General features: G+C 48.5%; 48 protein-coding genes (2 of these 48 cut by a window edge). 25 read left to right on the top strand and 23 right to left on the bottom strand.

The features are described from left to right. Together ACO0LE_RS07785 and prpR are read right to left on the bottom strand one after the other, a co-directional pair. Nucleotides 1-106, bottom strand: partial view of a response regulator transcription factor gene (locus tag ACO0LE_RS07785; RefSeq protein WP_422959839.1) — the 5' portion only. The gene continues 275 nt to the left of window position 1, outside the view; 106 of the gene's 381 nt are visible here — the first part of the coding sequence; the start codon lies at nt 104-106; its stop codon lies beyond the left edge, outside the window. A gap of 54 nt (nt 107-160) precedes the next feature. Further along, the gene (gene prpR, locus ACO0LE_RS07780) at nt 161-1807 is read right to left on the bottom strand and encodes a propionate catabolism operon regulatory protein PrpR (protein ID WP_422959838.1); all 1647 of its coding nucleotides are present in this window, start codon (nt 1805-1807) and stop codon (nt 161-163) included. 328 nt (nt 1808-2135) lie between these two features. Here prpR and prpB point away from each other — a divergent pair, with 328 nt between their 5' ends. From prpB to ACO0LE_RS07750, 6 genes are all read left to right on the top strand, one after another. Next, nucleotides 2136-3026: a methylisocitrate lyase gene (prpB, locus tag ACO0LE_RS07775; protein WP_422959837.1), complete on the top strand. Its 891-nt coding sequence runs from the start codon at nt 2136-2138 to the stop codon at nt 3024-3026. Between the two features lie 154 nt (nt 3027-3180). Next, nucleotides 3181-4332: a bifunctional 2-methylcitrate synthase/citrate synthase gene (gene prpC / locus ACO0LE_RS07770; RefSeq protein ID WP_422959836.1), complete on the top strand. Its 1152-nt coding sequence runs from the start codon at nt 3181-3183 to the stop codon at nt 4330-4332. A 103-nt stretch (nt 4333-4435) separates the two neighbouring features. Further along, complete coding sequence (gene acnD, locus ACO0LE_RS07765; protein ID WP_422959835.1) at nt 4436-7027, top strand: Fe/S-dependent 2-methylisocitrate dehydratase AcnD; 2592 nt, start codon at nt 4436-4438, stop codon at nt 7025-7027. Nucleotides 7028-7092: 65 nt separating this feature from the next. After that, a complete protein-coding gene (gene prpF, locus ACO0LE_RS07760; RefSeq protein ID WP_422959834.1) occupies nt 7093-8283 on the top strand; it encodes a 2-methylaconitate cis-trans isomerase PrpF in 1191 nt (396 codons plus the stop codon). Between the two features lie 425 nt (nt 8284-8708). Next, on the top strand, nt 8709-10598 hold the full coding sequence (locus tag ACO0LE_RS07755; RefSeq protein WP_422959833.1) for a propionate--CoA ligase: 1890 nt from the start codon (nt 8709-8711) through the stop codon (nt 10596-10598). A gap of 150 nt (nt 10599-10748) precedes the next feature. After that, on the top strand, nt 10749-11222 hold the full coding sequence (locus tag ACO0LE_RS07750; RefSeq protein WP_422959832.1) for a cache domain-containing protein: 474 nt from the start codon (nt 10749-10751) through the stop codon (nt 11220-11222). 111 nt (nt 11223-11333) lie between these two features. Here ACO0LE_RS07750 and ACO0LE_RS07745 read toward each other — a convergent pair whose 3' ends face one another. From ACO0LE_RS07745 to ACO0LE_RS07735, 3 genes are all read right to left on the bottom strand, one after another. Then, nucleotides 11334-12212, bottom strand: a complete 879-nt coding sequence (locus ACO0LE_RS07745) for an HDOD domain-containing protein (protein WP_422959906.1) — start codon at nt 12210-12212, stop codon at nt 11334-11336. 286 nt (nt 12213-12498) lie between these two features. Then, nucleotides 12499-14205 (bottom strand): DUF885 domain-containing protein, encoded by a 1707-nt coding sequence (locus ACO0LE_RS07740; protein ID WP_422959831.1) that lies wholly within the window; start codon nt 14203-14205, stop codon nt 12499-12501. Between the two features lie 208 nt (nt 14206-14413). Continuing rightward, nucleotides 14414-14821 (bottom strand): VOC family protein, encoded by a 408-nt coding sequence (locus ACO0LE_RS07735; RefSeq protein WP_422959830.1) that lies wholly within the window; start codon nt 14819-14821, stop codon nt 14414-14416. Between the two features lie 316 nt (nt 14822-15137). Between ACO0LE_RS07735 and ACO0LE_RS07730 the strand changes: the two genes are divergently transcribed. After that, complete coding sequence (locus ACO0LE_RS07730) at nt 15138-15869, top strand: hypothetical protein (protein ID WP_422959829.1); 732 nt, start codon at nt 15138-15140, stop codon at nt 15867-15869. A 437-nt stretch (nt 15870-16306) separates the two neighbouring features. Here ACO0LE_RS07730 and ACO0LE_RS07725 read toward each other — a convergent pair whose 3' ends face one another. Next, nucleotides 16307-16963 (bottom strand): DUF2726 domain-containing protein, encoded by a 657-nt coding sequence (locus ACO0LE_RS07725; protein ID WP_422959828.1) that lies wholly within the window; start codon nt 16961-16963, stop codon nt 16307-16309. Nucleotides 16964-17111: 148 nt separating this feature from the next. On the opposite strand from ACO0LE_RS07725, the gene ACO0LE_RS07720 reads away from it, so the two are divergent. Next, nucleotides 17112-17393, top strand: a complete 282-nt coding sequence (locus tag ACO0LE_RS07720) for a hypothetical protein (RefSeq protein ID WP_422959827.1) — start codon at nt 17112-17114, stop codon at nt 17391-17393. An 86-nt stretch (nt 17394-17479) separates the two neighbouring features. On the opposite strand, the gene ACO0LE_RS07715 is transcribed toward ACO0LE_RS07720, so the two are convergent. Next, nucleotides 17480-18613, bottom strand: coding sequence for an ABC transporter substrate-binding protein (locus ACO0LE_RS07715; protein ID WP_422959826.1), 1134 nt, complete (start codon nt 18611-18613; stop codon nt 17480-17482). A gap of 233 nt (nt 18614-18846) precedes the next feature. Further along, on the bottom strand, nt 18847-20085 hold the full coding sequence (locus ACO0LE_RS07710) for an MFS transporter (RefSeq protein ID WP_422959825.1): 1239 nt from the start codon (nt 20083-20085) through the stop codon (nt 18847-18849). A gap of 251 nt (nt 20086-20336) precedes the next feature. Here ACO0LE_RS07710 and ACO0LE_RS07705 point away from each other — a divergent pair, with 251 nt between their 5' ends. Next, on the top strand, nt 20337-20720 hold the full coding sequence (locus ACO0LE_RS07705) for a hypothetical protein (protein ID WP_422959824.1): 384 nt from the start codon (nt 20337-20339) through the stop codon (nt 20718-20720). 25 nt (nt 20721-20745) lie between these two features. Here the strand turns inward: ACO0LE_RS07705 and ACO0LE_RS07700 are convergent, their stop codons facing one another. Further along, nucleotides 20746-21858 (bottom strand): threonine aldolase family protein, encoded by a 1113-nt coding sequence (locus ACO0LE_RS07700; protein WP_422959823.1) that lies wholly within the window; start codon nt 21856-21858, stop codon nt 20746-20748. A gap of 285 nt (nt 21859-22143) precedes the next feature. Here ACO0LE_RS07700 and ACO0LE_RS07695 point away from each other — a divergent pair, with 285 nt between their 5' ends. The 3 genes from ACO0LE_RS07695 (at nt 22144) to ACO0LE_RS07685 (ending at nt 25478) form a co-directional block, all read left to right on the top strand. Further along, the gene (locus ACO0LE_RS07695) at nt 22144-23835 is read left to right on the top strand and encodes a M14 family zinc carboxypeptidase (RefSeq protein ID WP_422959822.1); all 1692 of its coding nucleotides are present in this window, start codon (nt 22144-22146) and stop codon (nt 23833-23835) included. A 193-nt stretch (nt 23836-24028) separates the two neighbouring features. Next, nucleotides 24029-24424 (top strand): hypothetical protein, encoded by a 396-nt coding sequence (locus ACO0LE_RS07690; RefSeq protein WP_422956185.1) that lies wholly within the window; start codon nt 24029-24031, stop codon nt 24422-24424. A 757-nt stretch (nt 24425-25181) separates the two neighbouring features. Continuing rightward, nucleotides 25182-25478 (top strand): hypothetical protein, encoded by a 297-nt coding sequence (locus ACO0LE_RS07685; protein ID WP_422956184.1) that lies wholly within the window; start codon nt 25182-25184, stop codon nt 25476-25478. 104 nt (nt 25479-25582) lie between these two features. Here the strand turns inward: ACO0LE_RS07685 and ACO0LE_RS07680 are convergent, their stop codons facing one another. The 3 genes from ACO0LE_RS07680 to hutC form a co-directional block, all read right to left on the bottom strand. After that, nucleotides 25583-26086, bottom strand: a complete 504-nt coding sequence (locus tag ACO0LE_RS07680; RefSeq protein WP_422959821.1) for a DUF1579 domain-containing protein — start codon at nt 26084-26086, stop codon at nt 25583-25585. A 62-nt stretch (nt 26087-26148) separates the two neighbouring features. After that, the gene (locus ACO0LE_RS07675) at nt 26149-26844 is read right to left on the bottom strand and encodes a DUF2242 domain-containing protein (RefSeq protein WP_422959820.1); all 696 of its coding nucleotides are present in this window, start codon (nt 26842-26844) and stop codon (nt 26149-26151) included. 72 nt (nt 26845-26916) lie between these two features. Continuing rightward, nucleotides 26917-27627: a histidine utilization repressor gene (gene hutC, locus ACO0LE_RS07670; protein WP_422959819.1), complete on the bottom strand. Its 711-nt coding sequence runs from the start codon at nt 27625-27627 to the stop codon at nt 26917-26919. Nucleotides 27628-27816: 189 nt separating this feature from the next. Here hutC and hutU point away from each other — a divergent pair, with 189 nt between their 5' ends. The 9 genes from hutU (at nt 27817) to ACO0LE_RS07625 (ending at nt 42350) form a co-directional block, all read left to right on the top strand. Continuing rightward, nucleotides 27817-29517 (top strand): urocanate hydratase, encoded by a 1701-nt coding sequence (gene hutU / locus ACO0LE_RS07665; protein ID WP_422959818.1) that lies wholly within the window; start codon nt 27817-27819, stop codon nt 29515-29517. A gap of 421 nt (nt 29518-29938) precedes the next feature. Further along, nucleotides 29939-31483, top strand: a complete 1545-nt coding sequence (gene hutH, locus ACO0LE_RS07660; protein ID WP_422959817.1) for a histidine ammonia-lyase — start codon at nt 29939-29941, stop codon at nt 31481-31483. 63 nt (nt 31484-31546) lie between these two features. After that, complete coding sequence (locus ACO0LE_RS07655) at nt 31547-32170, top strand: HutD family protein (protein WP_422959816.1); 624 nt, start codon at nt 31547-31549, stop codon at nt 32168-32170. 3 nt (nt 32171-32173) lie between these two features. Further along, nucleotides 32174-33379, top strand: a complete 1206-nt coding sequence (gene hutI, locus ACO0LE_RS07650) for an imidazolonepropionase (RefSeq protein ID WP_422959815.1) — start codon at nt 32174-32176, stop codon at nt 33377-33379. Nucleotides 33380-33409: 30 nt separating this feature from the next. Beyond that, the gene (locus ACO0LE_RS07645) at nt 33410-37336 is read left to right on the top strand and encodes a DUF748 domain-containing protein (RefSeq protein WP_422959814.1); all 3927 of its coding nucleotides are present in this window, start codon (nt 33410-33412) and stop codon (nt 37334-37336) included. A 345-nt stretch (nt 37337-37681) separates the two neighbouring features. Beyond that, a complete protein-coding gene (locus tag ACO0LE_RS07640; protein ID WP_422959813.1) occupies nt 37682-38074 on the top strand; it encodes a response regulator in 393 nt (130 codons plus the stop codon). Then, a complete protein-coding gene (locus ACO0LE_RS07635; protein ID WP_422959812.1) occupies nt 38075-39727 on the top strand; it encodes a diguanylate cyclase in 1653 nt (550 codons plus the stop codon). A gap of 78 nt (nt 39728-39805) precedes the next feature. After that, nucleotides 39806-40165, top strand: coding sequence for a response regulator (locus ACO0LE_RS07630; RefSeq protein WP_422959811.1), 360 nt, complete (start codon nt 39806-39808; stop codon nt 40163-40165). Nucleotides 40166-40328: 163 nt separating this feature from the next. Then, nucleotides 40329-42350 (top strand): methyl-accepting chemotaxis protein, encoded by a 2022-nt coding sequence (locus ACO0LE_RS07625; protein ID WP_422959810.1) that lies wholly within the window; start codon nt 40329-40331, stop codon nt 42348-42350. Between the two features lie 142 nt (nt 42351-42492). Here the strand turns inward: ACO0LE_RS07625 and parC are convergent, their stop codons facing one another. Both parC and ACO0LE_RS07615 read right to left on the bottom strand, forming a co-directional pair. Beyond that, entirely contained in the window at nt 42493-44829 is a 2337-nt protein-coding gene (parC, locus tag ACO0LE_RS07620) for a DNA topoisomerase IV subunit A (protein WP_422959809.1), read from the bottom strand. 128 nt (nt 44830-44957) lie between these two features. Next, nucleotides 44958-46949, bottom strand: coding sequence for a DNA topoisomerase IV subunit B (locus ACO0LE_RS07615; protein ID WP_422959808.1), 1992 nt, complete (start codon nt 46947-46949; stop codon nt 44958-44960). Nucleotides 46950-47144: 195 nt separating this feature from the next. On the opposite strand from ACO0LE_RS07615, the gene ACO0LE_RS07610 reads away from it, so the two are divergent. Beyond that, the gene (locus tag ACO0LE_RS07610) at nt 47145-47972 is read left to right on the top strand and encodes a response regulator (RefSeq protein ID WP_422956169.1); all 828 of its coding nucleotides are present in this window, start codon (nt 47145-47147) and stop codon (nt 47970-47972) included. A gap of 48 nt (nt 47973-48020) precedes the next feature. On the opposite strand, the gene ACO0LE_RS07605 is transcribed toward ACO0LE_RS07610, so the two are convergent. Together ACO0LE_RS07605 and ACO0LE_RS07600 are read right to left on the bottom strand one after the other, a co-directional pair. Next, nucleotides 48021-49190 (bottom strand): vWA domain-containing protein, encoded by a 1170-nt coding sequence (locus ACO0LE_RS07605; protein WP_422959807.1) that lies wholly within the window; start codon nt 49188-49190, stop codon nt 48021-48023. A gap of 34 nt (nt 49191-49224) precedes the next feature. Then, nucleotides 49225-49821: a GNAT family N-acetyltransferase gene (locus ACO0LE_RS07600; RefSeq protein WP_422959806.1), complete on the bottom strand. Its 597-nt coding sequence runs from the start codon at nt 49819-49821 to the stop codon at nt 49225-49227. 288 nt (nt 49822-50109) lie between these two features. Between ACO0LE_RS07600 and rpsT the strand changes: the two genes are divergently transcribed. Next, entirely contained in the window at nt 50110-50373 is a 264-nt protein-coding gene (gene rpsT / locus ACO0LE_RS07595; RefSeq protein WP_262835777.1) for a 30S ribosomal protein S20, read from the top strand. Between the two features lie 181 nt (nt 50374-50554). Here rpsT and ACO0LE_RS07590 read toward each other — a convergent pair whose 3' ends face one another. The 3 genes from ACO0LE_RS07590 to ACO0LE_RS07580 form a co-directional block, all read right to left on the bottom strand. Next, nucleotides 50555-50998 carry a DUF192 domain-containing protein gene (locus ACO0LE_RS07590; RefSeq protein ID WP_422959805.1) on the bottom strand — a complete coding sequence of 148 codons (444 nt, stop codon included), beginning with the start codon at nt 50996-50998 and terminating at the stop codon, nt 50555-50557. A gap of 190 nt (nt 50999-51188) precedes the next feature. Next, nucleotides 51189-51398 carry a hypothetical protein gene (locus ACO0LE_RS07585; protein ID WP_422959804.1) on the bottom strand — a complete coding sequence of 70 codons (210 nt, stop codon included), beginning with the start codon at nt 51396-51398 and terminating at the stop codon, nt 51189-51191. A gap of 118 nt (nt 51399-51516) precedes the next feature. Beyond that, entirely contained in the window at nt 51517-52092 is a 576-nt protein-coding gene (locus tag ACO0LE_RS07580; RefSeq protein ID WP_422959803.1) for a pseudouridine synthase, read from the bottom strand. 206 nt (nt 52093-52298) lie between these two features. Between ACO0LE_RS07580 and icd the strand changes: the two genes are divergently transcribed. Then, on the top strand, nt 52299-53552 hold the full coding sequence (gene icd, locus ACO0LE_RS07575; RefSeq protein ID WP_262835780.1) for an NADP-dependent isocitrate dehydrogenase: 1254 nt from the start codon (nt 52299-52301) through the stop codon (nt 53550-53552). A 71-nt stretch (nt 53553-53623) separates the two neighbouring features. Here the strand turns inward: icd and ACO0LE_RS07570 are convergent, their stop codons facing one another. From ACO0LE_RS07570 to argA, 4 genes are all read right to left on the bottom strand, one after another. Further along, a complete protein-coding gene (locus ACO0LE_RS07570) occupies nt 53624-54262 on the bottom strand; it encodes a response regulator transcription factor (RefSeq protein ID WP_422959802.1) in 639 nt (212 codons plus the stop codon). Further along, the gene (locus ACO0LE_RS07565) at nt 54262-55623 is read right to left on the bottom strand and encodes a cache domain-containing protein (RefSeq protein WP_422959801.1); all 1362 of its coding nucleotides are present in this window, start codon (nt 55621-55623) and stop codon (nt 54262-54264) included. Before ACO0LE_RS07565 ends, ACO0LE_RS07570 begins: the two co-directional genes overlap by 1 nt. 123 nt (nt 55624-55746) lie before the next feature. Continuing rightward, nucleotides 55747-56019, bottom strand: coding sequence for an oxidative damage protection protein (locus ACO0LE_RS07560; RefSeq protein ID WP_422956161.1), 273 nt, complete (start codon nt 56017-56019; stop codon nt 55747-55749). 38 nt (nt 56020-56057) lie between these two features. Next, nucleotides 56058-57368 carry an amino-acid N-acetyltransferase gene (gene argA / locus ACO0LE_RS07555; protein ID WP_422959800.1) on the bottom strand — a complete coding sequence of 437 codons (1311 nt, stop codon included), beginning with the start codon at nt 57366-57368 and terminating at the stop codon, nt 56058-56060. 210 nt (nt 57369-57578) lie between these two features. Between argA and hrpA the strand changes: the two genes are divergently transcribed. After that, on the top strand, nt 57579-57671 hold the 5' portion of the coding sequence (hrpA, locus tag ACO0LE_RS07550; RefSeq protein WP_422959905.1) for an ATP-dependent RNA helicase HrpA. It continues 3891 nt past the right edge of the window; the window shows 93 of its 3984 coding nt (coding positions 1-93); it begins with the start codon at nt 57579-57581; its stop codon lies beyond the right edge, outside the window.

Genomic DNA, 57671 nt, shown 5'->3' with positions numbered 1-57671 from the left:
TTTCCCAATCTTCATGCTGGGCTTTGATATGTGCCCGAATCACCATGCGTGATACTTTGCTGTCATCGACGATCATGAGTTTTTTTGTGGGGTGTGCTTGGCTCATTGCGTTCTTATTCTGGTTATTTGAAGGTAAATTTATTTTACCTGAAAGAAAATATTAAAACAGGATGTTTGCATTCTTTAACCTACGCCACAACGTAGTTCTGCTAATACCTAAATGCTGGGCAACATCGTCACGATTATTATTAAATCTTTTCATAATTTGCTCTATGGAAACATTATTGGTTGCTGTCATCTGTTTTGTTTCTGTCTTCAATGGAGCTGTCGCTATAATAAGATCGGTAGTCGTCGACATCTTGTTCTTTAATTCCGGGGCTATACTGAAAAACAAGCTTGGTGTTAATGCCTGAAGTGGCTCAGCTGCTAGGAACAACGCGAGACGTTCCATCATATTGCGTAGTTCTCTAATATTGCCGGGCCAATCATACTGCTCAAGTAATGTTCCGCAAGCGAGAACTTCTGCATGCAGATTGGCATGGGGACGGCTTCCTAAAGACGCCAACGCATGTTTGACACACCATTCTGCTAATGGCAACAGATCCTCTTTGCGTTCACGTAAAGGCGGTAGTTGTAAGCGTAGTACAGCCAGCCGATAAAACAAGTCTGACCGGAAGCGATTCTCACCGATACGTGCATCGAGGTCGCAGTGCGTTGCACTGATAATCCTGACATCAACAGGAATAGGGCGGACTCCGCCGACCCTAACGACTTCTCTTTCTTCCAGAACGCGTAACAGCCGGGTTTGCAGGCTTAAAGGCATTTCACCGATTTCATCCAGAAATAAGGTGCCGCGATGCGCTGCCTCGAATAAGCCGGCATGACCGCCGCGCCGGGATCCGGTGAAAGCGCCGTCCTCATAACCAAATAATTCCGATTCCAGCAAAGATTCGGCAATCGCGCCGCAGTTAACGGCGACAAAAGGGTGACGCGCACGCGGACTTTCTTTATGCATAGCTTGTGCTGCCAGTTCTTTGCCGGTACCGGTTTCACCTTGTATCAGTACTGTCGCCGGGGAACGGGCGAACAGCATGATTGATTGTCGCATACCTTGCATGGCAGGGGATTCACCCCGTAAATCAGCCAGTCCGTGCCGAGCCTTTAGCGATTCAGCGGCAGGATGATGGCGCCCCCGAGCGGATTCCAGGCGCGTCAAGCGGGCGATTTCCAACGCATCCTCAAATGACTGGCGTATCGATTCTGCGGAATACATGAAAATGCCCGTCAAACCCGCTTCTTCTGCCAGATCGGTAATCAAGCCAGCGCCAACGATCGCTTTAATTCCCTTAGCCTTCAGTTCACTGATCTGAGCGCGGGCATCTTCTTCCGTGACGTAAGTCCGTTGCTCGAGCTTGAAGCCAAAGGTATTTTTAAAGTCGACCAGTTCCGGCATCGTCTCCTGGTATGTGATCAGTCCAATGTCTGGAGAAACTCGGCGCGCTCTGGCGAGCGCCTGCATGACATCGAAGCCGCTTGCCTTTGCGATCACGACAGGGACGGGCAAACGGTTTTTGAGATACGCGCCATTGGATCCAGCAGCAATCACCGCATCGCAACGCTCGGTTTGCAGACGTTCTCGCAGATGTTGTGCTGCTTCCTCAAAGCCCATATGGATGGGTTCAATCGTCGCACTGGCGTCATATTCGACCATGATGTCGCGAAATAAATCGAAGAGTCGCGAGATGGATACCGTCCAGATGATCGGTTTGTCATTCGCGTCGCGAGGGATCGGTGCTTGAGGTCGCATGATTGGTCTGAGGTGAAGTGTTTTGTTGGGAGGTAGGCTAAAGATGCTTGCGTTGGTTAAAGCGAACCTCTTTGGCAAAGCGAGATTGAGAATGTTTCAAATTTCTATATTAGGCGTTTCATTGTTTCAAAAAAATGTTTCAAATTAAACGTCATTATGAAACAAAAGTCAGTCAATAGCGAACTGTTTTCCCTTTGCATCATCCAGATGACGTGCTTAAGTCCTTGATCTACCTCATATTTTCACAACAGCAATATTGTCTTTGCAAAACTGGCACGTTGATTGCAATGGGCTCACGCAGCAAAACCCTATTTTGAAAGGTAAGAAAATGAGTCAACTCTCCGCAGGTGCTGCGTTCCGTAAAGCCATGCAAGAAGAATCGCCCTTGCAAGTGGTTGGTGCGATCAATGCGAATCACTCCTTGCTGGCAAAACGTGCCGGTTTTAAAGCGATCTATCTGTCAGGTGGTGGCGTCGCTGCCGGTTCTCTGGGTTTGCCAGATCTGGGTATTTCTAACCTCGACGATGTGTTGACCGATGTACGCCGGATTACCGATGTGTGCGATCTGCCTTTGCTGGTCGACGTGGACACGGGTTTTGGTTCTTCTGCCTTTAACGTGGCACGTACGGTCAAATCCATGATCAAATTCGGCGCCGCAGCGATGCACATCGAAGATCAGGTTGGGGCGAAACGCTGCGGTCATCGTCCTGGCAAAGAAATCGTCAGCAAGTCAGAAATGGTCGATCGCATCAAAGCTGCCGTTGATGCGCGTACCGACGACAGCTTTGTGATCATGGCGCGCACTGACGCCTTGGCAGTCGAGGGACTGGATGCGGCGATTGAGCGCGCGCAAATGTGCGTCGAGGCCGGTGCTGACATGATTTTTCCGGAGGCGATTACAGAGCTTGCAATGTACAAGCAATTCGCAAACGCGGTCAAAGTCCCTATCTTGGCGAACATTACCGAATTCGGTGCAACACCTTTGTACAGCGTGGAAGAGCTGGCTGCAGTCGATGTCGGTCTGGTGCTATATCCCTTGTCTGCTTTCCGTGCCATGAATAAAGCGGCAGAAAATGTGTACACCGCGATTCGTCGTGACGGCTCGCAAAAAGCGGTAGTTGATACGATGCAAACACGCATGGAATTGTACGAGCGCATCAATTATCACGATTTTGAGCAAAAGCTGGATGCCTTATTTGCCCAGCAAAAATCTAAATAGAACGCATAACAGAATTTAATTATCTACAAAAAATTAGCATACTCCCCATTATTTTGTAAAAAATTGATCAATTCCGCATGCAATGATTGGTGTTTTAAAAAATACTGGGTAAGAGTATGTCTTCTATCGAACAAGTCTCACAAAGGAGAATCTCATGACTGAAGCCGCCGTTCCTTTTAAACCAAAAAAATCCGTCGCTTTGTCTGGTGTTGCTGCCGGTAACACTGCGCTGTGCAGCGTAGGCAAAACTGGTAACGATTTGCACTATCGCGGCTACGACATTCTGGACGTAGCAGACGCCTGCGAATTTGAAGAAATCGCGCATCTGCTGGTACATGGCAAATTGCCTAATATTGCTGAACTTAAAGCCTATAAAAACAAGCTGAAATCCTTGCGCGGTTTGCCCGCTAATATGAAAGCAGCGCTAGAAGCTCTGCCAGCGTCTGCCCATCCGATGGATGTCATGCGCACGGGTGTCTCGGTTTTAGGTTGCACCTTGCCAGAAAAAGATGATCACAATACGCCAGGCGCACGCGATATTGCCGACCAGTTAATGGCGTCCCTTGGCTCCATGCTGCTGTACTGGTACCACTTTAGTCACAACGGCAAACGGATCGATGTCGAGACTGACGATGATTCCATCGGTGGACATTTCCTGCACTTGTTGCACGGCCAAAAGCCAAGCACTTCGTGGGAAAAAGCCATGCATACCTCGTTGATTTTATATGCAGAGCATGAGTTCAATGCATCCACATTTACCTGCCGCGTGATTGCTGGCACGGGTTCTGATATTCATTCTGCTATCACAGGCGGCATTGGTGCTTTGCGCGGACCAAAACACGGCGGTGCTAATGAAGTCGCGTTTGAAATTCAGAAGCGTTACGACAATCCGGATGAAGCAGAAGCGGACATCAAAAAGCGGGTAGAAAATAAAGAAGTGGTGATTGGTTTTGGGCATCCGGTCTATACCGTGTCTGATCCGCGTAATAAGGTGATCAAAGAAGTTGCACGTCAATTGTCGGTTGAAGCAGGCTCTACCAAAATGTTTGATATTGCTGAACGCTTAGAAACAGTAATGTGGGATATCAAAAAAATGTTCCCGAATCTGGACTGGTTCTCTGCCGTGTCGTATCACATGATGGGCGTGCCAACTGCCATGTTCACACCGTTGTTCGTCATTGCGCGCACTTCCGGCTGGGCAGCACACATCATTGAACAGCGTATCGACAACAAGATCATTCGTCCAAGTGCGAATTATGTCGGGCCTGAAGATTTGCAATTTGTGGCGCTGAAAGACCGTAAGTAAACAGCTTTTTCGCTAGCTAGCAAACAAGAAATTGGTGGATGCGCATGACATACCTGCCACTTTCTTAGCTGCTGCAATTCGATTATTTTAGACTGACTGAATGATGAATACTCAATTCCGCAAACAACTCCCAGGCACTACGCTGGATTATTTCGATACGCGTGCCGCAGTCGATGCGATTACGCCAGGTGCGTATGATAAGTTGCCATACACGTCTCGTGTTCTTGCCGAGAATCTGGTACGTCGTTGCGATCCGGCGACATTGACCGACTCATTGAAGCAATTCATTGAGCGTAAGCGTGATCTGGATTTTCCATGGTTTCCGGCACGTGTGGTGTGTCACGACATTCTCGGACAAACTGCATTGGTTGATCTCGCCGGTTTGCGCGATGCGATCGCGGATCAGGGTGGTGATCCAGCTCAGGTCAATCCTGTGGTGCCTGTGCAGTTGATCGTTGATCATTCGCTAGCTGTAGAGTGTGGCGGTTTTGATCCCGATGCGTTCAATAAAAATCGTGCGATTGAAGATCGTCGCAATGAGGACCGTTTCGACTTCATCAACTGGACTAAAAAAGCGTTCAAGAATGTCGATGTGATCCCACCGGGTAATGGCATCATGCACCAGATCAATCTGGAGCGTATGTCTCCGGTGATTCAGATCAAAGATGGCGTGGCTTTCCCCGATACTCTAGTCGGTACTGACAGTCACACACCACACGTGGATGCCTTGGGTGTACTGGCGATCGGTGTTGGCGGTTTAGAAGCAGAAAACGTCATGCTTGGCCGTGCCTCGTGGATGCGTTTGCCAGATATTATCGGCGTAGAACTGTCTGGTCGTCCGCAGCCCAATATTACTGCGACCGACGTCGTGCTGGCGATGACGGAGTTTTTGCGTAAACAAAAAGTGGTTGGCGCGTATCTCGAATTTTATGGCGAAGGCGCTGCTGCATTAACTCTCGGTGATCGTGCAACGATTTCCAACATGGCACCGGAATATGGCGCGACTGCAGCGATGTTTTCTATCGACCAACAAACGATCGACTATCTGAAATTGACTGGCCGTGAAGATGAGCAAGTCAAACTGGTGGAGACGTATGCCAAGCACACCGGCTTGTGGGCAGATAGCTTGAAGACAGCTGAGTATGAGCGGGTACTGAAATTTGATCTGTCTTCCGTAGTACGTAATATGGCTGGCCCGTCCAATCCGCATGCACGTGTTGCCACTGCTGATCTGGCAAGCAAAGGTATCGCAGGTAAATGGGATGATGTACCAGGACAGATGCCGGATGGCGCAGTCATCATCGCTGCAATTACTAGCTGCACCAATACTAGTAACCCACGTAATGTAATCGCAGCTGCTTTACTGGCGCGCAACGCCAATAAGCTTGGGTTGACGCGTAAGCCTTGGGTCAAATCCTCACTCGCACCGGGTTCTAAAGCAGTAACTTTGTATCTGGAAGAAGCGGGCTTGATGGGTGATTTGGAGAAACTTGGGTTTGGTGTTGTGGCCTATGCCTGTACTTCTTGCAATGGTATGTCGGGTGCTCTGGATCCTGTCATTCAGCAAGAGATTATTGACCGTGATTTATATGCGACTGCGGTGTTGTCGGGTAACCGTAATTTTGATGGACGTATCCATCCATATGCAAAGCAAGCCTTCCTCGCTTCACCTCCTTTAGTGGTGGCATATGCGATTGCCGGTACCGTGCGTTTTGATATTGAAAAAGATGTGTTGACTGTGGTGGATGGTAAAGAAATTCGTTTGAAAGATATCTGGCCGAGCGATGAAGAAATTGACGCTATCGTCAAATCCAGCGTCAAGCCAGAGCAGTTCCGTAAAGTCTATGAGCCCATGTTTGCGATTCAGGCCGACAATGGTGAAAAGGTTACTCCGCTGTATGACTGGCGTCCACAAACCACCTATATCCGCCGTCCGCCGTATTGGGAAGGCGCGCTCGCTGCACCGCGCACGATGAAGGCGATGCGTGCGTTGGCCGTATTGGGCGACAATATTACGACCGATCATTTATCACCATCGAACGCCATTATGCTGGACAGCGCTGCTGGCGCTTATCTCGCAAAAATGGGTTTGCCGGAAGAAGATTTCAATTCCTATGCAACGCATCGCGGTGATCATTTGACGGCACAACGCGCCACCTTTGCGAACCCGACATTGAAGAATGAAATGGTACTGGAAGACGGCAAAGTCAAAGCCGGCTCATTGGCACGCATTGAACCAGAAGGCAAAGTCACCCGCATGTGGGAAGCGATAGAAACCTACATGGAGCGCAAGCAGCCGCTGATCATCGTCGCAGGGGCGGATTATGGACAAGGTTCCTCACGTGACTGGGCGGCGAAAGGCGTGCGTCTGGCGGGTGTAGAAGCAATTGCGGCAGAAGGTTTCGAACGTATTCATCGCACTAATCTGGTTGGGATGGGTGTATTGCCACTGGAATTTAAACCGGGTGTCAGTCGCCTGACTTTGCAAATTGATGGTACTGAAACCTTCGATGTCATTGGTCAACGTACACCTCGTGCCACCTTGACCTTGGTGATCAACCGTAAAAATGGCGAACGTGTTGAAGTACCGATGACTTGTCGTCTGGATACAGCGGAAGAAGTATCGATTTACGAAGCGGGCGGTGTATTGCAGCGTTTTGCTCAGGACTTTCTAGAATCAACAAAGGCGATCTAAAAAGCTTAGGGTGTGCCATGCGCACCCTTCCGTATTAAATCTCGCAAAGATCAATAGGAATTAGTATGACCCACGTTCCACAAATCAAAATCCCCGCGACCTACATTCGCGGGGGAACCAGCAAGGGTGTCTTTTTTCGTTTGCAGGATTTGCCCGCGATAGCGCAAATTCCAGGCGCAGCGCGTGATGCTTTACTCTTACGCGTCATCGGTAGCCCCGATCCTTACGGCAAGCAAATTGACGGGATGGGCGGTGCGACATCGAGTACCAGCAAGACAGTCATCCTCTCCAAAAGTACCAAAGCGGATCACGATGTGGATTACCTGTTCGGTCAGGTTGCGATCGATAAAGCCTTTGTTGACTGGAGCGGCAATTGTGGCAATCTGTCTGCGGCGGTCGGCTCCTTTGCGATTAGTGCAGGATTGGTGGACGCAAGTCGTGTTCCGCAAAATGGTGTTGCCGTTATTCGCATCTGGCAAGCGAATATCTCCAAGACCATCATTGCGCATGTGCCTATCACTGATGGCGAAGTGCAAGAGACCGGCGATTTTGAACTTGACGGTGTAACCTTTCCGGCAGCAGAAGTACAGCTAGAATTTATGGACCCGGCAGCGGATGAAGACGGTGCTGGTGGCTCTATGTTCCCGACCGGGAATTTGGTCGATGATCTGGATGTGCCAGGTGTTGGCATCCTCAAAGCGACGATGATCAATGCCGGTATTCCGACTATCTTCGTGAACGCAGAAGCTATCGGTTACACCGGAACCGAGTTGCAAGATGCGATCAATAGCGATCCTGTCGCAATGGCAAAATTTGAAACAATACGTGCCTATGGCGCAGTCCGTATGGGGCTCATCAAACATATCGACGAAGCGGCGAGTCGCCAGCACACACCGAAGGTCGCCTTTGTCGCTAAGCCTGATGACTATGTGTCATCGAGCGGCAAGCAAGTCGCGGCTGCCGATATCGATTTATTAGTACGTGCGATGTCGATGGGTAAATTACATCATGCGATGATGGGTACCGCAGCAGTGGCAATTGGTACTGCCGCGGCTATTCCCGGAACGCTAGTGAATCTCGCAGCTGGTGGTGGCGACCGCACTGCCGTGCGCTTCGGCCATCCCTCAGGCACTTTACGCGTCGGTGCCGAAGCAACTCAGATCAATGGAGACTGGGTGGTGAAGAAGGCCATCATGAGCCGCAGTGCGCGTATCTTGATGGAGGGGTGGATACGTGTACCCGGTGATGTATTTTGATGTGACGTGGCCGGTATGACGGTTTATCAAAACAGAGCAAGTTTCTGAACTGTTGACCGTCTTATGGAAGCTCTTGGCCAATAATGGCAATACTACATAACAGACGCCAGCTTTTTTAATCCGTTCTGAACGATGCAGAATTTGATACACCGCAATGTGAGTGCAATGCGGTGAGGTAATTGCTGTGCCTTGAATTTTGTTTACCCTACACTGCAGGTAGCAGATGGCAGTGATGATTGAAGAATTTCTTTGCTGAGATCATTCATTTTTTGAAATAAAAAAATAAAGCCTTAGTCGCCTTAGTAGATGAGGGCGTGAACAATAAGAAATGAAGTCGTTTCAATTTTTGGCATCAATTTGGACATTAATTTGATAATCCCAGTTTTGACGCACATTTGACGTATACATCCTCAGTTGGAGACAATATGAATTTCGCAGATTTCTATAAAAAATCGATCAACAATTCCCAGACCTTTTGGGATAAAGAAGCACAACTGATTGATTGGGCGGAGCCGTATACGCAAGTCCTTGATTACACTCGTCCACCCTTTGCAAAATGGTTTGTCGGTGGCAAGACCAATCTTTGTCACAATGCGGTTGATCGCTGGGTTGCAACGCAAGCGGATAAACCGGCATTGATTGCCATTTCCACAGAAACCAATTCCGAGAAAGTATTTAGCTTCGCTGAATTACAAGCAGAAGTGCAGCGCATGGCGGCGATGATGTTGTCGTTAGGCGTAAAGCAGGGTGACCGGGTCTTGATCTATATGCCGATGATTGCGGAGGCCGCATTTGCCATGCTCGCCTGTGCCAGAATTGGCGCTGTACATTCGGTTGTGTTCGGTGGTTTTGCAGCGAAGAGCCTGGCAACCCGGATCGATGATGCGCAACCCGTTCTGATCGTGTCGGCGGATGCCGGTATGCGAGGCGGCAAGGCCGTCCCATATAAGCCTTTGCTGGACGAGGCGATTAGGGCTGCAGCACATCAGCCACAACATGTCTTGCTCGTGAACCGCGGCCTGGATTCGATGAATCTGGTGGCGGGACGGGACGTCGATTACGCGAGTTTACGCGAACAGTATTTGCATGCGGTGGTACCGGTTACTTGGCTGGAATCGAACGCGATTTCGTATGTCTTGTACACATCTGGTACGACGGGCAAACCAAAAGGGGTGCAGCGAGATGTCGGAGGCTATGCGGTTGCCTTGGCATCGTCAATGAAGCATATTTATTGCGGCAATCCCGGGGAAACCTATTTCGCTACCTCTGATATCGGATGGGTTGTCGGGCACTCTTACATCGTGTACGGACCACTAATTGCTGGTATGGCGACGATCATGTATGAAGGAACGCCGGTTCGTCCTGACGCCGGTATTTGGTGGAGCATCGTCGAGAAATATCAAGTCACACGTATGTTTTCTGCGCCTACGGCGATTCGTGTTCTGAAAAAGCACCCGCCAGAGCTGATGAAAAAATATGATTTATCTTCGTTGAAGGCCTTATATCTTGCGGGTGAGCCCTTGGATGAGACAACCTCCAGCTGGATCGCAACTGAGCTTGGCGTGCCGATTATTGATAATTACTGGCAGACAGAAACAGGCTGGCCAATTTTATCCATCGCCCGTGGTATTGAGGACAAAGCTACCCGCTTGGGTAGTCCGGGTGTGGCGATGTATGGCTATGACGTCCAGATTATCAATGAATCGACAGGTGAAGAGTGTGCTGCCAATGAAAAAGGTGTCGTCGCAATCAAAGGCCCGTTACCGCCGGGATGTATGCAAACAGTCTACGGTGATGATCAACGCTTTGTACAAACCTACTGGAGCAATTTCGCGCATGCACAGTTGTATTCGACGTTTGACTGGGGTATTAAAGATGCCGATGGCTATTATTTTATTCTTGGACGTACCGATGACGTGATAAATGTCGCTGGCCACCGACTTGGTACTCGTGAGATTGAGGAAAGTATTTCCAGTCATCCTCAAGTGTCCGAGGTGGCTGTTGTAGGCGTTGAGGACAAACTAAAGGGGCAGGTTGCGGTTGCCTTTGCTATTTTGAAACACCCAGAGTTGATTGCCACCGAAGAGGCAAAACGTGTGCTGGAGTCAGAGGTGATGGCAGTGGTTGATAAGCAGTTGGGTGCTGTCGCACGTCCTTCCCGCGTGCATTTTGTAAACACGTTGCCAAAGACTCGTTCCGGTAAATTGTTGCGGCGTTCAATACAGGCAATTTGCGAGGGGCGGGATGCTGGGGATTTAACTACGATTGAGGATCCGAGTTCTTTGCAGCAGATTAAATTGGCGTTGCAAACTTGATTGGTCGTGGGTGGAAGTTTGTGCGTTGCAGAAACTTCAGCACAAATATCGGTATATGCTTACAAAGTGACAGAATTTAACATTAGTTTTCTTGATTACTAGCAACTAAACGTCAATACTGAATTACCGCTCAAAACTAAGGGAGTAGACATGAAAGCTTTGTCCAAAACAATCGCGTGTATTGCACTGAACATTCTGTTCGCCGGGTCTGTTATGGCAGCTGACCGAGGTACTGAAGCTGAGGCCGAAGTGATGGTAAAGAAGGCTGTCGCGCTGATTAAATCTGCTGGTACAGAAAAAGCCTACGCAACATTTACTGAACATCCGGGCGGTGCATTTAAAGACAGAGACTTATATATTTTTGTTTACGATTTCAAAGGAAACTGCCTTGCTCAAGGTGCTAATCCTAAGATGGTTGGAAAAAATCTTGTTGGTTTGAAAGACGTTGACGGTAACGCCTTTATCCAAGGCATGATTAACGTGGTTAAAGAGAAACAAAAGGGGTGGTATGGACCATACAAATTCACTAATCCCAATACAACTGAGTACGAACTGAAAAAATCGTATTGCGAAAAAGGTGAGGGCGAGACTATGGTTTGTGTCGGAACTTATCTGGTTAAATAACCTGATTGAACAACCAGATTAGATCGTCGTATGAGATAAAAAAAACCTCCAGGCTCTGGAGGTTTTTTTTCGAGAAAACGTAAAGAATATCAGTCATTGCCACTAAAAATATCAGGCTAACAAGGCGGCAGTCAAGGATCTGACCTCTTCTTCCGATTCTTCGAGAATGCTGTTCAATGTGCCATCGCCAACGACGAAATCGATTTCTGACGCATATTGATTTGGCTCAGTTTCAAAGCGCATTTCGAGTGGTGAGCGGATGGAGGCGAGTTCATTTGCCAGCAACAAGGTATCACCAAGCGTCTCTGGCGGCATAGCGCGTAGGCCGAACCAGAGCGCTTCTACTGCATCCAATACTGGTTGTGGCAACATCAGGTTCTTTAAAACAACTCGACCGATGATGGTCTCAGGTGTTTCTTCTGTCGACTCAATAATCGTATCAGAAAAGGCAGGCAGGTCGCTGACTAAAGGGTCTGGTTTGTTATCGAGTAAGCAGGGAAATTCTTCGACTCTTGATAACAAATAAAAGCCACCGACTTCATGCACAACGCCGGCGAACATGGCGGTGTCCGGATCGAGTTTGGTAATGCGACGGGCAATGACTTGAGAGAGTGCGGCGACCTGAGCAGTATGTTCCCAAAGCTGATTGGCCTTGGCACGGGTTTCCGGATTCTTGCTGGCACCGGCAAGCTGGCGTACGACCAAGGTCGCGACAATTGAGCGCAACGTGCGGAAACCAAGCCTGGCAATTGCCGATTTGACGTTCGTGACATCATTGCCGCGGTTGTAGGCAACCGAATTGGCGATGGCGACGACACGGGCTGACAGCAAAGGCTCATTCATGACCAGCTTGGCTGCGGTATCGGTGCTGCAATCAGGCGCATCTAATGCCTGCTGAATTTTAAGGGACGCCGTCACATTGGTGGAGAACACCAACTCTCCCCGATTGGCCTCGGCAACGATACTATTGAGAGCTTCCGTTTTATCCATGGCAGAATTCATATTGGCATTGATAGACATATACACCGGCATGGCCGGACCTGTTATTCCACTGAGAATTCAAACGCGCATTTATGACATCTTGCGTTGTTTCATCAATAAAATTACGCCATCACATTTCGCGCTAACTGACCAGCTACTAGGCTGTCAGGTACGCAGTTGATTATTCAACTAATTGTGCAACTAACTAATCACCATCTCATTCTGAGCGACTTGTAGTTGCAGGTCAATGAGTATGGTGATTATTGCCATTTGTTGTAACTTATTGCAAAACATTCTACAACTTCTGCTGTTCTGTGATCCATTTGTCGATTTTGGCTTCCAGCAAAGCGAGTGGTAGCGTTCCATCGCTTAAAATCGCGTCATGAAACTGGCGTAAATTGAATTTTGTCCCCAGCTGACTCATGGCTCGTTGCCTGAGTTCCATTATTTTCAGTGAACCTATCTTATATCCCAATGCCTGACCTGGCCAGGCCATATAACGTTCGGTTGCGTTGCGAGCTGTTGCTTCATCATACCCTAATGTTGCCTGAAGGTATTTTATTGTTTCTTCACGCGTCCAGCCTTTGGCGTGGAGGCCGGTATCTACCACCAGTCTGGAGGCGCGCAGTAGCTCATCTGTCAAATGACCGAGATACGCGTTCGGATCGTCAAATACCCCCATTTCTTTACCCAATGTCTCTGCGTAAAGAGCCCATCCCTCGGTATAGGCGTTATTACCGCCAAATTTGCGAAACTTGGGAATATCCAGCTCTTGTAAAAACGCCAGATGGAAATGATGACCAGGTTGTCCCTCATGCAGGAATAATGTCGTCATTCCAGTCGTTGCGTATTGCGCTGGATCATTGATGACTGCCCAAAATACACCGGGACGTGAACCGTCGATAGCCGGTGCCGAGTAGTGATCCGAGGCAGTCTGCCTGCTGATTTCGGGTTCTGGACGTATGTCCAGTGGTGCCTTGGGAATCTTACCGAAGAGCTCTGGTAATTTGCCGCGAATCACCGTGTCGATGCGACGATATTCAGCTAGTATTTCCGCCTCGGTTTTAAACGGGCGATATTGGGTTTGTGTATCGATCCATGCAGGTAAACCTTTCGGATCGCCGCTATAGCCTAATCTTGGTCCAAGCAAAACAAATTCATTTTGAATACGGGCAACCTCTTTAAGTCCTATCGCATGAATGGTCTCTGGATCGAGCGAGGTTGTTGTCTGATCGCGTACCAGTGCCTGATACCATTTTGTCCCATTTGGTAAGACTCCTAGTCCAGAGCTATTGCGGCTGGCGGCAATGTAGTCTTTCTGCATAAAGGCATTGAGCTTGCGCAAAGCAGGCAAAGATTTTTGTGTAATCGTGTCACGATATGCTGCTGTTAACCGAGCTTTATCTGCCTCACGAAAGTCAGCCGGGAAATTTTTGACCGGAACGTAATACGCATGATCCTCTGCATGTGCAGTGACCAGCGCATTTAACTGAGGTAAGGTCGACAGGACTAGCGACCTCGGCAACACAATCCCTTGTCGCATTCCTTCACGCATATTGATGATGGCCTGATTTATCCAGGCCGGTAATTGAGCGACCCGTTTCAGATACATATCGTATTGCGCTGGTGTTCGTAACGGCTGAGAACTTTGTCCACTCGCAAAATTAGCTAAGATGACTGGCACACTATCCATCTGATTCAGTGGCATCAAACGCTCATTAAAAGCGAACATCGCTAACGCCGATCGAACGTCGTAATTGAGGCAGTCGTAAGTAACCTGATCCGCGGTGCTGAGTGCATTGCGGTTAATGTGAAGGAGTTCTTTTGCGACCTTGTTATACATCGCTATTTCACGCGCTCTGATAGCAGGTGCCAGTGTCATCGGTAACTGATCGTCAAAGCGATTGTCTCCATTCCCGGTTGCCATCAGAGGCTCAAAACGGGCGACCTGATTGTAATAATTTTCGGCCAGAATGCTGAGTTGTTTGTCTGCTACTTTCACGCTGACTGAACTCCTGTTCACCTCATTTCCAGCAGCGAAAACAAGGGGCGTTACTGCAAATGAACTACTAAATAAACCCATTGAAAAAACGAGTGTCGTCAGATAAACAGACTTGCGCATGAAATACATCCTGGTTAAAAATGTGAACAATAATTGAAGAATAAGAATTGAAAAAAACAGGTGAAGAGAACAAGATAAAAAAATGGATCTACTCGCAGTTAACCATCCACGGTGTACCGAACTGATCGATGAGCATTCCAAACCGCTGAGCCCAGAATGTTTTTTCAAGCGGCATGATGATCTTTATAACTTGCTCTGATAATGCGGCAAATAGCCGTTCCGCTTCCGCTACATCCTTGGTATTCAGTGACAAAGAAAATCCTTTTATACCTGCATAAGGATGGCCTGGCATATTGTCTGAGCCCATCAGGGTCCGGCCATTGATATACATGCTGACATGCATGATCAGTTGGGCTGTCTCAGGCGGACATTGATCCGCCATCGGTGAGTCACCAAAACGATGGAATGCCTCAATTTTTCCACCAAGACGTTGTTCATAAAAACGAAATGCAGCTTCACAATTATTGTTAAAAGTCAGATAGGCATTGAGTTCCATCGTGGTCTCCGTAGTTTGTATGAGGGGGAGTTATCGTCACGCCTGAAGGTTTTTAGATGACAGCATTTCATCATATCATCAGCCCATGCTAGGGTTACAGCGCGGCTTGTATTTTGCGCAAATTCCAACAAGTAATTCATTCTCACCGAGGCGCTGTAATCACTTTTCCTGCAAAACAATAATGAGCTAGGAAGCTTACAAATAGTACGTTTTAACAAGATGGAACTGTCGGAGAGTTCTAAAAAGCGGATTAAGTATTTTAAAAAATTGGTCGATATAGAGATCTTCTGTATTTCCTTTGGCATGGGAGTCCGCCATGATCATTACATCGTCTGATATCTTGCTGGTATCTAGCTCTGCGAGCTCCGCTCAGCTCGATGTTCATGAGAGCACCCGTGTCTGGACTGGGCGGCAGCGGCCCAATTTTGACAATTCAAGAACTTCCTTTGACTTCAATGATTCAGGCAGCACCGTACAACTTTCTGATGCCGGCCGTACAGCGCTGGCGAAAGACCAGACTTCCTTCTCCTTCTCCTCCGTTAAGCATGGCGATGCTGCCGGAGAGGCGCCAGCGGTTGAGCAAGCAAATGCTGCCGTAGAGAATGATCCAAAATTACGATTGATCATTAGCTTGATCGAGCGTTTATCAGGCCGGAAAATTAATCTATTCCATGTTTCGGATCTGGCGTCCTCAGAAAGCATAAGCAAGGTGCCGTCGATTACCTCCGATGATGCCTCTGATCGTGCTTCTGGCAGCGCTAATGTTCCATCTTCAGCACGATCCCGGAATGCAGGGCGGGGTCTGGAGTACCAGCGTCAGAGCTCCTACACCGAGACAGAACAAACCTCGTTTCAAGCCACAGGCCTTATTCATATGCGGATAATGAGGAAATTAAATTTAAGCTCAGCATTCAATTGCAACGCAGTTATCACGAGGAGAGTAGTGTCAGCATGCAGGCTGGTGGCGGTAGAAAAATTGATCCACTTGTTATTAATTTTTCTGCAAATTCGACACAACTCACTTCGCAGAAATTTTCGTTTGACTTGAATGCGGACGGCATCGACTAGTCGGTTCCGTTTGTCTAGGGTGCTGGTTTTCTGGTGCTGGATAAAAACGGTGATGGCAAAATTAACGATGGCAGGGAGTTATTTGGCCCTGCTACCGGGAACGGATTCAATGAGCTTAAGGCTCAGATAGCGACGGCAATGGCTGGATTGATGAGGCCGATCCCGCATTTCAGCAGTTTCGCGTATGGAATAAAGACGCCAGTGGTAAGGATAAACTGAGCAAGCTCAAGCAGGCCGATGCCGGTGCACTGTTCCTTGGTAACGCCAGCACACCGTTTTCGATTAAAAATGCACTAAATGAATCTCTGGGGCAGTTGGTCTCATCTGGGTTATGGCTGTTAGAAGAAGGTCAAGTCTTTAGCCTGCAGCATGTTGATCTGATCGCCTGAAGTTCGCAACTTTCAATATTCTCAATATCTAAGCATCCTCTGATAAAGACATTGGTGCGGGCGATTCATGTCGTGCATGGGATGACGTTGCATAACTTGGCAGTGACTCACGTGAAGGCGATTGCCTTGGCCTGTCTTGCCGGGCTCGTGCCGACTGGCGTGGCTTGCGTTCTATCGGTTGCAGTGGATTATTTACCATGTGAGGTAATTGATTCACCGCCTGAAAAATTTCCAGTTCTGACGGTTTAGTGCGAGATTGCCAGCGCAAGGTAGATACTCCCGCGCTGCGCGTCAGTTGATCCCGCTCCTTATCTTTTTCCGCATTATGCATGCGATCATCCAGCTCGATAATGCAGATCAATTCCATCGTTTTGCTATAGATTGCATAATCAACCCGTTTTTCATTGATTTTCCAATATGCGTAGCGGTTTTCCTGAAAGCTGTCGACCGGCGCGATCAGTGCCGCCATGGCGACTTGAGGGAACACGTGCACACCAGGCAGCGAGCGGCAAAGACGGCCAAAGAATTCCACTTCGTTCGGCGTCATGAGCGCAACGGGTTTATAGTGCGAACGCCTTCTTTTCGGCTTTGATTTCGTGGCTTTGAGTGCCATGCCGATAAGCAACAAAGCAACAACAAAAAGTACGAAAACCTTGCCTGGAACGTCAAAAAATTGGTTAATCATGTGAAGCGCAAAAGTGTTTTTAGATAGATGCTTAAATGCTAACACGTCTTTGCGTGAAAAACGCGGATAATGTTAGTAAATTCACAGCAGTCATTTATTTTTCAATAATTATTTATTTATCAATTATCTGTAACAATCTGGAGCACTCTTGAAAACCGCACTCATCCCCGGCAAAGCTGTCGCGAAAATCGACAAACAAATTATTGGCAATCTCTTACTCACGCAAGTCAGTGTGGATATTGTCAAAGAAGAGAAAATGATTATTGGTATCCGTAACGAAGCTGGTGATATCTATCGCTTGATAGGGGCGACGCGAGTCAATAGTTACATGAATGCGATCGAAGAATTGTTTGATCTTGAAATGAGTGACGAGCTCGACGGGATCGAAGAGACTAGAGAGGGCTGTGATGCGATTTTCAGTTTTGCCTGATGAAGTAAATTATATGTAGACAGGCGTAAAAAAACCGGCTTGACCGTATGGTTCAAGCCGGTTTTTTACATCTGCTGAATTAGCGCTTAGCGCATGAATTTGCCATCTTTGTCGATCACAGTCAGGTCAACGAAGTGGGAGCCGTTGTGATTGGACGGACTGTACTTCACCTGAAAGCCGCCAGCGTCATAATTTGACATTGATTCAAGACTGCGTACAAAACTCTCACGCGTCAGATTGCTTCCAGCGCGTTTTAAGCCCTCCACAAACACTTTGGCGGCGATAAAGCCTTCGAGACTGACAAAGCCTACTTCACGTCCAGGTTTGCTTAGGTAAAGGCTTTTGTATTCTTTGATGATTGGGTGAATTTCGTCCCAAGGTGCCGGTACTACTTGCGAGATCATGACGCCCCGACTATCTTTACCAAGTTCTTTGGATAAAGCCTGACTGCCCACGAAGGAGATATTCCAAAAAATCGGTGCGCCGACCGCATCTTTCAGCATGTCTTTGATAAATGCAGCGCAGGATTTGTAGGCTGAGATCATGATCACCGCTTGCGGTTTTGCGAGTTTGATCTGAGCGACTGCTTGCGCCACGTCCACGCTGTTACGCTCTACCGTGGCGATGCCGATTACTTCGATATTGCGTTTTTTCATAGCGCGTGTAACACCTTCTAAGCCCGCTTTACCGTAAGCGTCGTTTTGATAAAAAACGGCGATACGGGAGATTGACAATGTAGTGATGTGTTGCACTATTTTTTCTGTTTCTTCAAAATAGCTGGCGCGTATGTTGAATACATTCCGGTTAAACGGCTCACGCAAAGATTGCGCACCGGTGAAGGCAGCGAAAAATGGAATCTCCGCTTTGGTCACCAATGGTAACGCTGCATTAGAAGTGGGTGTGCCGACGTAGCCAAATAAAGAAAACACGCCTTCAACATCAATTAATTGTCTGGTGTTCGACGTTGCACGATCTGCTTCGTAACCGTCGTCGAGTGTTTTCAAAACGATCTGACGACCTGCCACACCACCTTGTGCATTGATGTGGTCAAAATAGGCTTGCGCACCATCGCGCATTTCTGTTCCAAGTTGTTGCGCCGGACCTGTTAGTGCTGCGGATTGTCCGATCAAAATGGATTTGCTGCTCACGCCTGTTTCGGCATGCACGATTGTGCTGAGAAGCAAACAGAGGCTGGTGAACAATAGGGATATAGATTTCATTGTGGTGTTGTGTAATTGGAAATAAGGTAAAACATTGGTGCCACATTTTGACTGGTAAAGTGACGATTGGTTGCAAAAATACTGCAATGCAACAATTTGAACTGATTCTAGGACTAATATGTTACCTATACGTGACCTGTATGTGACTTACCTATGGTCTGTCTATAACGTAAACGTGAATGGCTGCCCATAAATGATAAGAATGATACAAGTATTGTAGTTCGTATAATTATTTATGCTCGACTATATAGGCTAGGAATTTTATTTTTACTGAGTACCAACATCCATAAGCTGCCTGCGCTAAGCAGTAGCCAGTTAAGAGATGGCATATGTAGTGTTTGCGCTAGATCGAATAAGACGCCGCCTGCCAGACTACCGATCATCGTTCCCATGCTCTGATAAAAAATTTGTTGCGACATCAGCTTGCCCGTATCTTCCGACGATTGATTCGCATGGCGGGCAATCAGCACATCAAATGATGGACCATAAAATACCTGACCAAATGAGAGCAAGATGGCGGAAACAATGACCGCCCCCCCATGATTGCCTGCGACGACCATTAATACAAAGCTAGCGAACAGACAGGCGTAGCCGATTTGTAAAAAACGAAAATGTTCCAGTGTCCGAACGGCTCGTTTTGATACCGGAATCTGAAAAAAAATGATGACCAGCGCGGCCAACCAGAATGGTGTCGATACCGGAATTTCAGGCGTATATTTCGGGATGTGCAAGCTAAACCCAATCATCGGTTGTACGGCGAAGCACCAGAACACCGCGTTCGACACGAGAAACAAGGTGGGCAAACTGACGGGGGGTGTTTGCTCTGTCAGTGCGCGATCCTCGCTTGTCGCCGTATTTTTGGTTAATTGCTGCACAGCCAGTGCGGTATTGCTGTCGGCTTCATGACGAGCAATTGTCCGCATTGCGTAGAGCATGAAGATCGCATAGGCGATAAAAGTGATCAGCACGATCAGGAATACAATTTTTAAACTGTGATTAGGTACCCAGCCAGCAATCAGATATCCTAATACCAATCCCATGCGGATTGCGAAAGCCAGGCGACTGAACAGAGAGGCCTGATCGAGTTCTTTTAGTTTGAGTAAATAATTTTTGAGCCCGGGAAAAGATAAGCCACTTCCCAGTCCGGCCAGTAAGGCGAACAACGCCAGAGCCCATGCTTGTTGCAGGTAAGCCATACAATACAGGGCGATACCCTCAAGCAGAATATTGCCTGTCACGGCGAACGGGTGATTTGCCAGACCAGGGTAACGGCTGCCTAGATGTGAACCAATGACGCGTCCCAGATTTAAACCAAATAGTATCGATGCAGCCCAGGTTCCTGAAAAAGCTTTACCGGTTTCTGAGACGATCAATGGTGTATATAAGGCCACACCTGCCGACGCCAGTGCCACTCCGACATAGATCAGATAAGAATTAAAAACGGAATTGAATGGTCTGGCTTTGGTTTGCATGTAAGAACAACGAATGTGGTCTGAATACCGGCGCTATGACACGCCGATTTTTGGGAACATGAGGACAATCAAAAAAGTACTTCGCTGTTTAGGCTGATTTGCCTCGCCAGGCACAGGGCGGTATAAAGTAGCGACACTGGTACCGCCAGACAGTCATATCAAAAACAGTAATAACAATTAACAAAGCGGTAGCACGAGCAGGTACAACATCGCAATTACCATTGAAGCAGATAACCAGAGGAGACAACACCATGATTGCACGCTATATCAACGCCATACTCGTTACCGGTGGCGGCATCATGCTGCTGGTAGGCCTACAGTTTATCGCACCACAGCAACTATTGCATATACAAAACTTAGTTGTGAGCGACAGTGCCGGATTATTATTTGCGCGGCACTGGGGTTTGCTGGTCGCCTGTCTTGGTGGATTGACAGTGTATTCCGCATATCACCCGCCGCTTCGCACCCCCATCATCATTGCCGTGACGATAGAAAAAATATGTCTGGTCGGTGTGCTGCTCGCCAGTATGGACGATCCTGCGCTCAAACCGATGTTGCCAGTCATTGCGCTGGATGGTCTATTTATAGTTCTGTTTTTGCTGTACTTGTCAGGCAAACGCAATACGGCGGAGTGAGTTTTAATCAGTCACTTGCGGTTTATTATTGCGATTTTTCTTTCGTAGCGTCAAGTGCCGCTACAAGCACATCCAATGCGTGCCGGAGTTGTTCATCAGGGAGTTGCAATAACTGATCACCGACATACCATTCAAACATAGACTGATCGGGCAGAGCGGTATGCACTGCATTACCGAATAGCCAGATACCATGTTTTTTCGCGATATCGTTGCGTATCTCAGTTGCCTGTTCCTTCGTCACAGGCAAATAAAGGTGGAGCATATTCGCCTGCGGCTGAGCCGGATTGACACGCAGTTGCGGATAATCCCCCAGTAACTGATACAAGCTTTGTGTGCGCTGGAATAAGGCGGGCATGTCGGCAATGCGCTGATCGAATTGCATCGCCGCAGCGACGACATAAGGAGTGCGGCGGAATACGTTGCCGCCTTGCCGCCGCATCCACAGACCCGCTTTCGCGATCATCTTCTCAGTGCCCAGTAGCATTGCGCCGCCCAGCCCGCCTATACCTTTATAAAACGAGACATAGACTGTATCAAAACCGTCGGCGATTTCATGCAAGGAGCGTCCGTAGAAGCTCTGCGCTTCCCACAAACGTGCACCGTCCATATGCAGATGAATATTCTCTTGCTTGCAGTAGGCTTTGATCGCGTCGAGCTGTTCCCAGGTGGGCAGCTGGCCACCTATTTCGCGCATCGGCAATTCGTATTGTAAGGCGCCGATTTTTTCTGGAAAAGCTTTTAAGTCATCGACAGTCCATGGGCGATGTGCATTACCTAGCTGGCATGAATTGAAGTGCTGGAGTACCTGATGGTTACTATTTTCATGCACCAAAATATGAGAAGTCGCATGCAATCCGACCAGATTACTTCCACGCTCAGCACAAGCCAGACGTAATGCGGTCACCTGTGTCATGGTGCCGGTGATACAAAATAAGGCAGCGTCTTTACCTAAAAGTGTCGCAATTTTTTTCTCGAAATTCTGGACCAATTCTCCCTCGCCATACGTGTCGTGGGTCACCTGATTCGCGTCGCACCACTGCGCCATTGCTGCAAACTGTTCAGCAGGTTGCAGCAGCTTGTGCCCGGGCAAGACCGTATGACAACTCAGACGCAGCGCGGCGATTTCGGCATTCGTCAATTGATAACTCCTTCAGGCAAAATGGTGATGTGATAGATTTAATGATTCATTGTAATGGATGTGAAGGGAGGCGCTAATCTGATTGGGTAGGACGGTAGATAATTCCCCGGTGATTTTAAATAGTCGATAGCGAAAGCGTAATTCAGGCAGAATTATGATAATACCGATACGATCTTTTTATCAGGATCTTCCTGTCTAGTCAGTACAGACCATCATTGCGCTGTATTTTCACTGGCATGTTTCTTTGTAGCCCCATTTTTGCAACCCAATTTCAATAAAACCATCATGTCAGCAGACCTGCAAACACCCTACGAATCAGGTAATCACAATCAAACCGCGACCTGGGAACAGTGCATCGCTTTTTACCAGCGACTGGCAGAACGTTTTCCGGCGATTTTGCATTTTAGTCAGATTGGCGTATCAGATGCCGGTGTGCCGATTCATGCTGGTGTGGTGAGCTCGGATGGTGTATTCGATCGTGAGCAGATTGCGCTGGAAAAGCGTCCGGTGTTTTTTAATAATAATGGTATTCATCCCGGCGAGCCTGAGGGGATTGATGCCTGTATGGCTCTGGTTCGTGACTTTTGTATTGAGCCTGACAGGTTGGGGCGCCTGGGGCGTACGGTATTTTTATTCATCCCGATATATAACGTGGATGGTTGTCATAACCGTCAGGATACGTCTCGTGTGAATCAGGACGGGCCTGAGATGTTTGGCTTTCGCGGAAATAGTCTGCATCTTGATTTGAATCGTGATTTCATCAAATGCGATAGCTTGAATGCGCAGGTATTCAATCAGTTTTTTACGGCCTGGGATCCTGATGTGATGGTGGATACGCATACCTCGAATGGTGCGGATTATCCCTATACGATGACCTTGATTCATACACAAGCGGATAAGCTGGGTGCTGGTCCTGGACAGTTTTTGCGTCAAACTATGTTGCCAGCGATCTATCAGAATATGGCACAACGCGGCTGGCCGACGTGTCCGTATGTGAATCCTATCCTCGAGAGTCCGGATCAGGGTATCGAGGAGTTTTTAGAAACAGCGCGTTTCTCGACAGGTTATGCCGCCTTGCATCAGACCATTGGTTTTATGCCAGAGACGCATATGCTGAAGCCATTTGCCGATCGCTACGCATCGATGCGCGCACTGGTCGAAGTTGTACTCGACTTTACGGTCAGTCATGCGGCGCAGATTCAGCAGTTACGTGATGCGGCGCGACAGCTTGGTAAAACCCGCAGTCACTGGCCAGTCAGCTGGCAACGCGATGATGAGCGCGTCTCCACGGTCAATTTTAAGGGCTATGCCGCCTGTCACCGTCCAAGTATCTTAGGTGGTTACAGTCGCTTGTATTACGACAAGAATCAGACATGGGAAAAACCGATCCCTTACTACAATCATTTTAAAGAAGCAGTGGTGGTGCGCTCACCGGTCGCCTATGTGGTGCCCCAGCAATGGCGTGCAGCGATTGAGCGTCTGCAATGGAATGGTGTTGAATTTGAACGACTCAGCGCGAATAAAACCGTACAGGCGCAGAGCTACCAGATTCGCTCTGTTCAATCGCGTGCTCATCCGTATGAGGGGCATATGTTCCATGATGAGATGGTACTGGATGCTGTCATCGGGCAGCATCAGTTGCGTGAGGGCGATGTCTGGATTCCGCTGAATCAGGAACAGGCGCGCTATGCCGTCGAAACGCTGGAGCCGCAGGCGCATGACAGCTTCTTTCGCTGGGGATTTTTTAATAGCGTACTGGAGAAAAAAGAAGCCTACTCCGACTATGTGTTTGAAGATCTGGCGGCAGAATTGTTACAAACCGAGCCGGAACTCAACGCGCAATTTAACACATGGAAGCTGGCGCACCCTGAGTTACTGACCGATCAGAGTGCTGTCCTGGATTTTATCTTTACGCATTGCCAGCGCTTTGCTGAACCTGAATGGCGACGTTATCCTGTTCTGGCAATATTTGAATAAATAATGTAAATAAAAACAAAGAGATAGCATGATGTAAAGATAAATTGTGAGCAAAAGAACAGCTTTATTCAAAAATCGTCTGTTTTTGGAAAAAAGTTGATCCACGGATACAAATTTAGACTTTGAATTTAATCTAAATTTAATTAGAATCAAATCAGCCTCGTCAGGCTATTCAATTCACTCAGGAGTCGCCATGAAGAAATTTGTCTCACAAGCAGTTATGGGTTTGGTGTTGGTTTCAGGCATTGCCTCAGTCGCACAAGCAGCGAACGTTGATACTTCCGTCGATGGCATCTTTACTGCGCTGACAAGCAGCAAAGATTTGCAAGCGACTGTTGATACATTGATCGCGAACGGTGCAGGTGCCGGTTCAGTCGTGTCTGTCGCAGCGGCAGCAGGTATTTCTCTCGATACAGTCAAAGATTTGTCTATCTGCACAAATGACATCTCCGCTGATTCACGCGTACTGAGTGCTACTTGCCTCAAACCACGTACTGTCGCAACGGCGTATGTTGCTGGTATGAATGATCCTTTGAAATATCTGCCAGCAACAGCGGCAGGTGTACGCAAAGACAAAACAACGAAATAATCCTTGTTGTGTGAGGGCGATTGCTTCATACGCATTCGCGCTCATTGCAGTCTGGTTTCAGAGAGTGGCACAGATTTGATCTGTGCCTTTTTTTAAGCAATTTTTATTGGTGACGCTGAATCATCAAATTCTCAGATGTTCCCCGCACTATCTATGCGCCTTCTGGCATGAAATTGGCCTGCGAGGCGCATGAATAAAGCGGGATCCATTTTTATTACTTAGTTAAAGCGAACAATTGCGTTTGCTGCTCATCCCTTCACACCACTTTCCAGTCCGTTACTTGTCTGCTGGTGCCTGCATTGCGCTATTTCTTTGCCATGCAGAAAATCTTCCGTACTTTAAAAATATTTCCTTGACGAAATTTTCAGGAATTGTTTCGTCATAACAAGTTATTTCAATAAATTTAAATTTATTTACCACTTGTAATGTATAAATTAACAACTTTACGTCATATAATAAGGTAGTAATTAAGAATACGATGCTGGATGTCCGATGCTGCACTCCTATTTGCACTAAGAGTCGTGCAAAGTGGTCTCATCCATCATTCTGAAACGGATGAATGATTTGCATACAAATTTCTTATTGAATTTGAACTGATCAAACCCACGTAGTTACAACGACCGACCTGACGTGGTTAGCTACTCAGTGAATTACTTAGTCAATTACTTAGTCAGTAAGTCAGCAAATCAACAAGTTAGCGGTAGTACACAGCAGTGTAAATAAACTCAAAAAATGTCAACCTACAATTGGAGTCAACATGGCAAACCTATTAGAGCTGGACGGTATATCAGATAACATCAATTATGATCCTAATAATCTGTTGGATATCATCATCAAACAATTGCATCTGAAAAATGATGCCGCTCTCTCCAGAGCACTTGAAGTTGCCCCGCCAGTCATTAGTAAAATCCGTCATCGTCGCCTGCCGGTCGGTGCTTCATTACTGATACGGATGCACGAAATCAGCGACCTGAGCATCAAAGAGTTACGTGGTCTGATGGGCGATCGCCGTGATAAATTCAGAATCAGTGACGTGCAATTCAAACCAAAATAAAAGGTGAGAAGCAGATGACAAAAAAAGCGATGCAGATTAATTCTGGATCGCTTTTTTATTGGCGCGCATAGATATATTGCGGACGGAAAAACAGTTTGACGTTTTTAGGATGCAAGCGGTTCTGTTGCAGAGAGACGGATAAACGTCATCTTCCAGTTGACTTCCCATGACGCGCCTGCGTCCATAGAAAATGCTTGTTCCCAGCGTGGGTTTTCACCGGGTGTCGCAGTCCAGGTAAAACGGATTTTGATCGCTTGTCCATTCAGAATAACATCGGCAAAAAATAATCCGATGTGATTGCTAAACTTCCCGACTACCGGGGTATCGAGCTGCGTTGGATTGCGGCCGTCCAGCCACCAGATAGACCAGTTGCCAGAATCGATGCAGTAAGAGCGCATTGCGACTGCGCGAAATGAGCCTTCAGGAAATTCAAGCAAATTATCTTCCAGATTACCGAAGCCACCGAGAATTTTGTTGGTCGATGATAATCCCGTGAACGCAGACCATTCGTCGCATTGCGCAAAGCGGGCATTCAGTCTTTGATGTTCAACGCGCCAATCGCCGATTATAAAATCAAAGTCTTTTGGTGCAGCGGTATCTGTTGGCATTGACATAGAATAAATAGGCTAAAAACGTACTAATAAAAGGACATGTATCGTGCTATTGATTTTTACTGATTTGATTCAGACAACTTCTTTGAAACCGGCTGCACCGATGCTTCTTTCTTTTCAATTTCCTCATCGCCATTGACTGAAGAGTCATCGAGGTAACGTTCAACTAGTTCAAAAAATTTTCCGTAAAAATCGCCCGTAGGAATGGTTTCGCTGGCGACTTTTACCAGTGAGTCGTCACTCGCACCAAATGGCAAGGACACGGATCCCAGTGCGCCTACGCCGATGCTGGCTGAATTGCTGCTTTTTTTCAGTGAGTAACGGTCACGCACGGCATTGGCAAATACGGTTGTGCTGTTACTTCCTTTACTATCTGCAGCGCACACTACGGTGAATTCAATTTCGGCGTGGATATCGCTGTCATGCTGGAATTTTCTGCGACCTTTGACAAAGGATAATCTGGAGTCGCTGATGACATAACCCTGACTGAGCAAGGCACGACGCGCAGCTTCGCAAGAGTTTCTTTCTGTGCCGGGAAAGCTATGGGTGAAGACATCGGTTGAGCCGAATTCTTCATCTTTTAAATGGACTTTGGTACTGCCCAGGCCACCACCAAAACTGCCGCAGCCAGTCAACATGACTACGTAAGCAAATGTGCCGGACAAATACAACGAGCGACGTGATATTAACGAGGCTAAGCCTGTATATAAAAGTGAAAATAACGGTGAAAATAAGCATGTAAATAGCGATTGCATTGGATCCGTATTTCTAAAGAGATAAAGCGGTGTCGTTTTGTGCGGTCTGTGCATCTGAGAGCCTGAGAGCGATTAAAAACTACCGGCAAACTGATAGCGCATACCAGGGTGCCACATGGTGACCATCGTAGCGATTTTACCTTTAGACAGCGTTTGACGGTGTAACAGTAAGCAGGGTTCTTTGTGAGTAATCTGTAACATCGAAGCAATATGTTTGGACGGTAAGAGGGCTTCAATCCGGTAGCTCACGCTTTGCAGCGGCGCGACGACCATCAGGTATTCATTGGGTGTCATGATAGAGAAATCTTGCTTCAGATACTCTGGCGCAATATCGGAGTTGACCCAGCGGTCTTCGACCTGAATCGCGACGTCATTTTCGAAATGCACAATCACGGAATGAAACAGCGTATGACCTATTTTCACTTTGAATTGTTGCGCCAGTATGTCAGTCGCTTTGACCGCGTCGAGCTGATGAAGTTCGCTGCGATGTGTATGACCACGTGCGCGGACTTCTTCGGCAATACTTTTGATCTCGACTAGCGTCGCCTGATATTTATGCTGGGCGACATAGGTGCCGGAACCCTGAATTCGCGTCAGGATCTGCTCGCTGGTCAGTTCGCGCACAGCGCGATTGACCGTCATGCGTGAGACGCTGAATTGTTCTGCTAACGCTGCCTCGGAGGGGATGGCATCGCCTTCTTTCCAGGTGCCGGACTGGATTTCTTTAAGTAAATAATCTTTGATACGCTGGAAGACCGGAGCGTTTTCTGCTGGTGTGGACACGTCGTTCCTGAATAAATAAGTTGCCGTATTGTCTCATACAAAAATCCGCTTGCAAAAGTTGTATATACAACTTAAACTAATTCCATCGATCTGGCATCGTCTGGATCGTCGTCTGAACCGGCTCTGTATGAATAGCGCTTTGCGTGCATGACGATCGGACCACACCTTAAAAACGAGATGGGAGCAATCATGAATAACGATCCACGCTGGGACGCAAGCCGCGTCATCCACGCACCGCGCGGTGCAGAAAAAACCTGCAAGACCTGGGTAGCCGAAGCAGCCTACCGGATGATTCAGAATAATCTTGATCCTGCTGTGGCTGAAAATCCTAAACATCTTGTGGTGTATGGTGGGATCGGACGCGCTGCCCGCAACTGGGCATGCTATGACCAGATCCTGGCATCCTTAAAAGAGTTGGGTGAAGACGAAACCTTGTTGATTCAGTCTGGTAAACCGGTTGGCGTATTTAAGACGCATGAGGACGCACCGCGTGTCCTGATCGCGAACTCCAATCTGGTGCCGAAGTGGGCAAACTGGGAACATTTTAATGAACTCGACCGCAAAGGTCTGTTCATGTACGGCCAGATGACGGCAGGTAGCTGGATCTATATCGGCACTCAAGGCATTGTGCAGGGTACCTATGAAACCTTTGCCGAAGCTGGGCGCCAGCATTTTGGCGGTGACTGGGGCGGACGCTGGATTCTGACGGCGGGGCTTGGCGGCATGGGTGGCGCGCAGCCACTCGCAGCGAGTTTTGCCGGTGCTGTTTCACTGAATATCGAATGCCAGCAATCGAGTATCGATTTCCGCCTGCGTACTCGCTATGTCGATAAACAGGCGAAAGATCTCGATGATGCGCTCGCACTGATCAAACATCACTGTGATCGTAAAGAAGCTGTCTCAATTGCCTTGCTCGGTAACGCCGCAGAGATATTGCCTGAGCTGGTGAGGCGCGCCAAAGCCGGTGGCGTGAAGCCAGATCTGGTCACAGATCAAACCTCGGCTCATGACCTGATTAACGGATACTTGCCGGTAGGCTGGACGGTTGAGCAATGGAAGGCCGCACAACATGATGCGGGTCAACACGCCAGACTGACTGCCGATGCCGCTCAGGCGTGTGCCGTGCATGTGCAGGCCATGCTGGATTTTCATGCGATGGGCATACCGACGGTAGATTACGGTAATAACATTCGTCAAGTTGCGTTTGATACCGGCGTTAAAAATGCTTTCGATTTCCCAGGCTTTGTTCCTGCGTATATCCGACCGCTGTTCTGTGATGGCAAAGGTCCGTTCCGTTGGGTTGCTTTGTCCGGCGATCCGGAAGATATCCGAAAAACCGATGCCAAAATCAAAGAACTTTTTCCGGACAATAAGGGTGTGCACAAATGGCTGGATATGGCGGGTGAGCGTATTGCCTTTCAGGGTTTGCCAGCACGTATTTGCTGGCTGGGTCTGGGAGAGCGTCACATCGCTGGCCTGGCATTTAACGAGATGGTTAAAAACGGCGAACTAAAAGCACCGATCGTGATCGGTCGTGATCACCTCGACACAGGTTCCGTCGCTAGTCCAAATCGCGAGACCGAATCGATGATGGACGGCACCGATGCCGTCTCCGACTGGCCTTTGCTGAATGCCTTGCTGAACACGGCAGGCGGCGCGAGCTGGGTGTCCTTGCATCATGGCGGTGGTGTTGGTATGGGCTATTCGCAGCATTCTGGCATGGTGATTGTGGCGGATGGTACAGATGCCGCAGCGAAGCGCCTGGCGCGCGTCTTAGTCAACGATTGCGGTTCTGGCGTGATGCGTCATGCTGATGCCGGTTATCCGCAAGCGGTTGCCTGCGCTGAGCGCAATGGCTTGAATTTGCCGATGATTCATCATTCGAAGTAATGACTTGAGGTAGTCAATCCAGACCGTAAGTTGATAATGATGGGCAGATCAAAACTCCCTCTCTCGCAAGCGGGAGGGGCGATAACAGCAATACGGTGTGTAAATGTTGTACGAGCAGATAATCAGATAAAACGATCTGTCGCAGCGGCTAATTACGGTGAATTGAGATAAATTAAAAATGTAATCCGCACTATTCATGAGCCTCTTGGAGCATAAATGGCTCAGAAGGCGCATGAATATTGCGGTATCTGTTGTGGAAATTCTAAAAAACCGTATTCGAACGCATCACGTCGTGGGTATTGCTAGTTGTCGCTACTTATTGCTACGCATTGCGCCAGGCGCTGCATCTCGACTAAACAGTGTTTAAAAATTCTCCAGTAGTAATCCTATTCAGAACAAACAAAGACCATCAAGGATCAGCATGAACACGAATACTTTCATCATTCGCCCGGGCCAAATGAGCTTGTCCGATTTGCGCGCAATCTGGCGCACGGCTTTGCCGCTGGCGCTGGATGCCAGTGCTTATGAGGCGATCAATGCATCGTCTGCGACGATACAGAGCATTGTCAAAAAAGGCGATGCGGCATATGGTATCAATACGGGTTTTGGCAAACTCGCCAAGACCCGCATCCCTGATGAACAGCTAGAGTTATTGCAAAAAAATCTGATCTTGTCGCACTCGGTTGGTTCTGGCGAATTGATTGCTGACGACGTTGTGCGTCTGATCCTCCTGATGAAAATCGCTAGCCTAGCACGTGGTTACTCAGGTATCCGCGCCAGCGTGATCGATAGCATGATTGCTTTGTATAACGCGGGTATCATGCCCGCGATTCCGGTCAAGGGCTCGGTGGGCGCTTCCGGCGATCTGGCTCCCTTATCTCATATGACACTGGCTTTAATGGGCGAAGGCGACGTGCACGTCAACGGTCAATTAATATCAGCAAAACAGGCATTGGAAAAAGCGGGCATTACGCCGGTCGTACTGGCGGCAAAAGAAGGTCTGGCGCTGATCAATGGCACGCAAGTATCTACGGCGCTGGCCTTGAATGGTTTGTTTCTGGCTGAGCGCTTGCTGGAGGCTGCGACGATTACCGGTGCTTTGTCTGTCGATGCGGCGAAAGGTAGCGATGCGCCATTTGATGCGCGTATTCATGCTGTGCGTGGTCAACCTGGTCAGATGGCGACAGCGAGCATTTATCGCGAATTATTGAGGGGTAGCGAGATTCGCCGTTCCCATCTGGTCAACGATGAGCGCGTACAAGATCCTTACTGCCTGCGCTGTCAGCCACAGGTGATGGGCGCCTGCCTGGACATCATCAATAACGCCGCCCGTACTTTATTGATTGAAGCGAATGCAGTGACCGATAATCCATTGGTATTTCTTGATACCGGTGAAGTGATTTCCGGCGGCAATTTTCATGCAGAACCTGTGGCATTTGCGGCGGACACACTGGCACTGGCCATTGCAGAAATCGGTTCTATTTCCGAGCGCCGTATTGCCTTGCTGATTGATGCGAGTCTGTCGGGTTTGCCACCTTTCCTGGTGCCGAATTCCGGCTTGAATTCTGGCTTCATGATTGCACATGTGACAGCAGCAGCGTTAGCCTCAGAGAACAAATCTCACGCGCATCCTGCCAGTGTCGATACCATCCCGACTTCAGCGAATCAGGAAGATCACGTCAGTATGGCGACCTACGCCGGACGTCGTTTGCATGAGATGGCGCACAACACTGCGACAATCGTCGGAATTGAATTACTGGCGGCAGCGCAGGGTGTCGATTTTCATCAGCCTTTGGAAACCTCGGCAAGCCTGGCAACGGTGCATCATGCATTGCGTCGTAAAGTTGCGTTCTATGACAAAGACCGCTTCTTTGCACCGGATATTGCCGCCGCAAAACAGATGGTGCTGGACGGTGAATTGAGCGCACAATGTCAGCATTTATACGTGCATCTTTATCTGGCTTAAGGATAAAAAAATACAAAATTTGCCTAAACTACGTGTTCAAATATTTTCATTAAACCAGTCATCATGCGTAAATGGAGTAAACAAGACTATAAATCCATGCCTTGGAAAAACGGCGGTGGCAGTACTACCGAGCTGGCAGTTTTTCCTGAGGGGGCAAGTCTTGATCAGTTCGTCTGGCGCATCAGTACTGCGCTGGTTAGTAGCGATGGCGCTTTCTCTCACTTCGCCCGGATCGACAGAACGTTAGCGATCTTGTCAGGTGTGGGCATGATTTTGCATGCCGATAACGATGGCATTGCTACCAGTGCTGCTGCGCCTCTGATTGTGACCCTGACGCGCGACAGCATGCCGTATTCGTTTTCTGGTGAGCTGCCGATCCGTGCAGAGCTATTGGATGGCGCGGTCTGGGATCTGAATCTGATGACGCGGCGTGATGTCTGTACCCATTATATGCAGCGTCTGGAAGCCGGTGAGCATCATGTCGTTGCCCAGGACGCACAGCAGGTTTTACTATACTGCGCGCAGGGTTCCGCAGTGTTGAACCGCGATGTGTCATTGGAGGAGGCTGATCTGTTTTTGCTCGAAGAGGATCATGAGCGCGCCGGCGTGCGCTTGGTGGTGCAGGCGAGCGAAGAGTGCCTGCTTTATCTGATGCGTATCAGCTTTCTCAATCATGCGGGAAACTAAGTCATGACACAGCTCTGGATCAATATTCATCTTGCTACGATGGTAGACGGCTATGGTGAAATTCGTGATGCGGCAATTGCCGTAAAAGACGGAAAAATCGTCTGGCTAGGTAAACATACCGATCTGCCCGACGTTTATCAAACAGCGCAGACCTATGATGGGCAAGGCAGCTGGCTTACCCCGGGCCTGATCGATTGCCACACCCATATCGTGTATGCAGGCAATCGCAGCGACGAGTTTGAAGCCCGTCTTAATGGCGTCGCTTACGAAGATATCGCGCGACAAGGTGGCGGTATTCTTTCCACAGTACGCGCAACCCGGCAAGCGACTGCCGAGCAGTTAATGCAAGCAAGTCTGCCGCGCGTCCGTAATCTTTTGAAAGAGGGTGTGACTACACTGGAGATCAAATCCGGCTATGGCCTGGATCTGGAAACCGAGGCGAAAATGCTGCGAGTTGCCCGCCAGTTCGCCGTTGACTTGGCGGTGCGGGTGCAGACGACTTTTCTTGGTGCACATGCCTTGCCTCCTGACTATGCAGGGCGGGCTGATGACTATCTCGACGTAGTGTGTGAGCAGATGCTACCGGCCTTAGTTGCAGAGGGACTGGTCGATGCCGTTGACGCATTTTGCGAAAAAATCGGCTTCTCTGCCACACAAACTGAAAAAGTATTTCAGGCAGCGCAGCGCCACGGACTGCCCGTCAAACTCCACGCAGAACAACTCTCAGATCAGGGCGGGGCGGCACTCACCGCACGCTATCAAGGCTTATCCGCCGACCATCTGGAGTATTTATCCCAAACAGGTATTGATGCCATGGCGCAGCACGGTACAGTCGCTGTCCTGTTGCCGGGGGCGTTTTATTTTTTACGTGAAACGACATTGCCGCCGCTTGCCGCTTTGCGCGAGGCTCAGGTTCCTATGGCGATCTCTACCGACTGTAATCCCGGCACGTCACCGATGACTTCGTTGTTACTGGCGATGAATATGGCATGCACCTTATTTCGTATGACACCGCTAGAAGCGCTGGCAGGTGTGACAAAGCATGCAGCACGTGCGCTGGGCCTTCATCGCCAGATCGGTACATTAGAAATCGGCAAGGTCGCAGACTTTGCTTTATGGGCAATTGACCGGCCCGGAGATCTTGCTTATGCGATCGGCGGCAATCCTTGTACGGGCATTGTATTTGCGGGAGTGCCGCGCCTTGGTTAAACTAGAGCCTTAGCTTAACAAGGATCCACCGTGACGACATCTGCCAAAGCGACTCTGCAAACCAGCCTGCAAGCGCAATTAAAAAAAATCTGGCAAGGTCGAACAAGGAAAATCCTGATCAGCCTGCTGAGTGCTTTGCTATTGCTTGCAGCACTTAGCTGGTTACTCCTGCCATCCTATGTACAGCGTATCGCGACAGAACAAGTACAACAACAATTAGGTCGCAAACTAGAGATCGGCGCAATCCGCTTTTCTCCGTTCACGCTGGCACTGACGGCGGATCAGGTCACTTTGTTTGAGGCAGATCAGAAAACTGCCGCAGTCTCAATTAAAAGTCTGTTACTCAATCTCTCTCTGAGTTCTGCCTGGCACCAGGCTCTAGTGATTGACGAGGTCAAATTGAGTGAACCGCATATCCATCTGGTCCGCACCAGCGGCAAGGATTACGGACGTTATAACTTTTCTGACATTATCGATAAACTCGCGGCGCAGCCAAAAAGTCAACGCGACCCTCTACGGTTCTCCTTGGCAAACGTACAAGTGCAGAATGGTCGTATCGTATTTGACGATCAGGTCGTGACTAAACAAACCCATATTGAAGCACTGCAAATTGCCGTACCGTTTTTGTCAAACTTTCCGACCGAGGTAAATAGTTTCGTACAACCGATGCTGTCTGCCAAAATCAATGGCACAGCTTTTGAGCTGAAGGCGCGCAGTAAACCATTTGCAGACAGTCTCGATACGACCCTGGCGATTGATATTGATCGCCTGGATGTGCCGACCTATATTGCGTATGTTCCTGTGCCTCTGCCCTTGAAAATTCAAAGCGCCAAATTATCAAGCAAGCTAGATCTGGTCTTTAGTCGTCAGCAACATCAGTCGCAAATGCTCCTGTCCGGCGAATTGACATTGCAAGATATCCGTCTGAACGACCAGACCGATGCAGCGTTGCTGCAAAGCGAAGCGGTGACGGCGCAACTCAAGCAAGTCAATGTATTGACTGATATGGTCAATGTCGAGCAATTACAAGTTGATGCTCCCGAAGTCTGGATTGATCTGGACAATAAAGGGCAAATGAACTGGGCGAAGCTGGGGAGTCCCGGTCAATCTGGTATGGATAAAAAACCAACGGCGACTAAGGCAGCCGTTGCTAGTGCATCCATTCATAAATCTGTACCGGCATCGACACCGGCGTCGGTCACCGATAATAAATCCACCTCTATATTCGCCTTGCATCGCTTGCAGGTGAACAAGGGGCAGATTCACTTTAGCGATGCCTTGCACTCATCACCTGTCAGCGCCATCAACTTAAATGCGATCACGTTAACGGTTAAAGAGTTTAGTACCGATCCTTCCTCTAAACCTGCCAATGTGTCGCTCAGTCTGCAAACAGAGCAAGAGGCAAAGGCAATATTTGAAGGCGAATTCAGTGCGACGAATAAGCTCGTCGACGGCCAGTTCGCCTTGGCTGCATTGCCGCTTGAGGCATATCAGGCGTACCTGAATCCCGTCTTGGCCGCGATACTCGGGGGCAAATTCTCCATGCAATCGCATCTGCACGGTCAGGATGGCCAATGGCAAATCAGCGACCTGAGCGCGCAACTCGCTGATTTTTCGATGCAGGCAAAAGCTAAAGGTGAGGGTGGTATTGCTCTGAAGTCACTAGCTTTGGATAAGCTCAATCTCGATACAGTGACTAAGCGCATCACGGTAGCGAGTGTTGATATCGATGGCGTCAAAGCCGATATACAACGCGATCAGACGGCGCAATTTAACCTGCAAAAATTTCTGATCACTCACAAGACGCCGCTTGCCGATAAGACCGCAACTCCTGTGGCAACCCCGGTGGCAGTCACGATAGCCGCTCCGGTGGCATCCTCGACACTTAGTGCGCCTGCCAGTATCGCTACTTCATCTGCAGATACTGCGGCGACTGGCATGCTTCAAGCTTTGCATGTTAAGTCGGAGACCCCGGATAATAAAATCTGGCAGGTGAGTGTGCAGAATTTTGCGTTGACTGACAGTAATGTGAAGTTTGATGATTACTCGCTGTACCCAAGCGTGCATCTGAATGTAGATGGCATTCAGGCACAGGCAAGCAATCTCAGTAGCGATTTATCGCAAGCGACCAGTTTGAAATGGAGAAGTGTTCTTAACCGCAAAGGTAGGCTGAATTTAAGTGCCGACGCGAGTAGTGGTCTGAAAAATATAACGATCGCACTTGACGCGCAGACTTTGCCGGTCGCTGCGTTTTACCCCTATTTTGCGCAACAAGTGAATGTCACGCTGAATCGCGGAGACGCGAGTGCTAAAGGTAAATTAAGCATACAGAATGACAAAGGACAAACACCCGCAATAAGTTACGAGGGTAATCTCAGGCTCAGTGATTTTCATATGCTGGAGGGTAGTGATAACGAAGATTTTCTGACATGGAAAACCATCGATATGGATGGCATCAGTGCCAGGCTTGGGAATGCAAAACCGGTTGTGTTACTTAAAAAACTGAGCCTGGTCGATTTTTATGCACGTGCCGTGTTATCTGATAAAGGTAAACTGAATTTACAGAATATAATGGTCAGCAAAACAGCCGCTCCTTCTGAGGTTCCAGCGGAGAATGTCGCAACTGGTATAAACAATTCGCTGGTAACGCCACTTACAGCGCCGCTCGCAAATTCGACGACGGTGACAGATTCCGCCAGCGCTGTTGTCGCTGCGCCGGTATCACATTCCGCGTCAGGTACCACTTCATCGCAGACGACGAATCCGCTGATCATTCGCATCGCTCAAACTTCACTGCGCGGTGGCAATATCAACTTTACCGATAACTTCATTCGCCCGAATTACAATGCGAACCTGACCGGCGTAAGCGGCACCATCGGCGCTATTGCTTCCGATAATCCGCAAGCAGCGACGCTGGAGCTGACGGGTAAAATTGACAATGATGCGCCCCTCGTAATTTCCGGTGCACTGAATCCTTTATCGTCGCTGATTTTTCTTGATATCAAAGGCAGCGCCAGCGGAATGGAGCTGACGCGACTCACTCCTTATGCGGCGAAATATGCGGGCTATGCAATAGAAAAAGGCAAGTTATCGGTACAAGTTTCTTATCGCATCGAAAACCAGCAATTAAAAGCAGAAAATGAGGTTCGCCTTGATCAATTGACCTTCGGTGAAAAAATTGATAGTCCGACGGCGACGCATCTACCGGTGCAACTAGCACTTGCGTTATTGCGCGATAACGACGGCAAGATCAATATCAATTTACCGATTTCAGGATCATTGTCGGATCCGCAGTTCTCGGTTGGCGGCATCATCTGGAAAGTCTTTGTTAATCTCATCAGCAAGGCAGTAACTGCGCCATTTTCTTTACTGAGTTCAGCATTTGGCGGCGGCGAAGAACTTGCCTATATCGAGTTTGTTCCGGGTATAGCGGTGCTCACGCCAGATGCAATTAATAAACTCGATAGTTTGGCCAGGGCGCTCAATAATCGCAGCAGTCTGCGTATGGATATTCTGGGCAGAGTTGATGCGGTGACGGATGCAGAAGGTTTGCGCCGTACCAGCTTGGATAAAAAAATCCGACAAATTAAATTTCTTCATTTACAAAAGAAAAATCCGCAATTGACTCTGGAGCAGGTCAGTCTTGAGGACGGTGATCAAAAAGCCTATATGGGTGACGTGTATCAGTCTGAGAAATTCAGCAAGCCGCGCAATCTCATCGGATTGGCTAAAGCATTGCCTCCGGAAGAGATGGAGCGATTGATACTTGCCAATATCAGTGTAACTCCCGAGATTCTTCGCGAGTTAGCACAGCGCCGGGCAGATAATGTCAGAGATTATCTGGAGCAGAAAGCTGGCGTCAGCAAAGACCGCTTGTTTTTGATCGCACCGAAATTAAATGCAGATGGGATTAAGGATAAAGGTTTGCCAAACCGGGTAGATTTTTCTGTTAAATAGAGCTTAGTTGCCTGATACAGGACATTCTGTTAGTTCCTATTTGTGTCTCTACGGCTACTTTTTCTTTTTTACATCCGTTTTTGCTGCTTTATTTTATGACGAGTTCTGGTAAGCTTGTCTTGTGTCTATGTTAAGCATCTGTTGCTTGGACTAATTGGGGCCAGCTGCTGCTCGTATTGAAAAAAAGTGGCAAAGAATGTTGTTAAAAACAGTCAGTATTCCCGAACGCTGCTATTGATTTGTCTCTGCGTCGAATTTGGGCGCACTATGACACGAAGTGGTAATGTGAATGGGTTCTAAAGCAGGTCTGAAACAGACCCTATGCAAGTGTGTGTAAGGATAGTCATGAGTGAGAATCCTCTGAATAAAATACTGTATGTAGAAGACGACGCTGACATTCAGACTGTGGCACAGATAGCGCTGGAAGTGGTCGGAGGCTTCGAATTAATTAAGTGCAGTTCCGGCAGCGAGGCGCTAGCAGCGATTCATGCCGGTGCCGTTCCCGACCTATTGTTACTCGATGTCATGATGCCAAATATGGATGGTCCGACGACCTTGGCAGAGTTGCGTAAGTTGGCCACTACCGAAGCAACGCCCGTTATCTTTATGACTGCAAAAGTGCAGTCTGTTGAACTCGAATATTACAAATCTCTGGGAGCGATTGGCGTCATTGCTAAGCCATTCGATCCTATGGAGTTATCCGGACAAGTGCTGAATCTTTGGCACAAAGGAAGTTAAATGGTAGCGGTGAATTCTGGCTTGCAGGCAAAATTGCAGGCATTGGAAAATTTATTTCGTGAAAAGCTACCCTCAAAAGCCGCTGAGATGGATGCAGCGTTATCTCGTTTTTTACTCAATCCACTAGATTATGATGCCTTGACTCTGTTGCATCGCTTATTGCATACGATGGCGGGGTCTGCAGGAACCTTCGGTTTTCCCGAACTAGGTGTGGATGCCCGCGAATTTGAAAAAAGGCTGAAACCCTTATTTGAAGGCGAGGTCTGGACGAAGAAAAACTTGAGTGCTTATGCCAAAGAGTTGAGAACCTATTTTGACGTCGTTTTACTCTCTGCAGAAAATAAGGCCAGTAACGTATTGGTCGAAGAAACTGCAGAAAACCTCAAAGATAGCGAAGGCTCTCGCCTCGTATATTTGGTCGATGAGGATAGTGACGCGACTCAGTCAATTAAAGTCCAGCTGGAGCATTTTGGCTATGAAGTCGTCCTGATCAATCAGCTAAAGTCACTGGCGATTGCAATTGCTACCCGTCGGCCTGACATCGTTGTGATTGAATACGGTTCGGTTGACGGAAGAATGGCCGGAGCAGAGGAAATCGCCAAGATCAAGCAACACGGACGGTTCCATATCCCTACCATCTTTGTATCGAATTCTAGTAGTTTTGAACATCGTCTGCAGGCTGTGCGCTCTGGCGGCGATGGCTATTTCACCAAGCCGATTGATATCGTGGCACTAACCGAGCGTATTGATGCGGTAGTCGGACGTGAGCAGTCTAGGGGCTATCGTATTTTGATCATTGATGATGACGTGGTGACATCAGAATACTACAGCGTTGTGCTACGCAACGCCGGAATGAGTGTCAAAACCTTGCATGACCCTGCCCAGGTGCTGAATGCACTGACCGATTTTCGCCCGGAGTTAATCTTACTGGATGTCTACATGCCCTTATGTAGCGGTGTAGAGCTGTCGAAGATGATACGACAGGATAATTCTTATCTGGATATTCCGATCGTTTTCCTGTCGAGTGAAAATGATATAGGTAAGCAGCTAGATGCGATTAAAGCAGGTGCGGATGATTTTATTACCAAGCCGATAGAGCCGCAGTTTTTGGTTGCGTCTTTGACCACCAGAGCTGAGCGTTATCGTTTGTTACGCGCACTTATTATGCGTGATGGTTTGACCGGTTTGTACAATCATACGGCGATCAAAGAAGAATTGACGGCGGAAATTTCTATTGCTGGTCGGAATCAGACCCCATTGGCGTTGGCGATTCTGGATCTGGATTTCTTCAAGAACGTGAATGATACCTACGGACATCCGGTTGGTGATCAGGTGCTGCGGACTTTGTCGCTCCTCCTGAAGCAACGTTTGCGTCGCAGTGATATCGTGGGTCGCTATGGTGGAGAAGAGTTCGTTATTATTTTTCCGAGTACAATGGCGGTTGTTGCCCGCCGCGTGCTGGAGCAGATTCGTATCGCGTTTAATAAAATTGAACAACATGCGGAGCAGGGTGGTTTTTCAGTAACTTTTTCTGCCGGAGTGGCGGATCTGGATTCGTGCGGTGATTCTGAAGAATTATTTGATGTTGCGGATGCTGCTTTGTATCGAGCCAAACAAGGTGGAAGAAATCAAATTGTATTGGCAACTACTTGATAGATCATTTATCTATTCACCGGATTTAACTGTTCTGGCATGGCACAACACTCTCGATCATCAAATCAACCTCTAAGCGTGCTTGTTGTCGATGACGACTATTTTATGCAGCGTATGGCGGTTATGGTGTTAGAGGCATTAGGTCATACAGGCGTTGTTGTCGATGACGGACAAAAAGCATTGGACTGTTTGTCGAAGCGACGATTTGATGTTGTTTTAATGGATGTCATGATGCCGGTCATGGATGGATTAGAGGCGTTGGCTGCGATTCGTGAGCATGAACATGGGGCAAAACGTCAACGTATTATTATGGTAACAGGCCACGCTGAATCGACCGATCGAATCAGATTGCAGCAGGCTGGCGCAGATGGTTATGTTAGTAAGCCAATCGACGTAGAACAGTTGCGCTGCGAATTAGATCGAGTGATGCATTCTTAGCGATGCATATTTTCAGCTAACACTGTTTCACTATTAATGTGTTGATTTTTAAAAAAATGCCACGTACTGTTTGGCGCAGGGTAATGCCTGTCTCCCTATTGTGTATCTCAAAACACCTTGTTCAGCCCAAGCGCTTATGCTTCAATTTTTAAAGGCAGCCAACATGACAAAAATAGTAAGAGTTAGTCCCGAAATGCAAAAATTTCTGGCTGCGCCGGAGATTGAAGACGCACCAAAAAATACGTTCCATAACAACGGATTCTGGACGTTCGGTGTTGTTCTCATGAGCAAGATGTCATTTAAGACAAAAGCGCTGATGATTTGTCTGCTCTTTGCTATACCGATGAGCTTTTTGGCATGGTCTTTCTATTCAACCACCCTTGAGAATATCGCTTTTTCTTCCAAAGAACGCCTAGGCGTTGAGTACAGTCGTCAAATTTTTCCGGTACTCAATCTAGCGCAGCAGCTCCGTCGTGACGCATCTAATGCAGTCGCTGGCGGTGTCGCACCACCGACCTTGGCCGAGCTGAAAGACAAGCTTCAGGCAGCCCAACTCAAATTGGCTGAAACTGACAAGCATCTGGGTACGGAGTTAGGCACTGCAAAAGCCTATGCGGCAGTTCAAGATGCGTTTTCTAAGGCGAATGCCGCCACAGGAGATACAAGTCTCGTGTTCAAAGCACATACTGCACACGTCCAAGCCTTGCTCGATCTGATGTCGTCTGTAGCGGATGCGTCGAATCTGACATTGGATCCCGATATTGCCAGCTTTTATATTATGGATGCTAGCTTGGGCAGAGCGCCAGATGTGATTGAAAATACTGCCAAGCTGCGCGGCATCGGTATCCGGGTATTAAAGGCCGGTGCTATCACTCCTGAGCAGCAGCGCACTTTGAGCGAAATGATGGCGATTGCCGATTTTCAGGGAAAGAATATGCGTGACGGCCTTGATAAAGCTATCGGGAACGACAAAAACATTGCAGCGACAATTAAAGCAAAAGAGACTTTGACTGCCATGGCGGACTTTTTTTCCTACGCGCGTAAAAATGTCGTTAATACAGATGTCTATAATAGCCAGCAGGAAGAAGAGTACCGGACATTAGCGAATAAATTGGTTAGTGAACAATATGCATTGGTATCGCGTCTGTTAGACCAGCTTGATGTATTGTTGGAGAGCCGGATTGCTACGATGCATTCTCATTTGTATGCAGTAACAATTATTTTGTTAGTAGGCATATTACTGGCGTTTTATTTTTTCTACACTTTCTATTTAGTGACCAGTGGCGGCCTACGTTTAATTAGTCGACATTTGCAAGAAATGGCGCAAGGTGACTTACGTAAAGCACCGTCGAAACCATTTGGCACTGATGAGCCAGCCCAAGTCATCGCTGATTTGCGTAACACCTATGATTCGTTGCATGAGCTGATCCGGACAGTGCGGCATTCAGCCCGAGCACTGCATGCTACCAGTGCCGAAATTTCGTCTGCTAGCTACGATTTATCTGCGCGAACAGAGTCCGCCGCAGCGTCGCTTGAGGAACAATCTGCATCCATGGAGGAAATTGGCTCGACAGTCGAAAATACGGCAGAGCGCGCTGGAATGGCGGCGAAGTTCGCGGCAGAAAATGCCAAAGTTGCCGAGGCTGGCGGCCAGATCATTTCAACTGTCGTCAAGACTATGCAAGAGATTCACGCATCATCATCAAAAATCAATGAAATCATCGGCGTGATTAATGGCATCGCGTTTCAGACTAATATTTTAGCGTTGAATGCGGCAGTTGAGGCAGCCAGAGCAGGCGAGGCTGGTAGAGGGTTTGCAGTAGTGGCCAGCGAAGTGCGGAACCTGGCACAGCGCAGCGCGGCGGCAGCAACTGAAATTAAATCACTTATTTCCAATAGTGTTGATCAGATCACTGGTGGAACGAAAGTTGTCGAGCAAGCCGGTGTGGCCATGGAGACGATGGTCTTGAATGCAAAGCAAATTAACGAGTATCTCAGTGAAATCTCTCGGTCAGCCACGGAGCAGGCGGACGGTGTGTCGCAGGTAGGGATGGCAATCAATACGCTGGATCAAGATACTCAGCAAAATGCTGCTTTAGTAGAGGAAACAACCGCTGCATCAGGAGCATTGACGCAACAGGCTGAAACTTTGCAACAAGAGATTGCAAAATTCAGAGTGGCATAGATACAAGGAAGTAATGGAGGAGTCAAAGTATCTAAACCGATAACTAACGGCTTTGATATCGTAAAAACCAGGCAGTGCGTTGCCTGGTTTTTTCTTTTAGATAAGGTGTTATTTCAATTTAATCGCAAATAATCCACGTACACTAATTAACTCGAGTGATAGTAATCGGTTTGATTTTGGATTCCAGCGGTTTGCCTTTGCGAGCACGTTTGCCTATATGGATGCCTAGCGCATTAGCGCTCAATACGACTTCCTGAGGTTTGGCTGCGCGACCTGTGCCTGAAACTTTGACACCTTTTTGACTAATCGCCTGTGCCGCCAATAGCTTCTCTTTTGCTTCGAGTTCCATCAGGATGACGCCGCGACCGCCACTTGCAAGCTGCTTGATTTCAGCCAGGCCAAATACCAGCAGGCGACCTTTTTCTGATAAACAGGCAATCGCACTGGTGTCGTCTGCCACTAAGGTCGGCAGCAATGGCTCGTCACCATCATCCAGCGTCATGAAGGCCTTCCCAGCCTTCATGCGACCAACCATGTCACCTGCTTTCGCAGTAAAGCCGTAACCGGCGCTGGAGGCAAGTAATAGAGTGGATTCCGCCGTGCCAGCGAAGTAATGCAGAATTTTTGTACCGCTCGCAAGATCGATCAGGGTGGTGATTGGCACACCATCGCCGCGTGCGCCGGGTAATGCGGCGACGGGGACGGAATACACGCGACCGTTTGAGCCGAACATCAGCAACTGATCGATGGTGCGACATTCAAAAGTGTTATGCAAACTATCACCAGCTTTGAAGGCGAATTGTGCAGCATCGTGGCCATGTCCAGTTCTTGCGCGAACCCAGCCTTTATCCGAAATGACGACGGTGACTGGCTCATCAATCACTTTTTGCTCTATCGAAGCACGTGCCGCTTCCTCGATCAGGGTACGGCGTGCGTCACCATATTGCTTGGTATCGGCTTCGATTTCTTTGATGATGCATTTTTTCATCGACGCCGGGTTGTCTAGCAGATCTTGCAAACTGGTTTTTTCCAGACGCAATTCTTCTAGCTGCTGCTGAATCTTGATTGCCTCTAAACGAGCGAGCTGGCGCAGACGAATTTCCAGTATATCTTCTGCCTGGATATCGGACAGTCGGAAGGCATCCATCAATGCCGGTTTTGGATCATCTGATTCACGGATGATCTTAATCACCTTATCGATATTCAGCAAGACGGCTTCGCGGCCTTCCAGAATATGAATACGGTCATCCACTTTTTTCAGCTTGAATTGCGTGCGGCGGGTGACCGTCGTAAAGCGGAAGGTGATCCATTCTTTGAGAATGTCGAGCAAACCTTTTTGACGCGGACGGCCGTCGCCACCAATCATCACGAGATTGATTGAGGTCGAGGTTTCCAGCGAGGTATGCGCCAGCAGCATCTGCATGAATTCGGCCTGATCCTGATTTTTGGATTTTGGCTCTAATACCAGCCGCACTGCGGCTTCGCGACCGGATTCGTCGCGCACTGCGTCGAGTACGGATAGTACGACTTGTTTCAGTGAGGCCTGTTCCGGCGTTAATGTTTTTTTGCCCAATTTGATTTTGGGATTGGTGATCTCTTCGATTTCTTCGAGAATCTTTTGTGAGGATACGCCGTGTGGTAATTCTGTAATGACGGCTTGCCATTGACCGCGGGCGAGTTCTTCGATCTTCCAGCGGGCACGTACTTTCATACTGCCACGACCAGCGGCATAGATATCGGCAATCGCGGCAGCGGGCGTAATGATTTGTCCACCACCAGGGAAGTCTGGTCCCGGAATCATGCTCATCAATTCTGTATGTTGCATGTGTGGATTGCGGATCAGCGCAACGGCTGCTTTGGCAACTTCACTCAGGTTGTGCGACGGTATTTCTGTCGCCATACCGACGGCAATCCCCGATGCGCCATTCAGTAAGACGAAGGGCAGGCGACCAGGCAGTAAACTCGGCTCTTCAAAAGAACCATCGTAGTTAGGCTGAAAATCGACGGTGCCGAGATCAATTTCATCAAGCAGCAAACGAGAGATCGGCGTCAGACGTGCCTCGGTATATCGCATCGCCGCGGCACCATCACCGTCCCGTGAACCGAAGTTACCCTGACCGTCGATGAGCGGATAACGCAGCGAAAAGTCCTGCGCCATCCTGACCATCGCATCGTAGACGGACTGGTCGCCATGCGGATGTAATTTACCCAGAACGTCACCAACGACCGTCGCCGATTTACGCGGTTTGGCGGTGGAGCTCAGGCCGAGTTCGTTCATGGAAAACAGAATGCGGCGTTGTACCGGTTTCTGACCGTCGCAGACATCCGGCAAGGCACGGCCCTTGACGACGGAGATCGCGTAATCCAGATAGGCACGCTCCGCAAAACTTGCCAGCGTCAGGGTTTCGCCAGCATCGCCGCCGTTACCACCGTTATCGTCATCAGGTGCCTGATCAAATAAATTTGCTTGTTCGCTCATAGTACTTTGTTGTGTTCATTATTTTAATTTCTGAAACAGATCCCGCAATATTCATGCGGGTTTTCAGCCATTTTCGCCTTGAGAGGCGCTAAATCATTGGGCGTTCCATTTATTTTTTTACGTGAACGTCAAATATCTGCTTCTACCTCATTGCCGTGCTCTTCCAGCCAAGCGCGGCGGGCAGCTGCTTCGCCTTTTCCCATCAGCATATTGAAACGTGCTTCAGAAAAAGCTTGGTCGAATTCGCCTAGCGCAACCGGTAGCAGGCGACGGGTATCCGGGTTCATGGTGGTTTCCCATAATTGTTCTGCGTTCATTTCGCCGAGACCTTTAAAGCGGGAAATCGACCAGGCACCATCTTTCACACCGTCTTTACGCAGCTTGTCTTCAATCGCAATTAATTCGCCCGCATCGAGTGCATAAATCTTCTGAATAGGCTTTTTGCCGCGCGCCGGTGCATCGACACGGAACAGGGGAGGGCGAGCAATGCAGACGTGACCGCGTGCTATCAATTTCGGGAAGTGTCTGAAGAATAGTGTCAGCAGCAATACCTGAATATGCGAGCCATCAACGTCCGCATCTGACAGAATACAGATCTTGCCATAACGCAGATTCGATAGGTCTGGATTGTCGTTAGGGCCGTGCGGATCAACACCGACAGCGACCGCAATATCATGAATCTCATTATTGGCAAACAGACGATCGCGCTCGGATTCCCAGGAATTCAGTACCTTGCCGCGCAGAGGCAAAATTGCCTGGAATTCTTTGTCGCGGCCCATTTTTGCGGAACCGCCAGCAGAGTCACCTTCGACCAGAAACAGTTCATTGCGGGTGATGTCGTTCGATTCGCAATCGGTCAGTTTGCCGGGTAGTACGGCAACGCCGGAAGATTTTTTCTTTTCAACTTTTTGTGCTGAACGCAGGCGCGACTGCGCTTGCTTGATGACGAGTTCAGCAAGTTTTTTACCGAGATCGACATGTGAATTCAGCCACAGTTCCAGCGGTGGTTTGGTAAATGAGGACACCAGACGCACGGCGTCACGTGAGTTCAAACGTTCTTTGATCTGACCTTGAAATTGTGGATCGAGTACTTTCGCAGACAGTACGAAAGAGACGCGGGCAAATACGTCCTCAGGCAATAATTTCACGCCTTTCGGTAACAGCGAGTGCATTTCGGCAAAGCTTTTTACCGCACCGAATAAGCCTTCGCGTAACCCGGATTCGTGGGTGCCGCCAGCCGGTGTCGGGATCAGATTTACGTAGGATTCGCGTACCGGTACGCCTTCTTCTGTCCATGCGACGACCCAGGATGCGCCTTCGCCTTCGGCAAATCCGTCAGCGTCTTTACCTGCGAATTGTTCGCCCTCAAATAAAGGGATTAACGGTTCTGCGTGGGAGGATTGCGTTAAGGCTTCGGTCAGGTAGCCGCGCAGACCCTGATCGTATTGCCAGGTCTGCGTGTCGCCGGTCTTGGTATTGATCAGGGTGACTTTGACGCCTGGCAGTAATACTGCCTTGGAGCGCAGCAAACGCTGCAATTCTGTTTGCGAGATGTTCGGTGAGTCAAAATATTTGGCATCAGGCCAGATCGAGACACGGGTACCGCTTTTTTTGTCGCCGCGACCAATAGGCTCGGATGTCAGCGGTTCTATCACATCGCCATGGGCAAAAGTCAGTTTATGCAAGCCCGCTTCGCGCCAGACTGTGATCTCCAGGCGGGTAGAGAGCGCATTGGTGACAGAAACACCGACACCGTGCAGGCCGCCGGAGAACGCATATGCGCCGCCACTGCCTTTGTCGAACTTGCCGCCGGCGTGCAGACGGGTAAAGACGATTTCTACCGTCGGCACCTGTTCTTCGGGGTGCAAACCTACAGGAATGCCGCGACCGTCGTCTTCGACCGTCACACTGTTGTCAGCGTTAAGTGTTACAACGATGTTTTTACAATGGCCACCCAGTGCTTCATCCGACGCATTGTCGATCACCTCCTGAATGATATGCAAAGGGTTTTCAGTGCGGGTGTACATACCCGGTCTTTGTTTGACCGGTTCCAGTCCTTTAAGAACGCGGATGGATGATTCGCTGTAGTCGGAAGGTGTGGTGTTTTTCTTAGTGGCCATGCAATAAATACGTTTGAGTTGTGGCTTGTGTTGGAAATTAGGTATTATTTCGCAAAATTTACATGTGTTTGTAAGATTTCACTGTATTCTGGCAATCATTTTTTTGAACAACAGATGCAAGATGCTGCCGTAAAGCTACTTACCCTGATTGTTCATTTGCGGCTATTGTAGCTGCAATGTGTTGATGGATAAACGATGTCACAAAAATCTCCTACGATCGCTATTCGACTGATTGGATTTTTACCCAAAGAAGAAGATACTTTTTCCAGCGTTCTTGCGGTTCTGCGCGAGAAGGGATATCGCTATTTGTGCCTCAAGGACGGTAGCCTGCAAGATCCCGACCTGTTTATCGTGAATGCCGAGGATATTAAGGCGCTGGCGACCTTGTCGGACATTAATCCGGGGAATGCACAGCCAGTCTTGTTAATTGGCAAAACCAAGGTGAGCTTACCGTATGCCGTCATGCCTCGCCCTATCCGTTGGCGCAAATTATTTGATGTCCTCGATGAGCTGGTTGACGAGCGTCAGTTATTGCTGACGACCCTGAGCGCCTATGGTGAGGTCGCCGTTCCTGAGCGCCGTCGCCGCGAGCGTCTCGATTTCGATCTGACCGATCCCGAGGTATACAAAAAAATGCGCAGTACCGCCCCTCCTAAGGGCGGTATCCTGATCATCGACAAGGACATGCGTTTTCGCGATTATGTCGCCGGCATCATGGATCGTTATCGCATACCTGTCGGTATGACCAATGATGCGGAGAATGCGCTGGCGCTGGATGCCGAGTATAAATATGCGATGACGATGATTAATACGTCAACGCCGGATATTGATCCTTATGGCTTGTGCCGTTCGCTCAAGGAGCAGAATCATGACCGCAGAACCAGCGTCATTTTCCTGATCGATAAGACTTATGTTTACAACCAGGATTTTGCGCTCAGCGTGAATTGCGACGGTTTTTTAAATAAACCCTTATCTCGCACACTGGTCTTATCAACGATCAAAAAATTTCTGCGCCTGATGTAGGCTCCCATAGCACTCAGGCGGAGTTACTTTTTGTGATCCTTTATGCACTTATTTGCTCAACAAGCGCATACCTCTTTCCAAGCCCTCTATTGTGACCGGAAACATGCGGTTGTTCATTAATTGCTTGATGATTGATACGGATTGACGGTACTGCCATAAGCCTTCCGGTTCTGGATTCAGCCAGATAAATTTAGGGAAGGTCGAGGTAAAACGTTGTAGCCACTGTGCACCGGCTTCGTCATTGTTATATTCAACTGAGCCGCCAGCCTGCAAAATCTCATACGGGCTCATGGTCGCATCGCCGACGAAGATGACTTTGGTATCGGGCGTGTATTTGCGTAACACATCCCAGGTCGGGAATTTTTCTGCATTGCGACGGCGGTTGTTTTTCCATAGATAGTCATACACGCAGTTATGGAAATAAAAGAATTCCATATTCTTGAATTCGGTTTTCGCTGCGGAAAATAATTCTTCAGTACGTGCAATATGATCGTCCATCGTGCCGCCGACATCTAGCAACATCAGCACCTTGATATTATTTTTGCGTTCGGGCTGCATTTTGATGTCGAGATAGCCGGCATTATTTGCCGTCGCTTTAATTGTGGCATCCAGTGCCAGTTTATCTTCGGCACCGTAACGGGCAAACTTACGCAGGCGACGCAAGGCAACTTTGATATTGCGGGTGCCGAGTTCCCGTTCATCGTCATAATCGCGGAAGGTGCGGGCCTCCCATGCCTTGACTGCCGTGCGATTGCCGCCTTTGCCGCCGATGCGTATGCCTTCTGGGTTCTGACCGCCATTGCCGAAGGGCGATGTACCGCCAGTGCCTATCCATTTGCTGCCGCCTTCGTGACGTTCTTTTTGCTCCTTGAGCAGTTCCTGCAGCCGGTCCATCAGTTTGTCGTAGCCAAATTTTTCCAGCGCAGCTTTCTGCTCATCGCTGAGTTCGCGCTCCATACGCTTGGTCAGCCATTCCAGCGGAATTTCCGGATGCTTCTCAAAGATAGTATCGATCCCCTTGAAGTAGAGACCAAAGGCCCTGTCGAATTTGTCGTAGTGCGCTTCGTCCTTGACCATAATGGTACGTGAGAGAAAGTAGAAGTCATCCATGGACATGCTGATCAAACCTTTGTCCAGAGCTTCTAGCAGCATTAGAAATTCCTTGATCGAGACAGGAATTTTTGCATCTTTCAGCGTATAAAAAAAATCGATCAGCACGGCTTGCTCCTGCAAATAAGTTTATTGTCAGCGGTTACTTCGCTTTGTATTTGTCGCGCATGTACTGCAAATTCTGTTTTACACCTGGCCACTCGTTTTCAATGATGCTGTACACCACCGTATCTCTGACCCGTCCGTCTGGCAAGATCATATGATTACGTAAAATAGCGTCGCGCTTTGCCCCGAGGCGCTCAATTGCTGCTTGTGAGCGATGATTGAACCAGTCAGTACGGAATTCTACGGCGATGCAGCCAAACTGTTCGAAGGCATGCGTCAGTAGTAGCAGTTTGCACTCGGTATTAATTGCGCTACGCTGTACACGTTGTGCGTACCAGGTATAGCCGATTTCCAAGCGTTTATTATTATGATCGATATTGCAGTAGCGCGTGGAGCCGACAATCTGACCCGTCGCATTTTCTCGGATCGCAAACGGAATAGCTTTGCTTTGCTCCTGCATTTCCAAGGCGATATTCAACCAATTTTGTGCATTGTCAGGATGAGGAACTGAGGTGAAAAAGAGCTTCCATAATTCGCCATCGGCGGCAGCCATCTGAATTTCCGGCAGATGCTGCTGGGACAAAGGTTCCAGGCTAACGTGCTGGTCTTGCAGAGTGAATGAGCTGGGTTGCATATATAGAAGTCCTTGATGGTGTAAGCGGTCTTTAGTAACAGCTTCTAGTGTTCCGATATTTTTGGCATGGGAACAGATACAATCCTTGATTATGGTGAGGAATACAACAAGTTCGCTGTATTTTTGCTGCCTGGAAATGATTTTAGCAAATTAACATAACCGTTTTGTACAATACTTGCTAACTAAAAAAAAAGCAGTTATACTGCAAAGCTGTACAGAATTATGCGGCGTGGCAATCTTGTGAGGTCACTTTGAACCCGTCGCTCTTGACCACGTTTAGGAAATCTCATGGCAAATACCGCACAAGCACGCAAGCGTGCTCGTCAAGCAGTAAAACAAAATGCACACAACTCCAGCCAGCGTTCAACGCTGCGTACAGCAATCAAAGCTGTTCGCAAAGCGATTGAAGCAGGTGATAAAGCTGCTGCTGCAACAATCTTTCAATCATCAGTTTCAACGATTGACCGCATTGCTGACAAAAACATCATTCACAAAAACAAAGCAGCACGTCATAAAAGCCGTCTGGCTTCCGCTTTGAAAGCTTTGGCTTAATTAGTTAAGTTTCTTGTGACCTGATCAAGGGCACATTAAAAAGCAGTGAGTAAAAAACCGCAATCATGTATTGCGGTTTTTTTTTTCTATTCCAGATTATGAATGTTTATTGCATTTAATGCATGGAATACTCAATACGTGGCGTTTGTAAACAGATTGGCGGACTCACCGCCATATCGTGTTATTGCAAGGGTAGTCCGTCTATTTTGGTGCCTGGCTTTACGTTTTTCTGTTTAAACCATCCCTGATTCATTTCCAGTGCGTAGCGTACGGTCTTTTTTGCGCAATGGGAATCAGTTGTTTCTGGTTGCATGTCTTCGATATTCACTATTTTGCCTTCGCTATCAATAAAGGCAACGGAAAGCGGTATCAAGGTGTTTTTCATCCACATGCAGACGCCCGCCGGAGCGCCAAAATCAAATACCATCCCTTCGCTCGCACCCATCCGGGTTCTATTCATCAAGCCTTGCTGGCGATCCGCATCGGTTGCAGCGACTTCTGCCTGAATCACATTAATGCCAATCGATAATTGTTTAATCGGGAGTCTGGTTTGTGCGCTAGCGTAAGCGCTAGTCAAGGAGAATAAGGTCAGAACAGTAAATTTGCGCAGGCTGGAGATTGTCATAAAAGTGTCAAAACACGAATAGAGTATGAGAAATATTGAGCCGAACATCTGGTGTCTTACAGAGCAAGTAAGGAAGCGGCTGCGTTTTTGAAAGTGTTAGTGTACTACGCAGACAGATATTCTTTTTTTGCAGATACACTTTAGAAACAAAAAAAGGCAGGAAATCCTGCCTTTTTGAGAGCTGTAAATATTATTTAGAAGTAGAGGCTTCGCCGGACGCCATTGCGCTACCGCTAGCTTTTTTATGTTTCTTATGTTTTTTTGCTGGTTTGGCAGAGGCATCACCCGATGCGGCTGCAGATGCAGCTGGCGCAGACGCTTTAGCAGAAGGAGCTGGTGCTTGAGCAAAAGCAGCAGAAGCAAACAGACCAGCAACGAGAGCGGCGATCAATTTTTTCATTTTGTACATCCTTCAATATTTTAGTTTGGGGTAGCGATACAATCGAATCATGGTGAACAACGCAGTGTTCCAAGGCAAGGTTGACAGATATTTTTAATTTGTCCAGAAATACTCAAAATTATTTACCGGTTTTGTCTTGTTTTAGTGCATTTGGATCTACTTTGATCCATGAGCCGGGCATTAGCGGGTGATTTTCCAGAGAAAAACCGCCTATGGCACTGCGTACTAATCTCAGTGTGGGCAAACCTACCGCAGCAGTCATGCGCCTGACCTGGCGGTTTTTGCCTTCGGTTAAGCTGATAGATAACCAGCTGGTTGGAATATCTTCCCTGTGGCGTATTGGCGGGTCCCTGTCCCAGATCCATTCCGGTGGATAAATATGCTTCACCTCACATGGCTTGGTAATAAAGTCGCCCAGATCTAGTGGGTCGCGCAATCTCTCCAAAGCGGCGGCATCCGGTTTGCCCTCGACCTGAACTAAATAGGTTTTAGCCTGTTTCAGATCTGGATGGCTGATCGCGTGCTGCAATTTACCGTCATCCGTCAATAATACAAGTCCTTCACTATCTGCATCGAGGCGACCAGCGGGGTAAACCCCTGGCACATCCACATAGTCAGCCAGTGTCTGGCGAGAGGGATGCGCAGAAAACTGGCACATCACGTTATAAGGTTTGTTGAGTAATATCAAATTCATGGCGCTATGATAATCTGCGTTGTCCGGAAGGTGTAGATCCCGGTACTGTAAAGTTATGGCATCTAGTAAAATACTAGTGCATAATACGAAATGGTAGTCTTGTGTCTTATATAAGAGTAAATTTACCTGTATTTATATAGAGGCAGACAAGACTTGTTATGAGCGAAGCGCGACCCGCTAAATCGCCCAAATCTACGGAGAAAAAGATGTATCAACATATTAAAGTTCCCGCTGAAGGTAAACAAATTACCGTCAATGCTGATTTCTCATTGAACGTTCCAGACAATCCAATCATCCCTTTCATCGAAGGCGATGGTACCGGCGTTGATATCAGCCCAGTTATGATCAAAGTGGTGGATGCAGCCGTAGCTAAAGCATACGGCGGCAAGCGCAAAATCAGCTGGATGGAAATCTATGCTGGCGAAAAATCGACCAAAGTATACGGCCCAGACGTCTGGTTGCCGGAAGAAACGCTGAAAGTCCTGAAAGACTACGTCGTTTCTATCAAAGGCCCATTGACGACACCAGTCGGTGGTGGTATCCGCTCCCTGAACGTCGCTTTGCGCCAAGAGCTGGATCTGTATGTCTGCTTGCGCCCGGTACGTTATTTCAAAGGCGTCCCTTCGCCAGTGCGTGAGCCAGAAAAAACTGACATGGTCATCTTCCGTGAAAACTCAGAAGACATCTATGCCGGTATCGAATTCGCAGAAGGCTCTGATCAAGTCAAAAAATTGATCAAGTTCCTGCAAGACGAAATGGGCGTGAAAAAAATCCGTTTCCCTGATACTTCCGGTATCGGTGTGAAACCGGTATCCCGTCAAGGTACAGAGCGTCTGGTACGTAAAGCAATCCAGTACGCAATCGACAATGACAAGCCATCCGTGACCATCGTTCACAAAGGTAACATCATGAAGTACACCGAAGGTGGCTTCCGTGACTGGGCTTATGCATTGGCCCAAAAAGAATTCGGCGCAGAATTGATCGATGGCGGTCCATGGTGCAAATTCAAGAATCCAAAAACAGGTAAAGAAATCACTGTTAAGGATTCTATCGCCGATGCTTTCTTGCAGCAAATCCTGTTGCGTCCAAATGAGTACAGCGTCATTGCGACACTGAACCTGAACGGCGATTACATCTCCGACGCGCTGGCAGCGCAAGTTGGTGGTATCGGCATTGCTCCTGGTGCTAACTTATCCGATTCTATCGCTATGTTCGAAGCAACTCACGGTACAGCGCCGAAGTACGCTGGTAAGGATTATGTGAACCCAGGTTCATTGATCTTGTCCGCTGAAATGATGTTGCGTCACATGGGTTGGTTGGAAGCCGCTGATCTGCTGATCAGCGCGACAGAAAAAGCCATTACAGTCAAGAAAGTGACCTACGATTTCGCCCGTCTGATGGAAGGTGCTACACAAGTGTCTTGCTCAGGTTTTGGTGATGTCATGATCGAGAACATGTAATAGTAATATCTTTGCTTGTTCTGTGATAAAAGCCGGTTCGCTTACGCTGAATCGGCTTTTTTATTTACCGATCACAGCACGGTCTGATTCAGCGCGAAGCGTATTAAATCTGCCTGTCCTTCGATATGCAGTTTACGTTTGATATTCAGCCGATGCGTTTCTACTGTGCGGACGCTCAGGCCGAGCTCGCGTGCAATATGCTTATTCGACTTTCCGGTCGCAATACTTTTTAAAATACATTGCTCTCTTTGCGTCAGAGTTTGCAAGGGACTTGCCGCTGTTGCCTGATTTTGCAGTCCTGAACTGAAATAATTTTTACCGGACATGACGCTTTCAATCGCGGTAATAATTTCTTCTGCTGGCGCTCCTTTCAGTACATAGCCTTTTGCTCCGGCCTGGATGGACTGAGATACGTATTCTGCCTTTTCGTGCATCGATAACATAATGACTGAAATACCCGGATATTCCTTGGCAAAGCGTGAGGTCAGTGTGATGCCGTTTACATTCCCCAAGTTAATATCCATCAGAATCAAATCAATTTTTAGTTTTGCGGCAAGACTAAGCGCATCCTCTGCATTGCCCGCTTCGCCTACGATATGAAAATGAGAAATAGTTTCCAAACGCGCTTTGAGTCCATCGCGGACTAAAGGATGATCGTCGACAAGTAATAAATTAATTACGCGAGGCACCGTTGTTTGCTGCATATTCATTACCTACTCCTTGGAATCAGGGCGCTGACCCGGGTGCCGCTGGCATCCGAATGCACGGCTAGTTGACCATTCACGGTGGCGAGACGTTCGCGCATATTGCTCAGGCCAATACCATGTTTCGGGTGGCTGGCGATACCGGGCACGTCAAATCCGCCACCGTTGTCGCTAATGATGAGATTCACCATGCGCTGATCACCCGATAAGTCGATATCGACTTGCGAGGCATTGCGTGCATGTTTGTGAATATTGGTTAAGGCTTCCTGAGCGATACGGAACAGTACCGTGTTGCTGACATCATGGAGGCCGCTAATGTCTCCCGTGATTTGCAGCCGTACTGGTAGGCCGGTGTCTTCCATGAACTCTTCCGCGAGGTGCTCGAATGCGACTGCCAGCCCTAGATCGTCTAGCATGGCAGGGCGTAAATCGTGGGAAATCCGTCGTACCTCTCCCAATGTTTCATTTAGTTGTGAGGTAGCACGAGTGAAGGATACACGGGCTGATTCTGTCTCGGTTTTAGGCAAGCCTAATTTGGCAATGCCAGATTCGATTTGCAGTTTGATCGATACAAGCAACTGACTGATTCCGTCATGCAGATCGCGTGACAGGCGCGCGCGTTCATCTTCTTGTGAGCGCACAACGCTTTGTGCCAGGGCTTTTAGCTTGGCCTCCGCTACGCGTGATTCACTGATGTTTAATACCAGCCCAGAGACCGCGATCAACAAGGCGCTGATCACCGCGATACTGGTAATCCAGAACATCGTACTCTGGCTGTTCTTGGTATTCTGGGCATCGATTTTATTCAAGGCATTATCGACGTCATCAAGATAAATGCCGGTGCCCAGCATCCAGCCCCAGCGATCCAGCGCAACGACATACCCTAGCTTAGGTGCCACCTTATGCGTCGATGGTTTTTCCCATAAATAGCGTACGGCACCGCCGCCTTCTTTCGCCTTCGCAATCAGTCTGCGAATGGTGAAATTGCCTTCGGGATCGGTCAAATTCCAGAGATCTTTACCGACCAGATCGCTTTGCCGCGGATGCATCAGATTTTTTCCCTGCATGTCATACAAATAGAAATAGCCGTCGTCGCCGAAATCGAGTTTGGCTAAAATGGCTTTAGCTTCTTCTTGTGTTGCTGCATTTTGTAAGGGGGCGTTATACAGATGAGAGATTGCCGCCACGCCTAGGTTCACATAATGCTTCAGCTCAGTTTCTTTACTTGCCAGATAGGCTTGCTCGACCGTATTGCGCTGCTGTTGCGCAAGCAGGCTGGTCTGATAAAAAACCGCAAGTGCAATCGCCGCAAACGATAACAGCAGCGGGATGATCGCAAACATGATGATTTTATAGCGCAGCTTCATGTGGCTAGTGCGTGTTTCTGTGTGAGTAGAATGAAAGTCAGAGCGGTTATTAAAAAATGAAAAAGCCTCGTGACGGACGAGGCTTTCTTTTCTTGCTTGTATCGCTTTACGTCAGGTATTCCATTATTCGGTTGGTGGCACGTAGCCGGAGGCTGCATCTGCACCATCGCCAAAGAAATGTTTTTCCATTTGCGTTGCCAGATATTTACGGGCACGTGTATCCGCCAGATTCAGTCGATTTTCGTTGACCAGCATCGTCTGGTGTTTCAGCCAGCCTGCCCAGGCTTCTTTGGACACGCTCTCATAAATTCTCTTGCCGAGTTCACCCGGATACGGAGGAAAATCTAAACCTTCAGCTTCTTTATCTAACTTAATGCAGTGGACCGTACGGGCCATGGTAAAACTCCTATCAATCTTTGAAATAACGTCCCAGATTATAACTGCTTAATCAAGACCAGCGATTTACGCTGCCAGTTGTACATTTTTTGCCGGTCTTTTGGCAGATCATCGACGGATGCCTTGACGAAGCCGCGTTTCAGAAACCAGTGCTCAGTACGGGTCGTCAACACAAACAGCGAATGATAGCCCGCGCGCCGTGCACGTTTTTCCATATGCTTGAGAATACGCTCACCATCTCCCTGGCTCTGTACATCAGGATTGACGGTCAGACAGGCCATCTCAGCCATTTTTTCAAACGGGAAAGGGTAAAGCGCCGCGCAGCCAAAGATCACCCCATCATGCTCAATGACGGAGAAATAGTTGATCTCGCGCTCAATCAGTTCACGGCCGCGCTTGACCAGCGTACCATCGGCTTCCAGTGGTTCGATCAGTTTAATAATACCGCCGACGTCCTCAATCGTTGCCTCGCGCAGGCTTTCGAGGTTTTCGTGGCTGACCATGGTGCCGACGCCATCATGGGTAAATAATTCCAGCAGCGCTGAGCCATCCATTTGGTACGGCACGATATGCACACGAGGCACGCCGGCGCGTGACGCCTTGATCGCGTGTTCGAGGTAAAACGCCGAATCCGGCGGCAGATAATTTGCCTTAATCTCTTGCTCTGCCTGAACCGAGGACAACTCGCGTATTTCATCGTTATCCTGATCCACCATCATCGGTGTCTCGCTGATGAAAATCAATTTATCGGCGCGTAATGAGGTTGCCGTAGCGACCGCCACGTCCTCCATCGTCAGATTGAACGCTTCACCCGTTGGTGAGAAACCCAGCGGCCCCAGCAAGACCAGGCTGCCAGCGCTCAGGATCGCATGAATCGTTTCATAGGCGACCTTGCGTGCAATACCTGTCAGACCAAAATCTACGCCATTCACGATGCCGATTGGTTTTGCAGTCACAAAATTGCCTGAAATAATCCTGATCGCCGAATGCGCCATGGGCGTGTTCGGTAAGCCCTGGCTAAATGCAGCCTCAATATCGAGCCGTAATTCGCCGGCGGCCTCCTTCGAGCATTCGAGCGCTGCCGTATCCGTAATCCTGACGCCATTGTGAAAACTACCCTCGACATTGCGCAAAGCCAGTTGTTCTGCGACCTGCGGGCGTGAGCCGTGCACGATCACAATCTTGATGCCCAGAGCATGTAACAGCGACAGATCTTGCGCCAGTACCGGCAAGGCACCTGCCATGACCAGTTCGCCGGGAAAGGCCACCACGAAGGTTTTACCGCGGAAGGCGTGAATGTACGGCGCGACCGAGCGCAGCCATTGAACGAATTGAACAGGATTTTCCATGGGCAGATTATAATGCGCTCCGCTATGTCTGCTAATAATTCATCCAAAAATTCTCCCAAAAAAGCCACGACTGATTTACGTCAATTGCGTGATAGCCTGCGTCAGGCGCAACAAGTCAAGGCAGAGGAGGCAAAAAAGCCCGCTGTGGCCGCGCCAGGTGGCCCGCCTGACAAGGCGCGTCAGCCTGTCAGCTCAACGAGACCAGTGGCAATGGCGGCCGAAAAATCTGCGCAAATCGGGACAAATGCCCCGTCTGAACGTGCGCTACCGTTTCGCAATCCGCCGCCTGTGATTACTTATCCC

The sequence above is a fragment of the Undibacterium sp. Xuan67W genome, assembly GCF_049340165.1.
GTDB lineage: Bacteria > Pseudomonadota > Gammaproteobacteria > Burkholderiales > Burkholderiaceae_D > Undibacterium.
Note: the sequence above shows the minus strand (reverse complement) of the source record. Positions and strands in the feature narration are given on the sequence as shown.

Bases quoted from the DNA above. Each gene is read 5' to 3' on its own strand.
- prpR (WP_422959838.1), bottom strand. From the start codon at position 1,807: ATGCGACCTCAAGCACCGATCCCTCGCGACGCGAATGACAAACCGATC.
- prpB (WP_422959837.1), top strand. From the start codon at position 2,136: ATGAGTCAACTCTCCGCAGGTGCTGCGTTCCGTAAAGCCATGCAAGAA.
- prpC (WP_422959836.1), top strand. From the start codon at position 3,181: ATGACTGAAGCCGCCGTTCCTTTTAAACCAAAAAAATCCGTCGCTTTG.
- acnD (WP_422959835.1), top strand. From the start codon at position 4,436: ATGAATACTCAATTCCGCAAACAACTCCCAGGCACTACGCTGGATTAT.
- prpF (WP_422959834.1), top strand. From the start codon at position 7,093: ATGACCCACGTTCCACAAATCAAAATCCCCGCGACCTACATTCGCGGG.
- ACO0LE_RS07755 (WP_422959833.1), top strand. From the start codon at position 8,709: ATGAATTTCGCAGATTTCTATAAAAAATCGATCAACAATTCCCAGACC.
- ACO0LE_RS07750 (WP_422959832.1), top strand. From the start codon at position 10,749: ATGAAAGCTTTGTCCAAAACAATCGCGTGTATTGCACTGAACATTCTG.
- ACO0LE_RS07745 (WP_422959906.1), bottom strand. From the start codon at position 12,212: ATGGATAAAACGGAAGCTCTCAATAGTATCGTTGCCGAGGCCAATCGG.
- ACO0LE_RS07735 (WP_422959830.1), bottom strand. From the start codon at position 14,821: ATGGAACTCAATGCCTATCTGACTTTTAACAATAATTGTGAAGCTGCA.
- ACO0LE_RS07730 (WP_422959829.1), top strand. From the start codon at position 15,138: ATGATCATTACATCGTCTGATATCTTGCTGGTATCTAGCTCTGCGAGC.
- ACO0LE_RS07725 (WP_422959828.1), bottom strand. From the start codon at position 16,963: ATGATTAACCAATTTTTTGACGTTCCAGGCAAGGTTTTCGTACTTTTT.
- ACO0LE_RS07715 (WP_422959826.1), bottom strand. From the start codon at position 18,613: ATGAAATCTATATCCCTATTGTTCACCAGCCTCTGTTTGCTTCTCAGC.
- ACO0LE_RS07710 (WP_422959825.1), bottom strand. From the start codon at position 20,085: ATGCAAACCAAAGCCAGACCATTCAATTCCGTTTTTAATTCTTATCTG.
- ACO0LE_RS07705 (WP_422959824.1), top strand. From the start codon at position 20,337: ATGATTGCACGCTATATCAACGCCATACTCGTTACCGGTGGCGGCATC.
- ACO0LE_RS07695 (WP_422959822.1), top strand. From the start codon at position 22,144: ATGTCAGCAGACCTGCAAACACCCTACGAATCAGGTAATCACAATCAA.
- ACO0LE_RS07690 (WP_422956185.1), top strand. From the start codon at position 24,029: ATGAAGAAATTTGTCTCACAAGCAGTTATGGGTTTGGTGTTGGTTTCA.
- ACO0LE_RS07685 (WP_422956184.1), top strand. From the start codon at position 25,182: ATGGCAAACCTATTAGAGCTGGACGGTATATCAGATAACATCAATTAT.
- ACO0LE_RS07680 (WP_422959821.1), bottom strand. From the start codon at position 26,086: ATGCCAACAGATACCGCTGCACCAAAAGACTTTGATTTTATAATCGGC.
- ACO0LE_RS07675 (WP_422959820.1), bottom strand. From the start codon at position 26,844: ATGCAATCGCTATTTACATGCTTATTTTCACCGTTATTTTCACTTTTA.
- hutU (WP_422959818.1), top strand. From the start codon at position 27,817: ATGAATAACGATCCACGCTGGGACGCAAGCCGCGTCATCCACGCACCG.
- hutH (WP_422959817.1), top strand. From the start codon at position 29,939: ATGAACACGAATACTTTCATCATTCGCCCGGGCCAAATGAGCTTGTCC.
- ACO0LE_RS07655 (WP_422959816.1), top strand. From the start codon at position 31,547: ATGCGTAAATGGAGTAAACAAGACTATAAATCCATGCCTTGGAAAAAC.
- hutI (WP_422959815.1), top strand. From the start codon at position 32,174: ATGACACAGCTCTGGATCAATATTCATCTTGCTACGATGGTAGACGGC.
- ACO0LE_RS07640 (WP_422959813.1), top strand. From the start codon at position 37,682: ATGAGTGAGAATCCTCTGAATAAAATACTGTATGTAGAAGACGACGCT.
- ACO0LE_RS07635 (WP_422959812.1), top strand. From the start codon at position 38,075: ATGGTAGCGGTGAATTCTGGCTTGCAGGCAAAATTGCAGGCATTGGAA.
- ACO0LE_RS07625 (WP_422959810.1), top strand. From the start codon at position 40,329: ATGACAAAAATAGTAAGAGTTAGTCCCGAAATGCAAAAATTTCTGGCT.
- parC (WP_422959809.1), bottom strand. From the start codon at position 44,829: ATGAGCGAACAAGCAAATTTATTTGATCAGGCACCTGATGACGATAAC.
- ACO0LE_RS07615 (WP_422959808.1), bottom strand. From the start codon at position 46,949: ATGGCCACTAAGAAAAACACCACACCTTCCGACTACAGCGAATCATCC.
- ACO0LE_RS07610 (WP_422956169.1), top strand. From the start codon at position 47,145: ATGTCACAAAAATCTCCTACGATCGCTATTCGACTGATTGGATTTTTA.
- ACO0LE_RS07600 (WP_422959806.1), bottom strand. From the start codon at position 49,821: ATGCAACCCAGCTCATTCACTCTGCAAGACCAGCACGTTAGCCTGGAA.
- rpsT (WP_262835777.1), top strand. From the start codon at position 50,110: ATGGCAAATACCGCACAAGCACGCAAGCGTGCTCGTCAAGCAGTAAAA.
- ACO0LE_RS07590 (WP_422959805.1), bottom strand. From the start codon at position 50,998: ATGACAATCTCCAGCCTGCGCAAATTTACTGTTCTGACCTTATTCTCC.
- ACO0LE_RS07585 (WP_422959804.1), bottom strand. From the start codon at position 51,398: ATGAAAAAATTGATCGCCGCTCTCGTTGCTGGTCTGTTTGCTTCTGCT.
- ACO0LE_RS07580 (WP_422959803.1), bottom strand. From the start codon at position 52,092: ATGAATTTGATATTACTCAACAAACCTTATAACGTGATGTGCCAGTTT.
- icd (WP_262835780.1), top strand. From the start codon at position 52,299: ATGTATCAACATATTAAAGTTCCCGCTGAAGGTAAACAAATTACCGTC.
- ACO0LE_RS07570 (WP_422959802.1), bottom strand. From the start codon at position 54,262: ATGAATATGCAGCAAACAACGGTGCCTCGCGTAATTAATTTATTACTT.
- ACO0LE_RS07565 (WP_422959801.1), bottom strand. From the start codon at position 55,623: ATGAAGCTGCGCTATAAAATCATCATGTTTGCGATCATCCCGCTGCTG.
- ACO0LE_RS07560 (WP_422956161.1), bottom strand. From the start codon at position 56,019: ATGGCCCGTACGGTCCACTGCATTAAGTTAGATAAAGAAGCTGAAGGT.
- argA (WP_422959800.1), bottom strand. From the start codon at position 57,368: ATGGAAAATCCTGTTCAATTCGTTCAATGGCTGCGCTCGGTCGCGCCG.